Genomic DNA, 57,671 nt, shown 5'->3' on the forward strand with positions numbered 1-57,671 from the left:
ATCTTTGATTTTTATAAATTCAGATCAATGTATAGAGATGCTGATCGGCGTCTAAAGGAATATATGTCGTTAAACCAATATAGTACACCCGAAATCTCCGTTAATCGCCAAGAAACAGTCTCTGCCAATGCATTTGTTTCTTGGGAGGATCGTCATATTCCACTTACCGACGAGGAGCTGGGAGAATTATTGATTAGCGACGATATTGTCATAAAACAATCGGATATTGGTGTAAAAAACAAAAAGGCTGCATTTTTTAAGATTGAGAATGATCCACGAGTTACCAAAGTCGGAAAGATATTGCGAAAATATAGTTTGGATGAATTACCACAACTTTTCAATGTACTTAAAGGCGATATGTCCATTGTAGGGAATAGACCACTGCCTTTATACGAAGCGGAGGTGTTGACCAAAGACGAGAGTGTAGAGCGGTTTATGGGGCCAGCAGGAATTACGGGGCTGTGGCAGGTTGAAAAGCGAGGCGACAACGGTCGTCTCTCCGATGCGGAAAGGATAAACTTAGACATTGATTATGTACGTAATTATTCCATCTGGATGGATATTAAGATATTATATCGGACACTATCTGCCTTTATTCAAAAGGCAGATGTTTAATTTAGAGGTAGTAAATGAATAAATTTTTGATTGTCGTATTTTTTTTATTGTTTAATGTATTTCGTGGATTTGGCCAACTGACACCGGATATATTAGAAGCAATTGATTATACGAAAATAGCCCTGCCCCCATTGGAAGAGCTGTTTGAAAACGCAAAGAAAAGTCCAGGCGTGGAGATGTATGAGGCCAAGATGGAAGCACAAGAAAGCCAACTCGTGTCGGAAAAACGAAGTTGGCTAAAGTATTTCCGCGTCGGGGGTTGGTGGCAGTATGGGAATATGACTATGAACACAGCGTTCACGAATGAGTATACACCACTCTTCTACCAATCATCTGGTGTTACGCAAAACATGTGGTTTGGTAATGCAGGTATCAATGTGCCTTTGGACGACTTATTCGACCGTGGAAACCGTGTCAAACGCCAGAAAATGGAGCGACGCTTTACGGAGCTGGAAATGGAAAAATGGTTAGATGAGCAGAAGATGCGCATTGTCGATTCCTATGTCAGAGTTATAAACTCCATTTCCGTTCTGCAAAAGAAAATGGAGCATTTAACCATTGCTACCGCACGCATGGAAATGGTCGAAAATGAGTTCACTAACGGACATGCCTTGATTTCAGATCTAAACACCGCCAAAAAAATGGAAATGGAAGCCTATGAAACCTATAAATCGACAGAGAGCGCAATTACCAGTGAAATTTTAAACTTGGAAATCTTAAGTAGAACTAAAATTATAAGTAAATAAACGATGGGTATTTTTATCTACATCTTTAAAACGTTATATAGATTCAAATGGTGGTTACTCCTATTGCCTCTGCTTATTGTTTCTATCGTTATTTACATGACAAGGGAGATCGATCATCAATATGAAGTAGATATGACAATCTATACGGGTATCATCTCGACCAATGGCAATGATATTTCGCAGACCACACAGCAGGATTGGAATATTTTAAAAAATTCGCTAGTGAATGTCATTAATACCATTAAATCCAAAGAGACTTTACACGTGGTATCGTTACGTCTCTTTGCCAGAACGATGATCAATGGAAACTTGAATAAGGACAACATCTATATATCCAGTCGCCATTTTCGGAAGCTGACACGTATCGTTCCCAAATCGGTGCTTGCCCTGATTGACAAAACATCGGAAGAACAAACCGTCGAGAATCTCAAGAACTATATCCAAATGGACCGAGACAATTTCGTGTACGGCCTTCTTAACTGGAACCACCCTTATTTTAGCTATGGCGCATTAGAGAGTATCAAGATCACACCCCTGGATAACAGTGATATCCTGTATTTGACCTATGAAAATAACGATCCAGGCATTACCTATCAGACATTAGAAATACTGAGCGAGGTTTTCGCCGATGAGTATAGAACCTTACAATATGGGAATACCAATAACGTGATTAAATACTTTGAGCAAGAATTGGCTAGAACCGGGCGCGAACTATATTTGAAGGAAGATTCATTGACCCAATTCAACGTACAAAACCGTGTCATCCACTACGATAAGCAAACGGAAGCCATCACGATATTGGATAGGGATTATGAGGTACGGAAGCAAGATGCGCTTTCTGCACGTGACCGTGCTCAGGCAGCTGTCAATCAATTAGAACTGGGTATAGATGAAAATTTAAAAAGCATCAAGAATAATGCGGAGTTTCTGAACAAAATGCGTCAAATTTCCGATCTTAACTATTCCATTTCACAGATCGAATCCTACCGGCCAGACTCCACTTACATGGCAGAAAGTGACCCTACGCTTAATCGTCTTAAATCCAACCTGCAAAATCAAGAAAAGGATTTCCGTGTGTTTATCGAACAATATTCCCGTCAGAAATATACCCGGAATGGTTATCCGAATGCGAATTATGTAACACAATGGGTTGATGAACTTTTGAAGTTAGAACAGGCGAATGCGGAAATTGAGGTTATCAATGCCTTTAAGGATGAATTGGATGAGATGTATTCACACTACTCCCCAATTGGTTCCTTACTAAAACGGCAGGAACGAAGCATCAACTTTACCGAGCAAAATTATCTTTCGATCCTTAGGAGTTTGAATGAGGCACGACTACGGTTAAAAAGTATCGAAATGAACTCTGCCACGTTAAAAGTGATCAATCCGCCTGACTTTCCGCTCAATGCCAAGCCGACCAAGCGTAAAATGTTGGTTGCGGGCTCCTATTTTGGCACAATTGCATTTTTATTGGGCCTTTTGCTCGTGCTCGAGCTTCTGGACCGTACCCTGCGTGATAAATTCCGGACTGAACGTATTACGAATGGAACAGTCATCGGCGCTTTTCCGGGAAAAGGAAAAGGACGCTATCAACATGTTATTGAACAGGCAGCCTCACAAGCTCTTGCAAATCAGGTTTTCGGTTATATAAGTACCACCAATGCCTATAATTTTATGAATATACTGCAGCTGGATCCTGATATTGATAGCCGTGCATTAATATATGCCGTGCGGGAGTACTGGCAAACCATAGGACTAAAAGTAGAGGTATTGGAAGAGGGGGTTGATTTCAATTCCCGATCGAGAGACTTTTTGATGACGGGCAAACTGATTGATCAGGTGGTTGAAAAAGCCAGCGATCTAGTTCTGGTGAAGCACACCAATATCGCTGACGTACCCATCCCCACCATCTATCTAGAGCGGGCTTCCGTGAATATGTTAATTCTGAATGCACAATCAGCCTGGAAAGAAGAAGATCAGGAAATCTATAAAGATTTGGCACAACGCACGGGTGATGTTCCGCTGCTCCTATGCCTAATTAACGCGGATAGGCTTTCGATAGAAACTTTTACCGGCATGCTACCACCACATTCGTTATTTAGAAAAATTGAATATAAATTTTCTCAATTAGGCCTAACGGCCTCAAAGGCTTAGCATCCGATTTTTCATATGCTTAAACTTCGCCCGTTAAATAATATAGGAATATTAAACCACATGTGGTTGAAAACCATCGTTGTCGGTGCATGTTTATTGATTGCTTTTCTGGCTGTTTCAGGTGGATTAATGCCCGCTTTAGGTTTCGCCCTGCTCCCCCTTCTTTTCTGCTTTTTGCTTATCTGCATCAAATATCCCTATGTAAGTTTCCTTTTTCTATTTACGGTGTGTTTCTTTATCATGGGCGTGCAACGCTATACCCCACTCCCCATACCCAGCGGGCTGGTAGTCGACATGATCATATTATTTAATTTTCTAGTTATCACCATCAATCATATTTACCGCAACTATCATCCTCATTTCAAATTACCTTTTTTTTTCCTGATAACAGTTGCCTGGACCGTATACTGTCTCGTCAGCGTCTTTAACCCTGCCGGAACCTTGGAAAACTGGTTAGTTACCATTAGAAGTATTGCACTCCATATCAGTTTATTCCAATTTTTAAGCTATTATATTTTCAAAAGTGTTGGCAGGGTTAACCACTTTTTGTTGTTCTGGGCAACCTTATGTTTGTTGGCCGCGCTAAAGGCTATCGGCCAAAAAATCATCGGTTTTGATACCAGCGAAATGATTTGGCTATATACTGTTGGTGAATCAACCCATGTTATTTATAGCGGTATACGCTATTTTTCTTTTTTTACCGATGCCGCTAATTTCGGCTGTCATATGGGGCTAGCGACAGTCGTATTTTCGATTCTGGCGCTAAACGAGAAATCTCGATCGTTAAAAACATATTACATCATAGTTGCTATTTTGACCCTGTATGGTATGTTTATTTCGGGCACACGATCGGCGATGGCCATCCCTTTTGTCGGATTTGCGTTCTATATTATTTCACTTCGACGTTGGCAATTCATCTTAGCGGGCGCGGTGACGTTCATCACTATATTTGGATTTTTTGCCTTTACCACCATCGGCAATAGCAATGCCGATATTCGGCGGATGCGCACCGCGTTTCAATTTAGTAAAGATGCGTCCTACAACATACGTCAAGAAAATCAGGCGAAGATGCGGGAATTCATGGGCGATTATCCGATTGGTCTTGGGATTGGCGCAGCCAAACATACCGTAGACGGAGATCTCCTATATGACCTGCCAACAGACACATCTTTTGTTTTTATCTGGGTAGAAACCGGGATCATTGGCTTGATAATCTATTTATTTTTGTGGCTTAGCTGCTTGGTTATAAGTTTGTATTATATATGGAAGCGGCTAAAAGACCCTATGATTCGGGCTTTGACCAGTGCGGCCTCTGCTGGTATCGCGGGTATGATGGCCGCTGGCTATGGAAATGAAGTCTTACACCAATTTCCGACCGGACAAACGGTCTATATTTTAATGGCTATCGTGATGCTTTCTCCTTATTTAGAGAATCGTAAAAACAATGAGTACACCATACGTTGATATATCTTTCATTACGGTTAATTACAATGGCATACAGCATACGGCCGACCTGTTGAAATCTATTTTCACGAAGAACTTCTCGTTTTCTTATGAAGTGATCGTGATCGACAACGGTTCGAACAGCAATGAATTTGAAGCGTTACGGATCAAATATCCCGAAATACAGGGAAAATATCACACAAAAAATCTTGGCTTTGCCGGGGGCAACAATTTGGGAATAGACCTTGCTCACGGAGAATACCTCTACTTTTTAAACAATGATACGCTATTGCCCGAGGAGGCCGATGATCAGCTAGCAGCTATGTTTGACTTTTGTCGGCATCATCCCCAAGTTGGCGGACTGTCGCCTAAGATCATGTACAACAGTCCTTCGGATCTTATCCAATTTGCCGGAAGCACGCCGCTGAGTATGATTACCCTACGCAATAAGCAAATTGGCTATAAGGAACAGGATCGCGGCCAATATAATACCCTTCAGGAAATTCCCTATATGCATGGGGCTGCAATGTTTGTACCGCGCCGTGTTATCGAACATGTCGGGTCGATGCCCGAATTATATTTTTTATATTATGAAGAGTTAGACTGGTCTTGTCAGATTTCAACGTCGTATAAACTTTATTATTATCCCGATGCGTATATATATCATAAGGAAAGTGTCAGCACAGGAATAGATTCACCACTAAAGACCTTCTACCTCACACGTAATCGTTTATTGTTTGCATTTAGAAACCGGAGGGGCACAACACGTGTGCTGTCCATATTTTATCTTATGACTATAGCCAGTCCGTTAAAAATGCTTAAATTTATAGTTCAAGGGAAATGGCAACAAGTAGTTTCCGTTTGGTCTGGATTTTTGTCAGGTATTTCGTTAATACGAGCCAATAGTTAGCGTTATGTCTTTTTTTATATTATTACTGGAAGAAGTATTATTTGCGGTGTTTATGATATGGGTATTATACTTACTTATCTTTTCGATTGGCAGTAAAATACCTAAATATACCTTTTATCCAACCTCTCTCCAAAAGCATCGCTATTTGGTTGTTTTTCCGGCGTATAGAGAAGATAATGTTATTTTGGAGAGTATATCGACTTTTAAGAAACAAGATTATCCATCATCGATGTACGAGATCGTCGTCGTTTCTGATCAGATGGATGATGCTACCAATACAGCTTTACTGGATATGGACGTAACAGTCTTATTTCCGGATTATATCAATCGCTCCAAAGCCGAAGCAATGAAGTTAGCGGCAGCCTACAGCATGGATAAAACGTTTGACGCGATGGTTATCCTTGATGCCGACAATTGGGTGCATGCCGATTTTTTAACAAAAATAGACAGGGCATTTTCAACCGGTTTAAAATCTATCCAAGCGCACCGTATTGCTAAAAATAGTAATACCACTATGGCGTACTTAGACGGTATCAGTGAGGAAATTAATAATTCTATTTTTAGGTTAGGGCAAGTAAACATAGGATTACCTTCTGCACTTATCGGTTCGGGAATGGTGTTTGACATAAACTGGTTTAACAGCAAAATTCATAAAGTCCATTCTATGGGAGAAGATAAGGAACTGGAATATCATCTGTTGGAAGACCGGATATTTACAGCTTATCTTCCAGATGTGTATGTGTTGGACGAAAAAGTTCAACACAAAAACGATTTTTTAAATCAGCGACAACGCTGGAATGCCGCACAGGTAGAAAGATTTACCTATACATTTCAACGGTTCATTTCTGTTTTACAATCTAAAAATTGGCCTTTGTTTGTAAAACTAATTCAATGGTCTATCCCCCCTCGGATTGTCTTATTAGGGGCAATACCAATTACAGCCATCCTTTTGCTATTTATTTTTCCCGCACTGGCCTATAAATGGATAGGGCTTTATGTTGCTTATCTAATTGCATTACTGATAGCCTTGCCAAATCGTTTCTATAACAAAAGATCCTTGATGGCACTTTTCAGGCTACCTGCTATATTTATCACCATTTTGCGAAGCCTCATAAAAAGCAGAACGGCAAAAAACACCTTCATTCATACCCCCCATGGAGAAAAGACAGAAAACAATCGTCGTTGAAGCACAGCGAATATTCCGTAAAAACAAACATGGGATGGACTACGTAGCGTTGGAAGTCATCCGGTCGTTGCAGACATTGGACCAACATAACACCTATGTGATTGCGGTAGGGCCGGGAGAAGATCGTTGTTTGGCGGAAACCCATAATTTTAAGATTTTGGTGCTCCCCAGCAGCAATTATCTGATATGGGAACAAGTTCTTCTACCTCGGTTAGTGCGGCAAACAAAAGCGGATTTATTACATTGCACCTCCAACACGGCTCCAATGTACTGTCCTGTTCCATTGGTATTGACTTTACATGATATCATCTTCATGGAAAAAAGCATGGGGGGCAATACGTCACTTTATCAACGATTAGGCCGTATTTATAGGCGCTTTGTTGTTCCGGTCATTCTTAAATCGGTCGATAGGGTTATCACGGTTTCCTATTTTGAAAAAGAAAATATACAGCAGCATTATGCCCAATTGAAAGATAAGCTGACGACCGTATACAACGGTGTAAGCCCTAATTTTATGCTGATCGAACAGTTTGAGACGGATTGCCTTAAAAATATTGACAAAGGCAACTATTGGTTGCTCCTCGGGAATACAGACCCCAAGAAAAACATCGAAAACACACTGAAAGGCTACGCCTGCTACCTGCAAAAGAGTCTGGAAAAGAAAAAGCTGCTCCTTGTCGATTTAACCCATCAACACGTCGACAGACTTTTAAACGACCTGGACTTAGGCAGCATCCGCGAGTTTATGATCGTTAAAGAATACATACCACACCATATCTTAGCCGAGATTTATAACAAAGCATTCGGATTTCTCTATCCATCTATTCGAGAGAGCTTTGGGCTACCGATAATAGAAGCTATGTCATGCGGAACACCTGTCGTGACCTCCAATCGTTCGGCGATGCCGGAGATCGGAGCCGATCAGGCTATCTATGTGGATCCGCTGAATCCGGTGGCTATCGCGGAAGGAATGTTGTCTTTAGAAAGAGACGCCGATTTATATCAGGAGAAGGTAGCCGGTGGCTTAAAACGGAGTAAACATTTTACATGGCACGCCACGGCAACACAGACATTAGCAATTTATGAAGATCTTTTAGCGCAAAAAAATGGGAATTAGGTCATATATGTACGACAATAAGAGCGCCAAGCATTTTTTACATTGGCTCATTATGCATCCGGTGCGCACGCGCCCACGCTGGTATATCCGATTTTTCCAATTTCTCTATATAAAGCGCGGCAGACATTCGGTAATTTATCATAGTGCCCGCCGGGATATCGTACCCTTTCGTCGTTGTGTAATCGGGGCACGATCTGTCATCGAATCTTTTTCCGTGCTAAACAATGCGGTTGGCGATATGCTTATTGGAGATGATACGCGTGTAGGAATCGGGAGTACGATAATCGGACCCGTTGTCATGGGGAATAAGGTTAATATTGCGCAACATGTGCTCATTTCCGGGATAAACCACAACTATGAAGATATCCATCTTCCAATTGCCGACCAGGGAATACGCACCTCCCAAGTTGATATTGCGGATAATGTGTGGATTGGTGCAAACGCCGTTATTCTTCCAGGAATAAGCATCGGAACACATGCCGTTGTCGGAGCGGGATCGGTCGTCACGAAAGATGTTGAGCCCTATACGGTAGTAGCCGGAAATCCGGCCCGCCCCATAAAAATATGGGATTTTGAACAACAGCAATGGAAAAAATATGAAGCAGCCGAAAGTTAGTGTAATTATGCCGGTATATAATACCGAAAAATATGTGAAGGAGGCTATCCAAAGTATTCTTGACCAGACATTGATGGACTTCGAGTTAATTGTCATAAATGATGGTTCTACCGACAACAGTCTTCATCTTGTTAAAACTATTCCTGATTCGCGCATAAGAGTGCTTTCACAAGAGAACGCTGGTCAGGGTGCCGCGCGCAATCACGGTTTACAGTATGCCCGTGGCGAATATATTTATTTTATGGATAGTGATGATATTCTGGATCGCGAAGCTTTACGGGAGTGCTTCCAGATATGTGAAGAGCAACACGTAGATTTTGTCTTTTTTGATGCTATCAATTTTGGTGAAAATTATCAAAATATATTAACGTATGAACGTAAGCATTATCTGGACGAAGGCATAAAAGCGGGAATAGCATGGTTTACAGAACAGCTTGAAAAAAATTGTTATCGAGTTCCTGTATGGCTTAATTTTATCCGCTTTTCATTTCTGGAGAAGAACGGACTTTACTTTGAGACAATACGTCATGAAGATGATATTTTTACGACGCTTTTATATTGTAAAGCAAAGAAAGTAGCTTTTTTATCCAAGCCTTTTTTTCACCGTCGGCTCCGTCCTAATTCGGTTATCACTTCTACATACACGTTAAAAGATGCGCAAGCATATTTCACAGTTGCGGGTATTTTAATGAGTGCGGCCGGTAAGATGGAAGCGATAAAAGTACGGGCGATCAAAACTTTTGTAGGCCAAATGCTAAATGCAGCAATCTGGCGGGGATACGTTCTCCCCTGGCGAGATAAGCTTGCCATACTTCAATCCATTCCCCGCCAGTACATTTACGTTATCCAAATACGATCTTTACTAAAGCTATTTTTTAAGAGAAAGTAAATCCGTTTTATGTATTACCCTAAAATAAGCATCCTTGTTCCCGTCTACGGCGTTGCACCATTTATTGAAAAATGTGCCCGGTCTCTATTTGAACAGTCCTACCAAAACATTGAATATATTTTTGTAAATGATTGTACGCCGGACGACAGTATGGAAATAGTAGAGCAGACTTTAACACATTATCCTGCCAGAATACCGGCTTATCATCGAATTGACCACTCCAAAAATGTGGGTCTCGCTTCGGCGCGAAATACATTATTAGCGCACGCGACGGGTGATTATTTTATCTTTATTGATAGCGATGATTGGGTTGATTTACAGATGGTGGAGAAATTCGTTGAAAACATTCAACAAAACAACCCCGATATTGCTATTTGCCAATATTATAAAGTTTTCACAGATCATAAAGAACTTTTTGTGGAGTCATTTTCAACTGATAAAATGCAAAGGTTACGGGATATTATTTCGCTAAAACAAAGTGCTTACCTAGTGAAAATTATGATTCATCAAAAATTTCAGCACCTTTTCCATTTTCCGCCAATCAATGTTGGCGAAGATTATATCTTTTGTGTCAAATTATTCTCTGTTATAGAGAACTTGAGCGTCATAGACCTCCCCTTGTATTATTATGTTCAATACAACAACAATAGTTACAGCAAATTATCGCTACAAAATATTGAAGACAGACTGGCCGCCATCGCGGAAGTGGAGCGATATAGCCACGAGAAGGATTTTTATAAGGATGTAGTTAACGAGATCAATGAGAGAAAATTCATTGTCAAAAAAGATTTTCTCCTTCATCCTGCTTACCAAGATTATCAACGCTGGGCAGACACTTATCCGGAAAGCAATACATCATGGCGTCATCTTCATTTCCGCCTAGATTATCGCCTGATATTCTGGCTTGCCGAAAAACATTGCTTTTGGTTAATCGACAAAATACTGGCGTGCAAGCGTATGCTAAAACCGTTCAAGCCTACCGGTTAAACATGAAACGAAAATCGTTTTTTAGTGTCCGGTATGTAAATCTCCAATTCGCGGGATTATCCCCTTTTTGCACCTCGTCCAGCAGCATGATGACCGGTACGTGCATTATTTTTAAACGATGATGCGCACAAAACACATTAATCAGTCTCTCTGAAAGATATCCAAATATCCGAGCTTGCATCGGGTAAGGTGATAGCAACACTCTCTTTTCCATTTCTTCCAGAATCCCAAATATCCACGCGGAATATGCGTCAAAATATTTCCATGATGTGATAAACATATTATAATTGGCCATGCTATTCGATTGCGCTGTAACCTTCCGAAAGGCCGGTAGATAATCCGGGTATTTTTCCGCTATGACCGCTTTTAGTATTTCCCAATCATCTTTTATATGTTCGATACAGTACATCGTTTCGATAGTATAGGGATGATTTCGCTTTTTCGTAAGAATGATATCATAGGATGCTAAATATCGAGCCAGATCGGGCAATTGAAACGGCTGGCTAATAAAAGCAGCTGTTGTCGTAAAGCTTCGGTCCGGCGAAAAAGCTTTCCATTTCCGGTCAAAGTCAAAATACCGGCGATAGTGATTTAGACCTATAATATCCACATTCTTTAGGTTTTTCCAAGCCCAGTAGTGAGCCGTTAGTTCACAGTAATTAGGGTTCTTGGAAGAAATATGGATGCCCTGATCATCGTGGGCAATATCCAGTCGCTGAGTGCTCAGCGCACTTCCCACTTGTATAGGCAATAAATCGGGGTGTTGCGGTAGCGGTGTTTCCTTATGCGCACACACCAATATTTTAATAGTTGGGGCCTCCATGGTCATTTAATTTATTTTTTCGATTGTATCCGGTTTAGTATACGAAGTGTAACTGCGCGAAACCCCGGGCATAGAAAGTAGTATCCCAGAAAGTTAACAGTCATAAATAAGCTTACCGTCAATAACGCAAACAAAATCCACTGCCAGAATGTGCCGGGCAGATCCATATCCACAAGATGTATCAATTCATAGCAGACAATAGCTGCCAGTCCAATAACCGCGTAATACTTTAAAATCGTCACCCAATAGTTTCCGACCGAACGCTTAAATCCATTCCGGTATAGTAAAAGGGGCTTCCACAGCACCACAATAAGAAATAGGCTTACGGTGGAGCCTAGCAATATGCCGTTTAGCCCCCAATAGTACCCTCCTATTAACGAAATCCCTAAACTGATGAAACTTTCTGCAATAGGCGCCCAGATATCCTGGAAAAGACCGTACCCGTATAGGAATTGGTCGATGGTTCCCCGTGTTTGGAGCATCAGCATATTCATGAGGATAATGATCAATGTGGATGTTGGCAGAACATAAGAAGCTCCTAACCAAATGCTCACAAATGGGTTCATTAATATAGCCACGGAAAATACAATCGTGCCGGCTAAGAAATAGCGCATGGCATTGAGCTCGTGGAACATCCTAATAATGTGCTTGGTATTGCCCTCGGCGACCAGCTGCCCGATCCCCGCTCCTGTACTTCCCAATACCGTAGAAAGGAGCTGCGACAGTTTATCGATGATGATACTATAATTGCCGTAAATGGTCACCATCTGTAGTGATAAAAAGCCATAAATAAGTAGGGGTTTGATCTGTATTTGTACCAACGTGCCGATCTTATGGACAAACAGACGTTTCGCTTGCTGCAATATCAACGGATATTTTGCCCGGAGCACTTTACCCTTCCTGATATCTGTCTGTAACCAGGGATAAACTTGCCTTATTTTTCTATTTAAACATACGCTATAGCATATGCCCGCCACAAGTTCTATCGCGATCCACAGATAGTAATTTTGCGTGTAGTATGCGATCGCAATCTGCAGGAGTGTTTTTAGGATCGCGGTGGTTTGAAAATACGTGATGACGACGTAGTTTTTTTGATCTGCTCCTAAAAGCGTCTGCTTATAGTTCGCAAAATACCCGATCACCACATTCGTTAAATAGACAACGTAAATACTGTAGAGCAGTAACAGCGGAAATTCGAGATCCGGAAAAATAAACGGAAGTAAAATACCGACGATGATACCGCCAACAACAATACAGTACCCTACTATTCTGTAAAAATAGCCAAAAACAGCAATGACCTCCTTAATAGCTTCTTCGTCTTTCCGGATTATATGTTGGTATAAGGCAACGCTGACGGCCGCGCCAATCCCCAGTTCAGCCAGATTTAAAAAATCAAGCAAATTTACCAAGGTACCATTCAAACCGACAAAATCTGCCCCAAAAGATTCAATAAAAATTTTCCGGGAGAAAAAAGATAAAAATAAGGTCAGAAGGAAAAAAAAGGTATTGACCCGGGCATTCAGGAAACTTAGGTAAGAACGGCTGCCGTTAGCTTTCATGTCTATGATAACAGATGATGTGCTCTTTGGATCGCCAATTCAACAATAGGAGCCATGTCATAATATTTATATTCTGCCAAACGCCCGCCAAAAATATACTTTTTCTCTTGATCCGCCAAATGCTCATATTTTTCATATATCGCATTGTTTTCATCATCGTTTATCGGATAATAAGGTTCCATTCCTGCTTTCCACTCGGTGGCATATTCTTTGGAGATGACCGTCCGCCGACATTGTTCTATCTCTTCACCAAACATTTCAAAATGTTTGTGCTCAATAATACGCGTATAGGGAATTTCTGCTTCGGTATAATTCACCACCGCATTCCCTTGCCAGTTCGTGGTGTCGATAATTTCGTGCTCAAAGTTTATCGTTCGGTAGGCGAGTTTACCAAATTTATAAGCATAAAATTCATCGATCGCCCCCGTAAATAAAATTTTCTCCCCCATGGCCTCATATTCTTTTCGAACTTTTAGAAAATCTACATCGCATCGCACTTCAACACCCGCTAGCAAGCCGTTAATCAGCTTGTTATAACCACCGATGGGAATGCCTTGGTATTTGTCATTAAAGTAATTATTATCATATACAAAGCGTAATGGCAGACGTTTGATGATAAACGCAGGGATTTCGGTACATGGCCGCCCCCATTGTTTTTCGGTATATCCTTTTATGAGTTTCTCGTATATATCTTTGCCAACCAAGGCTAGCGCCTGTTCTTCCAGATTACGGGGATTTTCTATTCCCTCAGCGGCCATTTTACGCATGGCATCTGCCTTTTGCTCTTCGATTTTCACCTTTGCTTCGTCGGGGGTTTTCACCCCCCACATCTGGTAGAACGTATTCATGTTAAAAGGCAGGTTAAAATACTGACCTTTATAGTTGGCGATCGGTGAATTGGTATAACGGTTGAATTCGACGATCGCATTTACAAAATCCCACACTTCTTTATTGGAGGTATGGAATATATGAGCGCCATACTTGTGAACGTTGATCCCTTCAATTTCTTCGCAGTAAATATTTCCACCCGTATAAGGTCTTCTATCCAGCACCAGACATCTCTTACCAGCTTGTTTCATGATATAGGCAAACGTCGCACCGTACAAGCCGGCGCCTACAATGATATAGTCATACCTTTTCATTTTTTATCGCTATTTTATCTCAAAGCAAATATGCCGACATTCGTTTGATTTCTTATGCTTCAAGATATGACAAATTAAAATAATTTTCAAATTACCCATCATTCATCACGAAAACGCACCTCTTTTTTGGGCAAAAATATACCCTAAACAGAAAGGGTATTCTAACTAAAAAAACACCCTTTAAAGCTATTTCAATACAGTTTTACAGCTCATTATTTCGAAAAAAGAAAACTCCTTTTCCCCACAAAATAAACTTAATGCACCACAAAAAAGTCTTGATTCCCCACAAAATAAACTCTCTCCACCAAAAAATAAACTTAATGTACCACAAAAAAGTCTTGATTCCCCACAAAATAAACTCTCTCCACCAAAAAATAAACTTAATGTACCACAAAAAGGTCTTGATTCCCCACAAAATAAACTCTATTCACCATAAAATCATTCTTACGCCAGAAATAAAATTCAAACGCACTAATGGATTATCTTTATTCCCCAACAAATTATTCTTATTCAGAAAACAGGATCGAGACAAGTTATCCATAAAATAACACTCGTATGCTACGGGTTTAATTATACTATTGGTGCAAAAACAAAAAAAATAAATATTTTTGTATATGATTAACCTATCGTCCATATGCAGTTGAAGGTTCTGTTTTTAGTATTTCATGGTTTTAGTGAATATAATGGAATAAGTAAAAAGATTCATGGACAAGTGAAGGGTCTTCGGGAATGTGGAGCCGATGTCCGGTTATGTTATTATGAGGTCCAAAAGGATAAACGTCGAGTTTGGGTGGTAGATAACAACGTAATAGCCGATTTTGGTTACGGGATTCGTGCCAAAGCACGCAAGCGTTTTGATTATCAATCTTTGACCGACTATATTTTAGCAAATAACTTTTCTTTCGTATATATGCGGTCAGATCATAATGCCAATCCGTTTACGATTCGCATGGTACGTAGGCTTCGCGAAGGAAAGTGTAAGGTATTGATGGAGATTCCGACTTATCCGTATGATCAGGAATATCATACTTTGCGCATGCGTTTAGATCTTTTTGTAGACCGGCTTTTCCGTCGCCAGCTGGCAAAGAATCTAGATGCCATCGTGACATTTACACGAAACAAGGAGATCTTTGGACAACGCACTATACAAATATCCAACGGAATAGATTTTGACACATTGCCTTTACGCAAGCCTCTTCCGGGAAAGTCCGAAGAAATACATTTACTAGGAGTAGCAGAAGTTCATTATTGGCATGGCTACGACAGGCTTATCAAAGGACTTGAATATTACTACCGTACCCATCCGAGTACCAAAGTATATTTTCATATCGTCGGTCATTTGGGTGGTCCTCGCGAAGAAACAGAAATATATGGAGCGATAAAGAAAGGTAATCTAGCCCATTATGTAATCTTGCATGGAGCAATTTGGGGAAACGACTTAGACAATATATTTGATCAATGTGATTTCGCCGTAGGAAGCCTTGGTCGTCATCGCAGTGGAATTACCCATATTAAAACGTTAAAGAACAGAGAATATGCGGCCCGTGGCATCCCTTTTATCTATTCGGAAATTGATGATGATTTTGAAGGGAAACCGTATATCTTAAAGACCAGGGCAGACGAATCTCCCATAGAAATACAGAAGATATTAGACTTTTTAAATAATCATATTTTTTTGCCCGAATCGATCCGAAAAAGTATATATAATCTTTCGTGGGGTCAACAGATGGAAGAAGTATTATCAAATTATCAATAGCTGACCTCATGCTCGTAATCACATTTTGGGTATGTCTATTCATCGTCTTGTACACCTTTATAGGATACGGTATCTTGATTTATATGTTAGCCAAACTCGCTCCCTATAAATCAGTAGATAACATAGATTTACAAGAAGAGAACCTCCCCGCCATAACGTTATTCATCACAGCTTACAACGAAGCGGATATCATCGACGAAAAGATGGCCAATTGCCTTTCATTAACATATCCTTCAGACCGTTTACGTATTTTGTGGGTTATTGATGGTAGTACGGATCATAGCGACACATTGTTACGTCGTTATCCCGAGGCACAAGTTATTCATTCGCCAGAGCGTCGAGGCAAAACTGCGGCAATTAATCATGGAATGCAGTATGTAACCACACCATTTGTGATTTTTACGGACGCGAATTGTATGCTCAACGAGGACGCTCTTAACCAAATCATGCGGCAGTTTCAGGATTCCAGTATAGGTTGTGTGGCGGGAGAAAAAAGAATTGCTTTTGAAGATGAAGACACCATTTCATCCAAGGGGGAAGGTGTTTACTGGAAATATGAATCTTTTTTAAAAAAAATGGACTTCCAATATTATTCTACTGTTGGTGCAGCAGGAGAATTGTTTGCTATCCGGACATCCTTGTTTAAAAAGATGCCGGAAGACACCTTACTGGATGATTTTATGCTTTCCATGCGAATAGCGCAAAAAGGTTATCGGATTGCGTATACACCAAATGCCTACGCTGTTGAACGAGGTTCGTTCGACATGCATGAAGAAGGTAAGCGCAAAAAAAGAATAGCTGCCGGTGGATGGCAATCCATGCGAAGACTTTTACCTTTGCTAAATATTTTTAAATATGGTAGGTTGAGCTTCCAATATTTGTCCCATCGTGTGCTCCGATGGAGTCTAGCTCCTCTTGCCCTATTCACCCTATGGCCACTATCGCTCCTTCTCGGAGTCATGGATACATCACAAAACTATGTGTTCTTCGTCATTTTTGGACTGCAGAGTATATGCTATTTTTGTGCCTACATAGGTATGTTAAAAAAGTCTGATTCGAAAGTATCCAGCTTTTTTTACATTCCCTATTATTTTATATTTATGAATGTAAACGCTTTAAAAGGCATTATCTATTTATTAACCAACCAACAGAAAGGTTCATGGGAAAAAACCAAACGTCGGTAACTTTTATGTAAAACATATGCAAAAAGGAATATTGCGCGATATACAGTTTGTGGAGAAAATTTTGCAGATGACCTGCGATACACTGATTGTACTCGACAACAATAATATCTGTCTAGATGCCCTTGTAAAAACCGACAATCCAGTATTAAATCCTCGACTACAACTTATTGGTAAGGACTTTTTAAGTTTGTTTCCTTACGAAACAGCGAAAATCATCGGCCAGGAATTGGAATTTTGTCGATTAACAGGACAAGAATCAAACAATAACTATGATTTACCAACGAGTGAGCAGATGTATTATTTCAAGTTTATCATACAGAAGTTTGATGATGGTCGTCTCCTTTGTCAATATCGTGATATTACGCGCCGGAGTAATATGAAACGTAGGTTGAAGGCTGCACTCACAACATTATTAGAGGTCGAGAAGGAAGCCCGCATTGGCCATTGGACATACAATACTGCAACGCAACAAATGATGTATTCCGGCTTTTTAAATGTTAATCGGAAAGATGTACTGGATCCAGTGTTTTTACGTCTTGAAGAGTTCTTAGAAATTGTCCATCCCGACGACAAAAGAAAGGTCTATAATTTCTTTTTCATCGATAAGCATGAACGACAGGTGGTCGAATATAGAATTTCTGTCCCAGGCGAAAAGATAAAGTATGTCGTCAGCACAAAATACAGCAGACATTTAGAAAATGATGAATGGCTTATCAGTGGATTTTCACAAAATGTAACGGATTTGATCCAAAATAGAATTGAGCTTGAAATGATACTTTCTGTTGTATTTAATGCCCCATACAGCATTCATGCCAATCACCTTGATGGAACCTTAGTGTTCGCCAATAAAGAATGTCGATTCCAAAACCATATCCCTAATAGTCAACGTATTTTTACATTACCCATATCCGACGTGCTGAAAAACTTTTCCTCGCAAGAACAATGGGAAGAAATCATACACGAATTGAAGGAAAGAAAAGGTTTTTATAAATATCGATGTGACTACGCCTATCCAGAGAGAAATATCTTTTCCTCAGAGTGCCGTTCTTTTCTAGTTAAGAATGGAGCGGGCGATGAAATCGTATGGACAATTCGTCGAGATATTTCTGATCAATTGCGGTATGAAGAGCAATTGATGAAAGCCAAAGAGGCCGCCGAAGAATCGGAACAGCTTAAATCAGCTTTCATTTCCAATATGAGCCATGAAATCCGCACTCCTTTGAATGCTATTGTAGGATTTAGCACGATAATCGCAAACACCGAAGATGCCGAACTCCGGCAAGAATACGGCCAGATTGTTAGTTCGAATAGCGATCAGCTTCTCCGTTTGGTACAAGATGTTTTAGAAATGTCTCATTTAGAATCGGGAAAATTGCAATTTCATACGGAGTCTATATCGTTACATGGTATTTTGAGAGAGCTAGAGAAAAGCTTCAATCAACCCATCGCAAGACCTAATCTTTATTTCCATCTACTCGAAGATGATAAACCGGTTTGTCTAGATCGTGGGCGTCTATTACAAGTATTGACCAATCTCATTTCTAATGCCATTAAATTTACCCCCGACACAGGAGAAATCCATGTGGGATATACCATTTCTTCAGAATCATTAATATTATCGGTCACAGACACGGGTATCGGCATATCTCCAGATAAATTAGAAGATATTTTCACCAGATTCTGGAAGGCTAACAGTGTTGCCCAAGGCACGGGTCTGGGACTGGCAATAAGTAAGAGTATCATAGAACAGATGAATGGTCGTATCGTTGTGCAATCAGAAGAAGGCAATGGTTCAATATTCAAAGTTTATATACCTTTAAGTGATGTGAAATAACCTTTTTTAGGATTTGATTTGATTATTTATTGTGAAGAATTTTCAGGTACGTAAAATTTTCTTCGGAGGACTACTAACCCTCTTAGGATTGATAACTTCATGCTCTTTTTTAGCATATTATATCTCACCCACGGACTTCCTCCTTTTTCAATGGATAGGGTTGATACTTCCGTTTTTATTAATTTTCCATATTATTTTATTTTTTGTCGGTTTGATTTTTCATAAATCATATGCGATTTTGTCGGTTGTCGTCCTTTTGGCAAATAGTCATTATTTTTCTGCTAAGTTTCGTTGGAATTATTCAAATACCCAAAAAGACACGCCAGCTCTAAGACTCATGACATATAATGTCCGGCAGTTAAAGATGGATTACAATCTGCCCTCTGCAGAATTTATTTCCACGTTTATCCAAGAAGAAAATATCGATATCATCTGTCTGCAAGAAATCCCTGAAACATACGAGACACAGGATTTGAAGAAGTTATTTGCTACGATGCCTTATTGTGTTTTGACCGATGTCAAGGACGGCAACCTACAATTAGCGATATTAAGTAAATATCCATTAAATTATGTGAAGACCATATCCTTTGATGAACGTCCGAATAGCGGATTGGTCGCTAATGTGACCCTCGGCAGAGATACACTAAAGCTATTCAATTATCACTTACAGACCACAGGATGGAATCATCTGAACAGTGATAACGGTAAATCAACAACTTTAAATGCTTTCGATATCATGTCGGACAATATGATTTATCGAGGCCTGCAGGCAGAAAAGGCATATAGGGAAATTCAGGACTCAACATATCCTGTTATCGTTTGTGGCGATTTTAATACACCTATCGTTTCTTATACGTATCAAACAATAAAAGGTAAACTACGGGATGCTTTTTCAGAAGCAGGTCGAGGATATTCCTACAGTTATATTAATTTCCGAAAACTGTTCCGAATAGATCACGTATTTTACGATGACAAGACACTGCGTGCAACTGCGTACAATATAGGAGAAATTGATTATAGTGATCACGCACCTATACTCGTTGATTTCAAATTCTTAAAACAAATGTAACAATAAACATGTTTTTCCATTTACTACCATTTCTATTAACAAATAGCTGGTTACAAAAAATTATATTTACACATTCTGCCTTGCGGAAGGTATGAAAAGTTCGATATGGAAGTCATTTTTTCAAATTACAGCATACTTATCGTTGACGATAATGAGATAAATGTGATGCTCTTACAGGTCATATTGGAAGAAGAGCGTTTTCACATTTACGCCGCGGCCAGTGCCGAGGAAGCTTTAGCTATTTTGGATAAAAATAGGATCGATCTCATATTGATGGACGTTATGATGCCCGAGGTTAGTGGATTTGAGTTGACAGAAAAACTGAAATCCACCGAGAAACTTCGGGATATTCCGATTTTGTTTATCACCGCATTAAATTCTCCAAATGATATTATTAAAGGGTTTGATTTAGGTGCCTGCGATTACGTGACGAAACCATTTAACCAGCTAGAACTTGTACGGCGCATTAAACATCAGATATCATTAATACATTCTCGGAATATCATTATAGAACAAAAGGATCGTCTTAAAGAGACGATGGAGAGTAGGGACCTGCTATATTCGATTGTCTCTCATGACCTCCGATCCCCCATTTCGTCACTTAAAATGATCCTGAATATACTGTCGTCAAAAGCGGAAGAAAATCAGCTCCCAGCAGAACTCGTAGACATGCTATATTCGGGAAGTGACATTGCGGAACAGCTGTTTTGTCTGTTAGATAATTTACTGAAGTGGACAAAGTCAAATATGGGCATACAGACCTCCATGTCCCAAGCATTTATGTTTGACGAAACGATAACTGGCGTTATCGAGGTATTGTTGCCGACAGCTAAATTAAAAGATGTAGCTATACACCTACAATTACAACATAATATCGAAATTCTTTTTGATGTCGATGTCATGAAAAGTATATTGCGTAACTTAATTATTAATGCTATAAAATTCAGTCATCAATCTGGAAATATTTTGATAAATCTCTATGCAGATGATAAATGGGCAGTATTCGAGGTAACGGACCATGGAGTCGGTATGTCGATAGTGACACAAGATAGGTTGCGGGCAAAAATTTATGGAACGTACTCCCTCGGTACGGCACGGGAAGGAGGAACTGGTTTGGGGCTGTGGATCGTACAACATTTTGTGACCATTAACCATGGAGAATTTTATTTTAGGTCAAAAGAAGGCGAAGGATCGTGTTTCGGTTTTAAAATACCTAGGATATCGTCTGATGAACAAATATTATACTAAAAATGGATATTACACGTAAACGCATACTCGTCTCTGGGGGAGCAGGATTCATAGGTTCGCATCTTTGTGAAAAGCTTTTGAAAGAAGGAAATGAGGTGCTTTGTCTTGATAATTTTTTCACCGGAGACAAGTCAAATGTAGTCCATCTGCTGAATGATCCTTATTTCGAGTTAATCAGACACGATGTTACCGAACCTTTTTTAGCCGAGGTAGACCAGATCTATAACCTTGCTTGCCCGGCAAGTCCGGTACACTATCAATATAATGCTATTAAAACGATCAAAACTTCGGTGATGGGAGCGATTCATATGCTGGGGTTAGCTAAGCGTGTGCATGCTCGTATCTTACAGGCTTCTACAAGTGAGATATACGGTAACCCAACAATTCACCCTCAGGAAGAGAGTTATTGGGGCAATGTAAATCCTATTGGCATTCGTTCTTGTTATGATGAAGGTAAACGATGTGCGGAAACGCTTTTTATGGACTATCATCGTCAGCATCGGGTCGATATTAAGATTGTGCGCATATTCAATACATATGGTCCAAGAATGCACCCGCAGGACGGACGTGTCGTCTCCAATTTTATTGTACAAGCCCTTCGAGGAGAGGATATTACCATCTACGGAGATGGAACGCAGACCCGTAGTTTCCAATATGTAGATGATCTAATCGACGGTATGGTCAAAATGATGGCGTCGGAAAACTTTATTGGCCCTGTAAACATCGGCAATCCGCATGAGTTTACCATGCTGCAGCTTGCAGAAAAAGTAATTGAACTCACGGATTCCAAATCCAACATTAAATTTATGCCGCTCCCGATGGATGATCCAAAGCAGCGCCAACCAAACATTGAATTAGCCAAGCAGGAACTTGGGTGGACACCAAAGGTACAGCTGGAAGAGGGGCTTCGAAATACCATAGATTATTTTACAAAAGTTATTTAAGGCATTTTATGAAAATTAATGTCCAGATCAAAAAATCACACGGGCACAACTTCTTTATTTCGTCTCTCGAATATACGCTTTATTCGTCCTATTTTATAAAAATCGTATAGAGCGATAATCAATAGAATGGCGCAAGTAAGATAGAACGTTCCATTTTCCAGATATAAATAGCCAACTCCACCAAACAATCCTCCGGCCACATAGGCAACCATAATAGTAAGAAGCAGATGAAATTTGTCGACCAATGCCTTATTATGTCTGTTTTCACGTTTACTAAACATAGAAACTAGAATAGCCAAATCGGTCGTGAGTCCCGTAAGATGAGTCGTTTTCACCACAGAATTTGATATACTTGCCGTAAGCCCATTTTGTAATCCCATAGCAAATAACAAGGCACCGACAAGAATCTCTGTTTCCTTCAAGGAGTTTTCGTAAAAGATATCTAGGTAAATCCCAACAAATAGAATACTCAAAAACTCTAAAATAACGGGAATTGCATGTGAAATATATTGACTCCAACGTCCTTTACCTTGAATAATCACAAAATTCGACAAAAAACTTCCGATAAAAAACAGCAATACCCACAATAGTACGACAGCGCCTTGATACCAGTTCCCTTTGCTTATCTCTTGAGCCAGCACGGCATAATACCCTGTTATATTAGATGTAAAAGCAAAAAAGACAGTCACAGAAGCAACATTTACCATCCCTGCCGAAAAAGCAGTCAACGCGCCTAATTTCACATTATCAGATTGTGTCCTATGATTACTATACTTTCTTAGCATATTGGTTTGATTGCTCCTTTCTTTCCAAAACGATTTCGATAATACCTTTGACTTGTAGATCGAAGTTTAAATGCAAAACCAGCCGATCTCTACTGATTTGCTGAATTTGAAAACTTTCGATCTGCTTACCCGCTTTACGAAGTTCCAAGACGTGTCCTCGTCCTTTAATAAACCATTCAATCTCACTGTCCTGTTCAGATGTTTCTGATTGTAGTGTCCCGTCCTCGTAAAATTTCCAAATACCGAGATGTAGATCTTCCACATTACGTAAAATTTCCTTCTTTAATCCCACTTGTAACTGCAAGTCGGAGCTTGCACTGATATTATCCTTTTCTAGCCGCCATTCCTTTTCCACCCACTCCCCTTGGATAAGGCGTTCGGGGCTTTCAAAATGCATAACAATCAAGGATGCGCCAATCAGTAAAAGAGCTACCAACAAGTAATTAAGGTTTACTAACACATCTCTATTCATAACTGAGTCTCCATTTTTTTCGAAAGAAAAATCCATCCAACGTATCCTGTCCTTTTAGTTTCCCTTCGCCCATAGAAACTGTTATGACTTCGGGCATATCGGACAGCTGTACGTTATTAAACATATCGACAATGTCAAAACTGTTCTTCGTATGCTTAAATTCAAATGCATCTGGCAACACAATTCGGGCGAATTGACGTCCTTTTAGATAGTTACTTACATAGCGTTTATTTTTTGAAATCATAAAATCAGCGTACATCTCCACTACCTTATTTTTAAAACGTGATTTTATCATCTCACATGCCTTCAGAAAATCTTCATCCTGTAGCTCTGCAAGATGATCGTCCAAAGTAAATCCCAATAACATACTAATGGATTCACCAAGATTATATCCACCGGTCAACACCAGCTCTACTTGTTCGTTTTTACTGCTTTCTAAATACTCCAAAGCGATTCGTAGCGAGTTAACGGTAAAATCTGTTGGGATAAGCACACGTTGTATCATTGACTTCTTATTGTTTTGATACAAAAGTAAGTCTGTGGCATAGCAACGGCATGAAACCCTAATTAGAATTTCATTAAACTTTCAATACAAAAATTAAAATGAGATTAAAAGAGGACTACCATATTAAAAAGGCATTAAATAGGGCTATAAGTGGGTAACTCTATGCGTACTGTTGTTCCTTTTCCCAGAGTCGACGCAACGGACAACTCGCCATCATGCATCTTGATGATATTCCGTGCTAAAGGCAACCCGATACCGTATCCTGAAAAATTTTGTGTATTGGAGGCTCTAAAATAAGGATCATAAATATAAGAGAGTTCTTTTTCGGGAATGCCGATACCTTCATCTCTAATTAGTATGAGAACGCCATTTTCAAACGCTCCAAGCGCTACGTAAGCCGTATGGTCCGGAGAATACTTGCAGGCATTAGAAACGACATTAGAAATGGCTAACTGAAGCAGAGGCGCTAGCCCATTTACTTTGAGTTTCATACTATCATCGGGAAGCATACTAAAATCGGTTTTAATATGAAACCGTTCATTGATGGCTTTGACGGTCATCTCCGCATCCATTATAATCTGGTCGATACGAACAGGTTTAAAATTAAGTTTATTGTTTTTTTCATATCCTGTTCTGGCAAGCAACAATAATGCATTCGTTTTTCTCTCCAAGTTTCCCGCAGCATCGACTATCTTTTGCATCGCTTGTTTATATTCTTCCACCGTTCGCTCTTTAGAAAGTGCGAGGTCTGCAATACCGATAATTGATGTTAGCGGTGTATTGAGTTCATGTGATGCATTGCCGATAAAATTTTTCTGCGTTTCAAAAGATGTTTCAACACGATTGAGCATTCTGTTAAATGTATTCGCTAATTTATGCAAAACGCCTTTATGTTTCTCTTCGCTTAACCGCAAATATAAATTTTCAGAACCGATTTTTTTCACCTCATCAATCAGTCCGTGGATAGGCTTAATAAAGGAGCCCTTCACCAATAGCGAAACCACAATGACAAATAACACCCCTAAAACGAGAGCAATCAGCAACAAGTTTTGTAAATAGTGCAAATGATGCGTATAAAAATAGTTCTCTGCTGATACTCCGACAATATAGTTTTTGCCTTGTTGCCGATAAAATTTTGTCGAATAAAAAGTGTTCCCTTCCTTAAAATTAGCTTCCCCCTGTTTATCTACCTTTTCCCATAAGTAAGCATTAAACCCACTGTTATTTATAATATTCGCTTTTTCGTCAAATTCAACGATAAACGCTCGTTGATTATTTAGTTCTTCCACATAGGTTAGCGACCAATCTGCCCGATTTTCTTTTCCGTTCCACATTTGTTCCGCAGCGAGGTTTCGGCGTAAATCCAAACGTTTGTAAAAATCAGAAAAGGCAAAATTGGTAATCGAGTACATGATAAATGCCACAAAAGAAACGGTATAAATCACTAAGATAGTAATCAGCGCATATAACGTTTTGTTGTAACTTCTCATCTAATTTTCTATTTTTAATACATACCCCATGCCGATAACCGTATGGATAGCTTTTACCGGGGTTGCTTTCTCTATTTTTTTACGCAAATAATTAACGTATACATCCACCACATTAGATCCGATATCAAAGTTGATTCCCCATATTTTGTCCAGCAGTTCACTTCGTTGGAAAACTTTTTGTGGCGATTGGATAAAAAGTAAAAGTAACCGATATTCAGTAGCTGTTAAGTTAAGCTCTTGTCCGTTGACAAACGCCACCTTTTTATAATCATCGATTTCGATTAATTTGTAAATATATCGGTGTTTCTCTGTAGCCTGCGATTGTTTCGCTATTTCGAGGTTTCGACGTATCAATGTCCGTACTCGAGCCTTGAGTTCAATTAACTTAAACGGTTTAGATAAGTAATCGTCCGCTCCGCTATCCAAACCCAATACAACATTTTCAGGACCGCCGAGAGCAGTAACCATCAAAATGGGCAAGTTGATGTATCCTAGATTACGAAAATTTTTGCAGATGTCTAATCCGTTTGTTTCTGGGAGCAAAACATCCAGAATAACCAGATCTATCTTATTTGTCTGCAATAGACGAAGTGCACGCTCATAATTCGTGGCGTGCAAAACAGAAGCTCCGTCCTCTTCCAACCCTTGAATGATGACATCGGCGACGTTTTTCTCGTCTTCAATTAACAATATTTGTTTTCCTTTCATGATACCCCTAACTGTTTAGCAAATCGATACGCTGCTAAATTAAAAATTTTGTGGACTTCACTTTTAAACTTTCACAAAAAAAGGCGCCTTTGCGCCTTTTTCCTATAAATTCTTCATGATGGAATGCCCCATTCGGTCTCTTTTTGTTTTGAGGTAGGACTCATTATATGGATTGGGTTCAATTTCTATCGGCACATTATCGACAATTTCCAGACCATAACCTACAAGTCCGGCACGTTTGGTGGGATTGTTAGACATTAAACGCATTTTGGAAACCCCCATATGACGCAAAATCTGTGCACCTACCCCATAATCACGTAAATCGGCTTTAAACCCCAGTTGAAGATTAGCATCAACTGTATCTACCCCCTCCTCTTGTAACCGGTATGCATGGAGTTTATTTACCAAACCTATTCCACGCCCTTCCTGATTCATGTAAACAACAATACCTTTACCTTCTTTCTGAATCATTTCCATGGCTTTATGAAGCTGTGGCCCACAATCACATCTACACGACCCAAAAATATCACCCGTCATACAAGAGCTGTGTACCCGTACTAAAATTGGCTCGTTTTCTTTCCACTCTCCTTTGAACAAAGCGAGGTGTTGCTCGCCTGTATTTTTTTGCGTGAATGCTTTTAACTTAAAGTCGCCCCATTGCGTAGGCATTTGAACCGTCTCCTCTTCCTGGATAAGGGAATCATGTTTCAGCCGGTACTCTATTAAATCCTGAATACTAACAATTTTAAGGTCAAACCGCTCGGCTACAGGGATTAAATCCGGAAGACGCGCCATTTCTCCGTCTTCTTTTAAGATTTCTACTAATACACCGGCAGGTTCAAATCCAGCTAAACGCGCCAGATCAATAGCAGCTTCGGTATGACCTGTACGTCGTAATACGCCACCATCTTTGGCAATTAACGGAAAGATATGTCCCGGACGACCCAATTCCTCGGGTTTAATATCGGGGTTTATCAATGCTTGAATGGTTTTTGATCGATCAGACGCTGATATACCCGTTGTGCATCCGTATCCCTGCAAGTCGACGGAAACTGTAAAATTGGTTTCATAAACCGCCGTATTTTGCCCTACCATCAAGCCCAGATCCAACTCCTCACAACGTTCTTGCGTCAGCGGAACACATACGAGCCCTCTACCATGCGTTGCCATGAAGTTTATTATTTCGGGTGTAGCGTTCCGGGCAGCTGTAACAAAATCTCCCTCATTTTCCCGATCTTCATCATCCACCACAATGACAACTTTCCCCGCCTTAATATCTTCTATAGCCTCCGCTATTGTATTTAATTTTATCTCCATCTTCGTATGCGCTTAATCTATGCAAAGGTAGATTTCATATGTAAATAATTTGTCTTTTAAAGGTCATATGGAATATCCTGTCAAAATCCCTGTGTTATATTTTCTTTCTATTAAATTTAGAAATGACCCATTTCCAAGCCCGTTCCGCTTTCTGCTTATATTGATCCGCATCAAATAAAGCCGAATCGGTTGTTGACTTATAGGTTAAAAATGCCGCCAACGGTGTAAGCACAATAATCGCCATCCACATTCCAATAAGAGGATCCATACTCCCGTCTTTTGCGGCTTTTTCTGCCATCGTGGATATAATGTGATATATCAAAAAGAAAATGATAGCTACCACAACAGGCAAACCAAGTCCTCCTTTGCGGATAATTGCACCTAGCGGTGCACCTATAGCAAAAAGCAATAGACAGGACACCGCTAACGTAAACTTTCTATGAAATTCAATGTGGTAACGAATATCTCTATCGGCAAAAGCTCGAAACTCAATATCTTTCATTTCCAACACACTATTCATCTGCTGCGCTTGGCTCAACGCGTTGCTGATGATACCACGACGCTGGTCTTCTGGCACGTAATCCGTCACGAAATCGCGAAATTCTTTCACCGTTGCTTGTTGCACCGTGTCGGCTCGATAATAAGGAGAAAAATAAGAGACGTAACTTTGTGTTTCCGATAATATCTGCCGAGAAATACTATCCAATTGCAAGCGATTCGAATCGGTGTATAATTTAAGCTGCTTTAAGTTGAGCATGGAATGATGAGACTTAAATAAACTTTCATCCGTCCTTTTCATCTGAAAGGCTTCCATATCAAACTTCTGTTCTGTTTCGGCAAAACGGAAACGTGTAAATTGCTGTCGTGGATCGTATCGTTTAGCATTCTTAACGCGTGATTCTTCGTATCGGACACCATCTCTCAGTCGCAATATCATATAGTTATTGTCGGCAGAATTATGCATAAAACCTTCTTTTGCCAACAGCACATTATTAGCTGCATTACCGGTTCGATGGTCATAAATCATCAAATCATACAATATTGTCCCGTCCTCACTTTTATTCTTGGCACGAATAGAATAACCGGGGATAGATTTATTAAATATTCCGGGTTTAATCAGAAAATCAGCTTTCTTATTGCGCACATCCCACAATAACGAACCCATTTTCAAGTTGACCACGGGTAGTATATAATCGGAAAACAGGAAAGAGCCTCCCGCAAATAGCGTAACCAGCACAATAAGTGGTGTCATGGCTTTTCGCAAGGAAAATCCAGCAGCTTTGATGGCAACCAATTCATAACTTTCTCCAAGATTACCAAAAGTCATAATAGAGGACAGCAACATAGAAAGCGGCAATGCCATAGACAACTGGACAGCACACTGATAACCGATAAGTTCCATCAATACATACCACTCAAAACCTTTCCCGATGAGATCATCGATATACTTAAATAAAAAAAGCATTAATAGCACAAACATCACGATACAAAAACATACCATGAACGGCCTAATAAATGCTTGTAAAATTAATAAGTGTATCTTCTTCATATCACCTCTTATCGATCATCGCAATACGGCTACAAAGATACTATTTTTTTCGGTAGTAATCTTAACTTATGCGCCTATAACACTCTGCAGATAGCCGACAGAATTGTTCCATATCTGCTTCCTATCTTCCAAATTATCAGGCTTTACAAAATCGGTGATGGCAAGTGCTACGTCATTGGTTAATTCATCCTGTATAATCTCTATTTCAAAATAATAAGGCTCGTCCTCCAGCCATTTAAAACGTACACTTTTATTCTCCTTTACCGAGACTAATTTGGCCCGATTCATCTCGTCGTCCCATATGAACTCATAGATACCCTCTTTGTAATTGACGTCATCAGCAAACCATTGCGCCAATGCATTCGGCTCATGGATAAAAGGAAACAAAATTCGTGGTGATGAATTTATAATATACTCTAAGTGAATTTCTACTTTCTTTTCCATATAGTTTGTTTTGGTTAATTAAAAAACCAAGCTATTTTGTCTGTCGGTAAGTATACAATTTTATTTTGTGATTCAAAACAGAATAACAGAATTAATTTTTTACATCGATTGTTTACGAAAACAAAAAAAATATTTTTTGCCTTTGGAAATGGCGACTTATTGCTATATTTGCATCACGAAAAACGGCGGGGTAGCTCAGATGGTTAGAGCGCAGGATTCATAACCCTGAGGTCGGCAGTTCGATCCTGCTCCCCGCTACTTGGTTATCAGAGGGTTACATGTAAAAATGTAACCCTCTTTGTTTTTGGTACGGAACTAAATTATCAATGCTTTTTTTGCAGACGAAATGCAACATACGGCAGTTATTATATTTTCCATATCTTTGTTAACATGAATGCAGCACACTACATAGGAAAAAACTGCCTCATGGTCATTTTTTTGATCATGGCTATTTCGCTAAAGGCTGTTTCTTCTACGAAATCTACTATAGATTATACGCATAATGATCCTGCCGAACAAAGTCTTATTACGTTTGCCAAGAAACTATTGGGTGTCAAATATAAATATGGCGCAGCGAGTCCATCTCAAGGGTTCGACTGTTCCGGCTTTGTCCATTATGTATTTAAACAGTTTGGTATAACATTGCCCAGAAGCTCTTCTGCTATCGGACAAACCGGTGACAACATTTCGTTAGCGGAGGCCAAAGCCGGTGATATCATCCTATTTACCGGTACCAACCCGGCAAAGAGAATAATAGGTCATGTCGGTATTGTTTTGTCAAATAACAAGGGGAAAGAATTACGTTTTATCCATGCAAGCTCCGGTAAAGCGTACGCGGTCACCGAAACGTCGTTGGAAGGCAGCTACAAAAAGCGGTTCATGAAGGTGATCCGAGTTATATAACGCAACTTATCTTTTAGAAAATAGAGAACGTCCTAGCTTTTTTCGTGTTATTATTGTCAAGTAAGGGTAGATCCCCTGTACAGTAATCAGCGCATTACGGAAGATCATCATGCTAAACGGATACAATTCCAAAAAATATATCCCGAACTGTTAAGGCTGACATACTACCACTTAATATAATCTTAAACATACCGCTACGATTTGTTAATTTTAAAAAGTGACTTTTGTGAAAACAAAAATTTATCAGCTAAAAATATGAATTTAAAACTCACTACACTCATTGCCGGGCTTTTTATTTCAAACTTCGTCTACGGACAAGAGATTGCCAAAGGAATAGTTTATGAGGACACAAACCTGAACGGTAAAAGGGATGCAAAAGAAAAAGGAGTAGCACAAGTTGCCGTCAGCAACGGGATAGATGTTGTCCTTACCGATGCATCAGGGCGCTACAGCATTCCAGCGCGGGATAATAGTATTTTTTTTGTTATCAAACCCAACGGCTATCAGTTCCCAGTGGACGAAAATAACAAGCCAAAATTTTATTATATCCACAAACCGGCGGGGTCACCTAACCTAAAGTATGAAGGCAGTAAACCAACCGGAAAACTACCTAAATCTGTCGATTTTGCTTTAAAAAAAGATGTCAACGAGCAAAAGAATTTTAGTGCTTTAGTCTTTGGTGATCCACAGGCATACAATTTGGATGAGATTGATTATTTTGACAGGGGTATTATACAGGATATTGTGGATAAAGAGAAGTTCTCTTTTGGTCTGAGTTTAGGGGATTTAGTGGGTGACGATCTGGTTTTACACGCTCCTTATATAGAAACCGTAGGTAAGCTTGGTCTTCCTTGGTTTAACGTAATGGGAAACCACGACATGAATTATGATGTTCAGGAGGATATATTGTCTGATGAAACATATGAAAGCAATTTCGGACCCAATAATTTCTCTTTTAATTACGGAGATGCACATTTTATCATCCTTGATAACATTTTATATCCTAATCCCCGCACAGGAAAAGGCTATTTGGGTGGTTTCCGAAAAGATCAACTAGACTTTGTAGAAAACAATTTAAAGTTCGTCCCGAAAGATAAATTGATTGTACTAGCCTTCCACATCCCCCTCTTTCACGAAAATTCCAATGTTTTCCGAGATGAAGACAGACAGCGTTTATTCGATTTGTTGGCAGAATATCCTAATACGCTTTCGCTATCTGCGCATACGCATCTCCAAAGACATAATTTTTACACCAAAGATGATGGCTGGAAACAGGAGAAGCCGCACCACGAATATAATGTAGGTACTACTTCAGGTGATTGGTATTCGGGGTTAAAAAATAAACAGGGTGTACCTGCATCGACGATGCGTGATGGAACCCCAAAAGGTTACGCCATCTTGAACATCAGTGGCAATACCTATACAGTTGACTACAAAGTAGCAGGCGAGCCCGACGATTACCAGTTAAGCATTACGTTCCCAACAGAATTGCAACAAAGGAACGTTAGACGTCATACCCTGTATGCAAACTTTTTTATCGGCTCCGCTAATGATGTGGTAGAATATAGTCTCGATGGTAAAAGCTGGATCAAAATGCAACACACCGAAATAGAAGATCCTCGTTATCAATTCAACGTATTGAAGTTTGATAACGCAGCAACCTTAATGGATGGACGCAGACCATCGGCAGCGGCACCATCTACCCACATCTGGGAAACTAAACTACCTGGAAAATTGGAAATGGGCCAACACACTATACAGGTAAGAGCTACCGATATGTTCGGAAAAACACACTTACAAACGAAGGAACTAAAAATAGTTCAATAAATAGCTTAAAAAAAGAGTGCTATGTTTTTTCATAGCACTCCTTTTCATATTCCTTGTAAGTTTACCACAAATGATACCGCACACCAAACATCAAATAGTTCGGTTGTGTTTCCTCCCATTCAAGATTGTACTTCAATTTATATCCGGTGTACAACGATAAGTTCGCTGATGGAAAGTAATAACTCACGCCGACTTGCCCATTCATGATCGTAAAGTTCTCCCTTCTTTCAGGCAAGACTTGTTCTTGGTCTGCCATCAACTCATTGTAACGGTAAAAATCCTGGCTTACCCCACCACCAATAAATACGTTAAAGTTACTCCGGGTTTTATCCAGCAATGACAACAGATAATCCGCTCCTACGGCGACATACCCATTTCGACCGTATACCTGCGCCTGTATGGCGGAGTGCTTGGCGAAATCGTACTTTCCTTGGATACCAAACGCTCCTTGATAATCCGGAGATTCTAATTGTACATCACCGTTGAACCCGAATGCCCAAGCATGATCTTGTGCTTTTCCATGCGACATGATTACCGATAAAAGTAGCAATAGAAAGATTTTCTTCATTTGTTTAATTCGTTATTTGTAATTATTAGCTAGTCACGTCATGAATTACGAGACCTATACCGCTTATATAACTTGATTAAAATCATCAATAACACGGCCAATCCTAATAAACCTAACACACCATAAATCCAATCAATGGCCGATCTAAAAATAACTAAAAAAACGATAGCAAAAAGAATAATAGTAGATACTTCGTTCCACAAGCGTAACTGCGAGGATGTCCATACCGATTCGCCTTTTGCTAGCTGTTTCATAATCTGCTGACTTTTAAAGTGGTAAAACACCAAAAGTCCCACAAAAGCGAGCTTCACATGCATCCAGCCCTGACTTAACAAACCCGGCGACAGATAAAGCATAGTTAACGCCGTAGCCACGGTGATATACATCGCCGGTGTAGCGATTACCCACCAAAGTCTCCGTTCCATAACCACGAATTGCCCATGCAACACCTGATATTCTATATCCGATTTTTGCTTTGCTTCAGTATGATAGATGAACAAACGAGGCATGTAGAACAACCCTGCCATCCAGCAGACCATAAAGATAATATGCAACGCTTTTGCGTATAGGTATATCATTTTATTTAATTAGCAGTCAGCAACTATATTGTTAACTAACTTCCACTTTTTACTTGTCACTTTATAATCTTGTTATCATTTCACTCATCATGCTAATAGCGAAATCTCTTCACCACGTTGATCGCATGTTTCACGTTATCAAACGGAATATCCGGCATAATACCATGTCCCAGATTAAAGATAAATCCATTCTCGCCACGCATCCGTTCAAACAATTGCAGAATTTTGTCTTCGATAACGCTCTTATCCGCATACAATACAAACGGATCTAAATTACCTTGTACGGCAACGCCCGCCGGAAGTATCTGCTTCACATTTTTTAAGTCAGCATTCCAATCGATAGATATTACATCCGGATTTGCATCTGCCATCATCGGCGCAAATACCGACGATCCCTTACAGAAAGAAATCACGGGAACAGTGCGCTTGATATTGGCTAGGATATATTTATTATAATAGTGTGAAAAATCACGATAATCGTTCCATGACAACGCTAACGCCCAACTATCGAACAATTGTACAGCGTTGACCCCAGCATCGATTTGCATATTCAGATAGTTTATCGTTACATCGGCAATTTTTTGTAGAAGCTGATGTGCTAAAGCCGGTTCGTTATTAAGCAATAATTTTGTTCGTTTAAAGTCTTTAGAAGAACCTCCTTCCACAAGATAACTCAAGATAGTGAATGGCGCACCCGCAAAGCCGATTAAGGGGATACGTCCCGCCAAGCGTTCCTGTATTACGCGAATTGCATCTGCCACATACCGTAGTTTATCCACACAATCGGTTTCCAGTCTGTCCACGTCTGCCTGCGTACGTATGGGATTACTGAATCGAGGACCTACACCTTGTTCAAACGACAACTCTCCTCCCATGGCTTCTCCCGTTACCAAAATATCCGAAAATAGGATGGCCGCATCAATATCCAAAAGGTCTACGGGCAGCATGGTAACGTCTGCCGCAATTTCCGGTGTTTTACACATCTCTAAAAAACTGTACTTATTCTTTATTTCCCAATATTCGGGCATAAAGCGTCCAGCTTGACGCATCATCCAAACAGGAGGTCTCTCCGTAGACTGCGATAACGCAGCTCTAATCAATAAATCGTTCTGTAAAGTTTTGTTCACTAGGTCTGTTTATTTAGTTCATTTTCTATTTTTTCAATAATCGCTTTTTGGCGTTCCGTAAGCTTAAGCTTATTGGCAAGCTCGATATAGACGGGTACGCGGTCGTAATTACGTTTGCGCAAACTGATGTTTGCTAAATTGATCAATACAAATCCTTTCTCGGCATCCCGTTTCCACGGCAAACGGGATGCTAATTGAAAATGATATTCGGCATCGTCGACCCGTTCCTCTTTAAGGGCTATATTTCCCATCATAAATTCATAGTAATTCCGACGCCTCTTCCGTAGTTTGTCGGGATCCTTAATTTCCGATAACAACGCCTTTGTTTTCTCATAATCTTGTTTGTGAAACGCCTGAGTAGCTAAGAAAACGGTACCTTCGCGGTAATGACTCCATATAAAATATCCGATCAGCCCTAAAATATAAACCGCCATATTATAGTGCTTCTCGTAAACTGCATAAAGAAGAAATGTCACCGCTATACCGATGACAATCATTCTCACTCGTGTATTCATCTATGTGTTATGTTGGTGTATCCGTGAATTTATACCCTACCCCACGAATCGAATGAAAATACACAGGATGTTTTTGGTCTGGCTCAAAATACTTGCGGAATGTCAAAATAAAATTATCTATTGTACGCGTCGATGGATAAACATCATAATTCCACACAGTTTCCAATATTTGCTCCCGGGAAACGGCTTCATTTTTTCGTTCAATCAACAGTTTCAACAGCATCGTTTCCTTTTTTGTCAACGAGGTAACCGTACCGTCCGCATGATGGAGTTCATACGAGTTAAAGTAAATTGTTTTATCACCGATAGTATATGAATTAAACTCCTTTAAATCGTCTGATTTAAGTCCTCTGCGAATCAGATTACCAACACGAAGAATAAGCTCTTCTAGATTAAAAGGCTTCACCAAATAATCATCCGCCCCTTTTTTCAAACCGGTGATACGATCTTCACTGCTGTTTTTAGCGGTCAGAAACATGATAGGTACTTCGGTATTCTGCAGCCGAATGGTTTCGGCAACCTGAAAGCCGTCGATTTCCGGAATCATCACGTCCAGAATAATTAGATTAAAGCGTTCTTCCTTGAAAATCTTCAACGCTTTCTTTCCGTCTGTAGCCGTCGTTACCCGATACCCCTCTAATTCTAAATTTAATTTAATCGCTTCCAACAAGTGCTCCTCGTCTTCCACCAATAGTATACGTTGCTTAGTTTGCATAATTTTCAAATGTTACTTCAAAAATACTCCCCGATGGAGTGTTATCTTTTACCTTAATAGAGGCGTTGTGTTTTTGCAATACTGTCTTCACTATATACAACCCTAAACCCGTGCCTTTAGTTTTACGCGTCGACTCATTGCCTATCCGGTAAAACTTATTAAATATATTCTTTTTTTCTTCTTCGGCAACACCCGGTCCGTGGTCTGCAACCGAAAAGACAATCCGTTCGTCTTCTCTTTCCTTAAGCTGCACTTCCACGGTGGCACACGGAGGAGAATATTTAATTGCATTTTCAATTAAATTGGTAACCACATTCGTGATGGCGAACTTATCGGCGTGGATAATGAGTCCTTTATCTAAATCGGGCTTTATAATCTGTGAGCTACACGCATTTTTTTGTAACCTATCCACCACATTATCTACTACTTCTGTAAAATTGAAGTTTTCTTTTGGAAAATTAAAACTTCTGTTTTCCAATTTGGTGGTTAACAATACATTTTCGACGAGATCGTCCAATCGCTCAATATCCTTCAAGGAGTTAGAAAGAAAAACTTTCTGCTGCTCCCGTTCTAAGTCACGTTTTAGAATGGTTTGAATGTATAATTTCACCGAAGCTAAAGGTGACTTTAATTCATGGGTTACGGACAACAGAAAATTCTGTTGTTGTTGTTGTTGTTTATGCTCTCGGCTAAATAGCTTTTTTAAGCGCATAGCTCCCCAAATAAAAATCAACAGAAAGAAAAGCCCTTCACCGATGATCATCCCTTTGCGTTCCGGTTCGTAATTAACCAACAGGTATCCCCACCAAAGCAATTGGGTAATGGCATAAAACACCAGAAAATAAAACAGGACGAGCGCTCGCTTCATACAAGTAAATTAATGTCATGCAAAAATAACCATTTGTTAATCTGAAAGGAAATAGTAGGTGCATTATGACAATAGGTTAAGAAAGGTGTTATCTTTGCGCTATGTTTTTTCACAAAAGAGATATTTTCTTCGATTTAGACCACACGATTTGGGATTTTGACAAAAACGCACAGGAAACCTTACATGAACTTTATGCCAAATACCGTTTTGATAAATTGACCGGAAAGGCAGAGTCTGATCTTTTTATTGAAACATACACCGTCAATAATCACCGGCTATGGGGGCTATACCACCATGGAAAAATTGACAAACCCACACTACGCCGACTTCGGTTTGCCGATACATTTACCCAGTTAGGTATTGATCCGGAACTATTTCCGAAGGCCTTTGAAGAGGAATATTTACATATTTGCCCAACCAAAACGAATCTCTTTCCAAATGCTATCGAAACATTGACATATTTGCAAAGCAAGTATAGATTACATTTAATATCGAATGGTTTCAAAGAAGCTTGTGAACAGAAGTTGGAGCACAGCAAATTAAAATCTTATTTTAAAACAATTGTAATTTCGGAATTAATCGGCGTAAATAAACCTGATCCAAGAATTTTCGAACATGCCCTACAGAACGGGAAAGCAGAGCGAAAAACATCTATCATGATCGGAGACAACCTCGATGCCGATGTTCGCGGTGCTCAAAACGCAGGGATAGACGCGATCTTCTTTAATGCAGTAGGTCTTGAACAACCACAAGATGTCCATCACATGGTTCGGGACCTGGGAGAATTACAACAGGTCTTTTAAAAATGTAGAGACGCAATTAATCTAGCTCGCGGAAATAATTGCATCTCTACAATATAAATCACAATACCTTTACGGTAATATTTTTCAGCCACACATCATCACCATGATCTTGAAACCCGATAACACCCGATTTAGATGGTCCGCCGACGTTATTCAATAGTTCAAAAGCCAATGGCCATTTTTCTTGACTGAACTTACTCGCCTGCAATAAAGTCGTCCAATCTGATGTCCATAACGTGTATTCAACTACTTTTTCTCCATTTTGATAATGCGTTACTGTTCCGTTATTTACAATAATCTTCGCTTTATTCCATTCTCCTGCTGGATTGCCATTTTGAGGCTTAGCCGGAATCATATCGTAAAGAGAACCCGATTTTCGATTTCCGTCAACACCCTGCTTTGCGTCGGGATGATTGTCGTTATCCAATAATTGATACTCGGGGCTTGATATATATATAGCTTGATCTTTTACTTCTTTTGCCAAGAAAAATACACCTGAATTCCCTGCATGGGAAATTTTCCATTCAAATTCCAGTTCAAAATTTTTAAAATCGTAGGCAAAAATAATATCTCCACCATCTTCTTTGGTACGGTCTGCACCTTTACTGGAAAATTTTAAAGCACCATCTTCAATACCCCATTTTCCGGGAACTTTTTCCTTGTTATACCCTCGCCAACCTTCGAGCGATGCGCCATTAAATAGCACATAAGCTCCATCAGCATTTTTTTGAAACTTGGTAATATCAACTTTCGGGAGGTTATTTAGCACATACTGTGGAACATTATTACCCGCAGCACCATCTTGTGCCTGACAAATAGTGGCGGATAATAAAACGACCGCGCCTATCATATACATAAATCTTTTCTTCATGTTAAAACACATCTTTTAGTTTAGTTATTCGCTAAAGGTAGAAAAATATCTGATTTTTTAAAAGCCTCCTTCCATGCCTTCATCCATACCGTTGTCTCCCGCTCCGCGGTCCTCTTTTTTCTTGGTCAAATCTTGAATGCCAAAACGGTATGTGAACGACAACGAGAACATTCTACGCATCCAACGGTTTTCCATTTGGATGAACTGCGTCGGTAGGTTGTTTTCCATACGGAACCTTTGGCTGTTGAACACATCGCGTACATTAAACATTACACTCCCTTTTCCCGCCAGCACATCCTGCCGTACCGCAACATCCAAACCCGCCATTGATTTCATCCGACCTTGAATCCATTTTCGGGGAGCGCGATAAAACCCACGGGCCTGCAAGGTGGTGGATTTCGTAAACTTCACATTGGTATTGATGTTTCCATTCCAACTGAAGTTCTCTACATCACCCGTATTAAACTCCGCATAAGGCATTGTTTTATCATAAAACAAGTTAACATTCGCCGTTGCGTCCCACCAGCGTAGAAAATTCACTTTTGATATCAACTCCAGTCCCATCGCATCTTGTTTCGAAACGTTTTCCCAACGACTATAGGTGACATTACTTCGATCGCCGACAATATCCGCTATTTCTTCGGGATCTCTTAAAAACGGACTCATCATATCGCTTGAACGACGATAGTATGCCGAACTAATAAAATTCCATTTGTCATAGAACTTCGCAAAGCTCAATTCAAAGGAATGTATATCCTCGGGCAACAAGTTTGGGTTACCTTGCCGATAATTGATTTCATCATTTATATTAACGAAAGGATTCACTTGCCATCCACGTGGCCGTTGCACACGACGTGTGTAGGAAAGTTGGACCTTGTCATCCGAATTTCCCACTTCATAGGATAAAAAGGCACTCGGATACAAACGAAAGAAATCCTGATTCCCATCATTTGTTTTTTCATCCTCAGGGGCATTTGGGTCTAAATTGTAATATGTCGATTGTAAATAAGTTTGCTCACCTCGTAATCCCACTTGTACGCCTAATTTTTCTGTTAATTTGCGTTGATAATTTACATAGAGTGCATGTACACTATTCGTCAGATCAAAATCATTGCTAACGCCGTAGTCTGGCATAAATTGATTCGTCACGGTATCCAATATTTCCGACCACTGGGAATCTTCACTGTTACGCACAATGGTACGATAACCGGCCTCGAATTTATGGTCTTGCGCAAATGGCAAAACATAATCCAATTGAAAATTCCAATTCTTTCCGGCTTCACTCGTCACATTCTGACGCTCGAAAGGAGCACGTCCGTTGGCATAGGTTTGATAAAAATCATTCGTTCCGTCTTCCGTATCATTGCCATAGGTGATGTTGGCGGTAATTTCCTCTCCTTCTCTTTTAAGCTCTTGCTTAAAGTCAAAGGTTATATCCACTCCTAAATCCTCTTCGTATTGTTGGGAAACCCGAGAAGCACTCTCTCCTAAATCCGGAATGTTAAAATAACGATAATCAATGTCCGAACGCCTATCATTATCTCGGACGCTTACATTCGCTCCTAAGCTAAACGTGGTTTTTGGTGCAGCGTACCAATCGGTACCAAACCGGAAAGTGTGGTTCTTACCTTTCCGGTTATTGTCGGTTGTGCTAATCGTACGTTCACTATTTTCTCGTATAATCCCATCAATAAGTTCCGTATTATCATTGAATCCATTGCCCGGACGAACCCTGTTCGCATAGTTATATCCGCCAAAGAAATTAAAATTACGATCTCTGTAGTTCAAGTCCACTCCCCCACTGTAGTTATCATAAGAACCGCCCGATGCAGTTACACTCCCATTCAGCCCGGTTCTCACATTCTTTTTTAATATAATATTGATGATACCAGATTGACCTTCTGCATCATATTTAGCAGATGGGTTGGTGATAAGTTCGACTTTTTCTATACTATTGGCGGGTAGAGATTGTAGCAAGGCGTTAATATCGGAACCGGCCATCGCGGACTCTCTTCCATCAATCAAAATCTTTACACTGCTAGAACCCCGGAGAGAAACATTCCCGTCGGCATCGACATCAAGCGTGGGTACATTCTGCAACAAATCACTGGCAGATCCCCCCACACTTACCAAACTCTGCGAAACATCAAATACTTTTTTATCAATTCCCAAACTCATCTCGGGCACTCGTCCTTCTACGACCACTTCTTCAATCAAGGTTCCGTCATCCATCATGGATACTTGTGCGAGTTTTATTGGCTGTTGGTTTGTCACGCGTACATTTTCAATAAGAACGTTTTCTTTCCCAACATAAGTGATCCGAATTGCATATGTTCCGAAATCAACATCAGAAAACACGAGTTTCCCTTGGACGTCACTCTGTGCTCCTTGGATATAACTTTGGTTAGATTGTTGGAGAAGGGAAGCACTCGCACCTATAATAGGATCGTTTGTTTCTTCATCAATAACAATGGTCTCTATCGTACCTTGTTGTGCAAAAAGAAATAGGGGGCAAAAAATAATAAAAAAAATCAGCTTTAAGTCTCTAGTAGATATCATGTGAAAAATTGTCCTTTTCACAAAAAAACAAAATAAAAGCTGCTATCGTTCTATCGTAACTGCATTATTACGATGTCATAAGTTACTCTACGGAAACGGTCAACCCTTCGGATTTAAGGATTTTTCGATATACTTCCATTTCTGTCAAAGAGCCTTCCAGTACGGCACATTTCCCTTCTGTATGCACCTTCCAGGCAATTTGTTCGGCTTGAGCTTCCGAATATTGCAAATGCTTCATGAGGCAATAAATGACATGATCAAATGTATTGATTTCGTCATTCCACAGAATCAAACGGTTTGAAGATTGGACAGTTGCTAATATCTCTTCCAGCGTAAACGCTTCTTGCTCTGTTTGTACACCCATGCTGCAAAAATAACTAATATTTTAAAAAATATGTAGATTTACACACTAATCATGAGGAAAGGAAGTAAGATGTTTCAATCGAAAATTGCCGGCATAGGATATTACGTGCCAAAAAATGTATATACAAACGATGACCTTACCCGGTTTATGGATACCAGTGATGAATGGATCCAGGAGCGGACAGGCATTAAGGAGCGGCGTTATGCGCACCGCATTGGAGAAACGACGACCACGATGGGGATCGAAGCAGCTAAGATTGCTATCGAACGTGCTAATACGACGGTTGAAGATATTGATTTTATCATATTCGCAACCCTATCCCCCGACTATTATTTCCCGGGCTGTGGTGTGTTGTTACAACGTGAAATGGGCATGAAAGAAGTTGGTGCACTGGATATCCGAAACCAGTGCTCTGGTTTTGTCTACGCGCTCTCTATTGCGGATCAATTCATCAAAACCGGCATGTATAAAAACATCTTGGTTGTGGGTTCTGAAAAACATTCTTTTGCGTTGGACTACTCCACCCGAGGACGAGCTGTTTCGGTTATTTTTGGAGATGGTGCCGGAGCCGTCGTCGTACAACCCACGAGTGAGCCAGGAAAAGGTATCCTCAGCACCCATTTACACTCGGACGGAGCTGAGGCTGAAAAACTCGCCATGTATTATCCCGGAAGCTCCGGTGGAATATGGCTGGATCAACAGCCGGACTGGCCAGAGCAAGAACTCGGCGGCATGCTCATGACAAAGGAAATGTTGGACGATGGCACTACGTTTCCCTATATGGATGGGCAAGCAGTGTTCAAAAAAGCTGTCGTCAAGTTTCCAGAAGTTATACAAGAAGCATTGGCAAAAAACAACCTCCAATCGACCGATATTGATTTACTCATACCTCATCAAGCCAACCTACGGATTGCTCAATTTGTGCAGAAAACATTGGGATTGGGTGATGATCAAGTTTTTAACAATATTCAAAAATACGGCAATACGACTGCTGCCTCTGTTCCTATTGCTTTATGCGAAGCATGGGAAGAAGGAAAAGTTAAAGAGGGCGATCTTATTTGCTTAGCTGCCTTTGGCGCTGGATTTACTTGGGGATCGGCATTGATTCGATGGTAACTGAAAAAGGAGCTGATTAATCAGCTCCTTTTTCAGTTATAACGTTCTTCTTCTTTTTCTTGAAACCGGAATCGAAGATAATATCCCATATGGCAGAACTAACGCCGAACCCTCGCTCTGGGTCAGCATAGTGATGCAGCATGTGGTGATCCTTTATTTTCTTAAACAAACCTGATTTAAAATTAGCATGGTGCATCGCGTAGTGACATTCGTCATAAATAAGATAACCTAACAGAAATCCAGCAAAAAAAGCTGCTAACATAAATTCCGGCAAGAATAGACTAAAAATAAAATAGATGATAGCTGCTAATGGAATACTGGCAGAAAGAGGCATGACTAATCGTAAACGGTCTTTCGGATAGTCATGATGTACTCCATGAAAAATAAAGTGGATACGCTTGCCCCAATTAGAAGTCGGCTCATAATGAAATATCCAGCGGTGCAATACATATTCAGCCAATGTCCAAAACGCCAAACCCGCGAAAAAATACAAAGCAACATCCCCTGCAGACATTCCACCTTGTGTATGCGCCTTATAGATAAAATAACCTATCACCGGGATCCAAAATATCAGTGGAACACTGTAATGTATTTTCGTCAGGGATTCTAAAAAATTATTTTTGAACATCCGAACGGATTCGGTGCCGTTAGAAACATATAACTTCTTTGCCATAACACGTAATTTTTGATAAATGCAGCAAAACAAAGTTACCATGTATTGCCGTCTTATCAAAGGTTTACTTTTTGAACATTTTCACATTTTTGTCAAAAACCTATCACTTACACTACCCGGACCAACAATCCCTTTAAATATTCCCCTTCTGGAAATGACGCGCGAACAGGGTGATCTTCCGGTTGGCTAAATTGTCTGATAAACTGGATTTCCTTTGCAGCATCTAAAGCTGCCCAGGCGACAACTTGCTTAAAGGTATCGATATCCATCGCTCCGGAGCATGAAAATGTAGCCAATAATCCACCGCTTTCTAACAAAAGCAGGGCACGCCTATTCAAATCTTTATACGCTCTAGCCGCCTTGTCTAATGCAGAACGAGATGGAGCGTACTTCGGAGGATCAAGAATAATGACGTCAAATTTCTCTCCTTCCTCCCCTAATTGACGAAGGTATTTATTGACGTCTGCTTGTACGGTGGAGTGCACCGCAGCATCTAGTTTATTGAATACTAAATTCTTTTGCAGCGTTTCTATCGCTAAAGCGGAACTATCTACCGAAACAACAGCGGAAGCTCCCGATTTCAAAGCATTCAACGTAAAGCCTCCGGTGTAACAAAAACAATCAAGCACCCGTTTCCCTTTGACATACTGTGCCGTTAGCGAACGATTATCCCGTTGATCGCAATAAAAACCAGATTTTTGTCCTTCAATAATATTAATTTGATAACGAATACCGTTTTCTATGACATCGACAAAGTCGGATGGCTTTTCACCATACAACAACCCGTTCGCATCTGGTAGCCCTTCATGTTGGCGGGCGTTTAAATCACTTCGCTCGTAAATCCCTTTGGGTTGTAAAAGCTGTACTAGTTCATCCACGATGATGGTCTTCACTGCTTCTATACCAGAAGAATGTATTTGTACCGATAAGAAATCACCATACTTATCCACAATAAGCCCCGGTAAAAAATCAGCTTCCGCAAATACCAACCGAACCGTATCGTTCTGATCTGTCAACAAATGGGTTCTTAACGCTACTGCACGCTGTATTCTATGACGCCACCACCTTTCATCTATTGGAAACTCTTGATTCCATTCCAATAGACGAACGGCCACTCTGGAATGTGCGTTGTAAACACCATAAGCAACAAATTCTTTATCAACATTAAAAACCTTAACAACAGTGCCGTTTGTAGGTTTTCCATCAACTGTCTTTATGGCTCCCGAGAAAATCCACGGATGTAATTGCCACGCAGCTTTCTCTTTGCCTTTATGCAGGATTACTTTGTTCATCAAATTCTATTTATTTTCCAATAAGTAATTTTTGAAAAGCGCGTAGTCAGCAGACAATTCCGTTACTAATTTCGGCTTCCCAGCTAATTCCTCTGCTCCCTTTGGCAATTCGATTTTTGCAAATACTTCTTCGGAAATGGCATCTGGAAATTTACATGGATGGGCGGTTGACAAAAATACCGAAGCATATGTTCCCGGCTTATCCTGACGATATTGATTCGATGCGAGATAAGCAATAGCAGTATGCGGACAAGCGATATATTGATATTTCTGATAGAGTTCCTCCATAGCGTTTACCGTCTGCTCATCATCATACGTGTAAGAAGAAATCATGCTACGGAGTTCTTCTAGGCTGTTGGGGAACATATCTTGAATGCGCACCCAATTGCTCGGATTGCCCACATCCATAGCGTTTGCTAAAGTCTGCACAGATGGTTTCGGATCATAGCTGCCGGATTGCAAAAAACGCGGCACGGTGTCATTAACATTGGTTCCCGCAACAAAATGCTTCACAGGTAGTCCCATTTTATAAGCTAATAAGCCCGCACCGATATTGCCAAAATTGCCACTAGGCACGGTAAATACCACTTCTGAAATGCCTTGCGACTTCAATTGGGCATAAGCCCAAAAATAATAGAATGTTTGAGGTATCAATCGAGCGATATTAATAGAGTTAGCAGAGGTTAACCGTAATACTTTATTAAGATCGGTATCATTAAATGCAGTTTTTACGAGTGCCTGACAATCGTCAAACGTACCATCAACTTCTAATGCCCGTATATTTTTCCCATTCGTTGTCAATTGTTCTTCCTGCACTTTGGAAACTTTTCCTTTCGGATAAAGTATAGTTACACGTGTACCTTCGACGCCCAAAAAACCAGATGCTACTGCTCCACCCGTATCTCCCGAAGTAGCGACCAAAACATCTAACAATTGATCACCCTGCTTCGAAAAATAACCCATTACACGACTCATAAATCGTGCACCAAAATCCTTGAATGCATAAGATGGTCCGTGAAACAATTCCAGTACACCCGTTTCAGCATCCAAAAACCGAACAGGTGCATCAAAATTAATCGCGTCGGCAATAATAGCCTTCAAATCAGCATTCGGAATATCATCACCAATTAAAGCATTCGCCACTTCAAAAGCTATCTCCTGCAAAGAATACTGTTGAATCCGGCCAATAAAGGCGGAATCTAACGATGGAATGATTTCGGGCATATATAAGCCTTTATCTGACGGTAAGGAATTGAAAACGGCTTCTTGAAAGGAAACCCGAAGATCTTTATTATTTGTACTATATAATTTCATCTATTTATTTTTTTCACTCTTCAACTTATATTACTTTCGGCCCGTCAATATTTACAGGTGATACATATTTAAAACTGTCAATTTCACAATCCGTTAAATGCTGTTGGATGCGATTGGCCGCATTTTCCGCCGTTTCCTTTCCACGGGAAATCGCGACTACCGAAGGACCAGATCCCGAAATACCAAAACTAAGCGCACCTGCATCGAGTGCAATTTGCTTCATTGTGTAAAACTCTGGAATCAAAATGGCACGGGTAGGTTCGATAAGCACATCGTGCATACTGCGACTGATTAACCCGTAGTCGCTTTCATAAAGACCTGCGATTAATCCCGCAATATTGCCCCATTGTGTCACGGCATCTCGTAAAAAAACTTTTTCCTTTATAAGTTGTCGTGCATCACGCGTCGGCACATCGACCTTTGGAAACACAATTCCGGCATATAGCTCTTCCGGAACAGGCAATTTGATCACATCCAAAGGGTGTTGTCCACGAATTAGTGTAATACCTCCCATCAAGGCCGGAGCTACATTATCAGCATGTCCATGACCGCAGGCAAGACGCTCTCCCTCCACACAGAAAGGCAGAAGCTCTTGTTTAGTCAACGGATTTCCCAAGAGGCTATTGATAGCAAATAATCCCGCTACTGTACTGGCAGAGCTCGACCCTAAACCACTCCCAATAGGCATGTGCTTAATAAGCTCAATCTCCACACCAACTTCTTTTGAAACTCCTAGGTGCTCCAATAACATTTGAACACAAGCACTTACGGTATTTTTATCGGCATCTAGCGGCAGCCTACCGTCATCTCCAGCAATGGAGCGAATGCGTACACCCGGGGTTGCTACACGATGCATAATAACTTCATCTCCCGGATAGTCTACCGCAAACCCTAATATGTCAAACCCACATATCATATTCGCTACGGTGGCCGGTGCAAACACCCGTACAACCTCCACAATGCTGTCGAAATCTATTTTTTTAACTGTTTTATTCTGATTCATAGTGTCATTAACTAATTATGCTCCCACATTGACCAAATCAGCGAATACACCTGCAGCAGTCACTTCCGCTCCGGCGCCAGGACCTTTTACGACCAACGGACGTTCTTTATAACGCTCTGTGGTGAACGAGATAATATTGTCACTTCCTGACAAAGCATAAAAGGGATGATTTTCGTCTACCATCTCCAGTGCGATAGATACTTTACCATCTTCCAACTTACCAATGTATCGGATTACTTTCTTTTGGCTTTCTGCTTCTTCTTTTAATCCATTGAAATACTGATCGGCTTTCAACAATTCTGCATAGAAATCATCGACAGATGTAGCTTCCAAACAAGCTGGAGGAAGAATAGCTCCTAAATTAACGTCAGAAGGTTCAATCACATGTCCTGCATCTCTCGCCAAAATCAGCATCTTCCGCATGAAGTCGATACCTCCTAAATCATCCCGTGGATCAGGCTCCGTATACCCTAATTCTTGTGCCTTCTTCACGATTTCATAAAACGATACATCCCCCGTAAAATTATTGAATATATAAGAAATCGTTCCGGAAAGAATAGCTTCTATACGTACAATGCGGTCTCCACTCAACATCAAGTCTTTCAACACCCGAACAATAGGCAAGCCCGCTCCTACATTTGTTTCATAGAAAAAGTCCACCCCATATTTACGAGCAGTATCATGGAGTGATTTGTATTGCTTATAGTCGCCAGAATTAGCTATTTTGTTGCAGGTAACAACCGAAATATTCGATTTGAATACATCTAAATAATAAGTAGATGGAAGTGGACTAGCTGTATTATCGATAAAAACACAGTTCGGTAAATTCATGGCTTTCATGCGTTCCACAAAACCAGACAAATCTGCAACTTCTCCCTCATCTTCCAATATTGTACGCCAATCTGACAAATCTATACCTTCTGGATTAAATAACATTTTTCTAGAATTGGAAATACCGGCAATTTTAATTTCCAGGTCGTTATTCTCTACCAAAAAGTCATATTGTTCATGGATCTGTTTAAATAATGTAGCACCGATATTACCCGTACCCACATTAAATACGTACAGGGTCTTCTTTAGCTCCGCGAAGAATGCATCATGCACGGTATTCAACGCTTTCGCCATGTTTTCTTTCTCAATAATAACGGATATATTGAGTTCCGAAGAACCTTGTGCAATAGCACGTACGTTGATACCATTTCTGCCCAATGCATGGAATAATCGACCGGACATACCCGGTGTACGTTTCATATTCTCCCCCACGATGGCCAATACCGAAAGATCATTTTCTACAGTAGGTAAAACCAGTTTATTCGCTTCTAATTCCAGCTCGAATTCCGCTTTAATAAGCTGCACAGCTTTCGCTGCATCACTTGGATGAACAGCAAAAGTGATACTATGTTCAGAAGACGATTGCGTGATTAGCACGACATTGATCTGCTCTCTCGCTAACAAGGTAAAAAGACGACCACTGAATCCTGATTTGCCAATCATACCACTTCCCGAGACATTGATAACAGAAATATCGGCAATAGATGAAATTCCTTTAATCGGATAAGCGGATTTCCCGCTTTCAAACTGAATAACCGTACCTGGAAACTCTGGTTCAAAAGTGTTTCTGATCACAATCGGAATTTTTTTCAAAAAAGCCGGAATCATCGTCGGCGGATAAATTACCTTCGCTCCAAAATAAGAAAGCTCCATGGCTTCGTTGTACGACAGGGTTGGCTGCGAAAACGCTTTCTTTACAATACGCGGATCTGCTGTTAGCATTCCGTTGACGTCCGTCCAAATCTCGATAGCAGAAGCCTGCAATACCGATCCAAAAACTGCAGCCGTATAATCGGATCCTCCTCTTCCCAATGTAGTGATGCGGCCATTCTCGTTAGAACCAATAAAACCAGTAACGAATAACAGCTTGTCTGAATGGGTATGTGCAAGCGACTGAATGAGTTGATTTGTCACCTCCTCGTTAATATGCGCATGCCCAAAATTGGAATCCGTCTTTATATAATGAGAAGCGTCAACATACATGGCTTGCTCTACATATTGTTCCATGATTTTGGAGATCATATAGTTCGACAATCGCTCTCCAAAAGATACGATCAGATCTTTACTTTGTAAGCTTAGTTCCCGAAGTGCACTAATACCTTGCAAAATATCCTCTAGTTCATTGAGCATCAGCTTCAATTTAGTAAAAACCGGATTTTGATATTTTACCGCAATGAGTTTCTTCACCACCTCGAAATGACGCTCTTCCAATAATTTCAAATCTTCGTCAAAAGGGATACGCTCTGCCGCATTTTCTGCCATTTTCGTCAGTAAGTTCGTTACGCCAGCCATTGCCGACAACACGACCAAAGGTTTTTGTCCTTCATCGTAAGCGCTTTTGACAATACCTAATACCGCCTTTACACTCTCTACGCTGCCAACTGATGTCCCTCCAAACTTTAATACTTTCATTTCAGTTTATTTATTAATTTAAAATAATGTATACTATTAACTAAAAAAGCCTTCCCATTTGGAGGAAGGCTCTATATGTTATGTACACTTTCTTATACAATAGAATTACTTCCTCCGATGAATAGCGCCGGTGGTAATAATAATCGTTGTTATAATAAGGTGTAAACTTTCCATATTTTTGAAAAACGGTATAAATATAGGAGTTTTAATTTGAATCCATCAAATATTTTTTCATTTCCATTAAAATTTCAATAATGAATCTTTCGAAAAAGTAGTTCTTTTACTACACGCAAGAAAAAGAAGTTTGATTGAAAAACAATAAAAAATATGTTAAAATTCGTTAAAACACCTTAAAATAATCACAAATATGCTTGGAAGCCTAGACATTATGTAGTAGATTTGCTTCAGTTCTGTAGAAAATATAAGACAGAACAAAAAAAACGTATCATAAATCAAGTGAAATAGGCGAACATAATGAATACAAAAAAACTGATAGCAGGTATGCTTTTCGTAGGCTTATGTGCGGTGTCTCAGGCACAAACAGCAAAATCAACTTCTTCCGATCCTGATAACCTAGCCAAAGAATACTTTTCACAGATAATGGGTGTTGCCTCTAATGCAATGGCCAATACGAAGCTATATCAATTCGTATATGAATGGTTAGGTACCCCCTATCGTTTGGGCGGAGATTCTAAGAAGGGAATTGATTGTTCTAAATTTTCACTTGCTGTATATGAAAATGTATTTAACACGACCATAGGCTACAATAGCCGCAATCAATATGCAAACGTAAAACCTATTCGTAAAAACGATCTGCAACCGGGCGATCTTGTATTTTTCAAGATCCGCAGCAGACAGATTACGCATGTAGGCATCTATCTTGGAGATGACAAGTTTGCTCATGCTGCCTCTAGCAGAGGGGTCATGATCAGCAACCTTAACGAAGCCTATTGGAAACGATATTATTATAACGGAGGCAGACCGTCGGAAATAAATGAAGCGATGTTAGCGGATGCCGGATCCGATGATGAAGATAAAAATTTACACTAATTTTTCTTGAGACATGATTAGAAAAGGTTCGGATATATAGATATCCGAACCTTTTTTGTATTTTTATAGGCAGTAATCAACGTATATACTATGTCTAATAAACGAACCCTTATTCTGGATAAAGAACAGATTCATCAAAAATCTATCCGCATCGCATACCAGATTCTTGAAGATAATTTCGAAGAAAAATCATTGGTATTGGTGGGCGTTGCAGACCGGGGTTACGTTTTTGCGAAGCGACTTCAACAGCTTTTACAAGAAATCGCTCCAGAAAAAACAACCGAACTCATCAAAGTTACTGTTTCGAAAACGAAAAGAAACTTAGAAGCTACTACAGACGTACCGGTTGAGACAGCAAAAAACAAAGTAATTATATTGATTGATGATGTGCTTAATAGCGGCCGAACCTTAGCATATGGATTGGGTTTATTCCTCAATGTTCCCCTTAAGAAAATGCGGACAGCAGTATTAATTGATAGGTCTCATCACCAATTCCCCCTGTTCAGCGATTATTATGGGCTTAAGCTCTCGACAATATTAAAGGAACATGTGGAGGTTGAACTGGAAGAATTCGACCAAACAGAAGATGCTGCTTGGTTGTCGTAAAATAATTTTACGATTTTTTAATTCTTAGCTTCTGCCCTATTTTAAGCTGGGTACTACGCAAGTTGTTATCGGCTTTTATCTGAGAAACAGTAACGCCTTTAAATCGAGCTGCTATATGGGACAATGTGTCTCCCTTTCTGACAGTATACGTCGTATATGTCGCCGAATGTTTGGCAGTAGTCCTCGAAGCTGTGATCGACCTTTCCCCTTTGCTAGATGGACGTTTGGTTATAGAAGAAGCATCATCATTACTAGCCAGCATGCTGGATGAAGCCTCCAACTGATTATTTAACGCAACATATAACAAGCTATCATTCAAATGTTCAGTATCCGGCAGAACCAAACGCTTTGGACTTTCTGTACTGGCGTTTACAACTGAACGCTTATACGCAGGGTTGAATTTCTTAATCGTTTCCAGCGGTAAATCGACCGCTTGGGCAATTTGCTGCAAGTCGATCGGCTTTTCAACCATAACAGGCTTTGCTTCCCAAGCGAAGTCCGTAGGAGATACCAATATACCGTATTCATCTGCGTGCTCTAATGTGTATGTCATCGCGATGAATTTAGGAATATAATCTTGTGTTTCTTTCGGTAAATAAGGAGAAAGTTGCCAAAAATTCGGATTTTGTAATCCCGATCGTTGAATAGCACGTCGCACACATCCCCTTCCACAATTATAAGAAGCCAATGCCAATAGCCAATCGTTAAACTCATCGTAAGCATCCTTGAAATAGCGACTTGCTGCATAGCAGGCTGCGTAGGGATCTTTGCGTTCATCTACATAACTATCCATCGTCAAATCATATATTTTCGCCGTGGGGTACATAAATTGCCATAATCCCACTGCGCCAGAACGCGATACTAAATGCGGATCTAACGAAGATTCAATAACGGATATATATTTTATTTCATCAGGCAACTGGCTTTCGGAAAAAATCTTTTCATATATCGGAAAATAGTATTGTGCTAATCCTTGTAACTTACTCATATAAGGATTGTAATTGCGTGAGCTATATTTATCGATATAAGATTTTATTTTTTCGTTTAGAGCTAATGGAATAGTTTGTTGTATTTTACGCATACGATTAAAGACCAATGAGTCTTCAGCTGTATGTAATGGATCACAATAAGATAATGTTTTGAGCGAATCCAATCCAGAAATAATGATGTTTCGTTGGCTAGATACTGCTTCTATCAAATGCAATGGAACAGGCTCCATATCGACATGGGCTATGTCTTGAGCGTGTAAAGAGAATTGTAATCCCAATACACAAAAAGGCATTAACCACAAACGGTTTTTAATCATACGGTATTCTCGGTGTTTTTATGTAAACGTAAATTTTCCCCAAGTAGTATATTCACGTCAAAAAACTAAAAGAGTTTCGTAGAGGATTACTCTGCGAAACTCTTATTTCTTCCTTTTACCCTCTAATTTAGTTCTGGGGGTTATTGTTATTATTTGTGTTGTTGTTTTGGTTTTCACTAGGCTCTTCTCGTTGACCGTCCTTAAACTCCTTCACGCCACGACCTAGCCCACGCATTAATTCTGGAATTTTTTTGCCACCAAAAAGTAACAAAACCAAAACCACTATGATAATAATCTCTTGCGTCCCGATAAATAATAATCCCGATGTATACATAGTTTTAACATTCTTAGCGTTGCTTTCATTATCAACGCATTACAAATATATAATTAAAATCCTGAATTTCCTGTAACTATTTTGCTAACCACGAAACTGGGTTCATTGCAGTCTGTCCCTGGAAGACACCAAAGTTCACAATCGAATACCCTGCATCCGGATCCTCACCTGCCGTTCCAATTTGTTGTCCTCTTCCTACTTTCTGCCCACGCCTTACAGACACACTCTTCAGATTGGAATACGAGGTGAAATATTCCCCGTGCTTTATCACCACAAAACTTCCAATTACCTGCACTACATCTCCTTCGAAGACTGCTTTCACCGGCGCGTTATCAGCCGTCCGAATGGCCACATCAGAGTTATCGATACGCACATTCCGTTCTACCGTTTCGAAACCAAAGTTCCGCACAACATTTCCTTGTGACACTGGCCAAGGTAGTCGTCCGCGATTAGATTTGAAATCTGCAGATAGTTTTGCTGCTTCCGGTGTAGAGCGAAGGACTTCACTATCTGATTTCCGCGGCGTCGATTTCTCCACTTCTTCTACGGTTTTACCTGTCCGTTTGGCCTCTGCCTCTGCAGCCTTTCTCCGTGCTTCTTCTGCTAGTTTACGCTGTGCTTCGATTTCCCGACGGATCGCCGCTTGAATCATCGCATCAATACGTTTTTTCTCTTGCTGTTTCTGGCTGAGCTGTCCTCTATAGGTAGATTCTTCTTTTTGCAATTGGCTAAGTTCTTTTGCATGTGCAGATCGGTCCTTAGCAATAATCGCTTTCTCTGCTTCCTGTTCTTTCAAAAGTTTATTTTGCATTTCACGATCTCTCTCCAATTGTGCAATTTTCAACTCAATCTCCTTTTTAGTAGCCTCAATTTCAGCAGCTTTTATCTTACGTGCGTCATTAAACTGTTGTAAATATTTCACGCGTTTAAAAGCTTGGTTAAAATCTTTCGAAGCAAAAATAAACATGAGTTTATTATACCCGTTTTTATTACGGAAAGCAAAGAGAATCATTTTCTCATAATCCTTCCGCATCTTTTCCAACTCGGCTTTTAACTCATTAACAGCCTTCGTATTCTTTTGGATATTGTTATTAATAATCCGTAATTCTGAACTTATCGTCTTGATTTTATCTTCCCGTAGATTTAGTTGTCGACTTAACGCATTCACCTCTTTTTGAGAAAGTAACTTTTCTTGTGTTTTGGCACGCACAATTTTCATTAACTCCGCAATCTCTGCATCTATCTTCTCTCGTTGCTTTTTTAATTCAGCGCTACTTTGAGCAGAAACCAGTCCTACCCCGACACTGCAAATAAACAAGAAACTAAATAGTATTTTTTTTATATCCATGAACCGTTTTTCTCTTTTTTTCGGCAAAAATAAGCCTACAAAAATAAAGATTATTTTGCGCTTTTATGATGATCGTCCCTAATTTATTACTTTATATCGACTAGGAACAGAAAAAGGCATTTCGATATGTTCATTAAAAGAGACACGATTATATCCTAATCGTGCTTTCAGCGAAACGTCTTCTCCTACGATATTTAACGCGATATCTTGCGGAAAATTATAGCCGTCCGTTTTTACATAGTCTCCATAAAAAGCCTCAAGATTGTTTCCTCCTCCTACTTCTTGTAAGATGAAATGGAAAGGTCTATTTTCCTTATTGATACGGTATTGATAGGATAATTGTTCTTTAATCCCGACAACAATAAGCTCATCCACAGCACTGGCTACCTGCACATCGGTCGCACGCAACAAGTTCGAAGACACATTCGCCATTAACAAATCTTGGAGCGTCGCAAATGTAATACCGCGGTTCGTATAATTGTATATATAAGAAAAAGGTTTCGCGATATACTCCCCCGGCAATTTATTAAGTATTTTAACACTGTCAGGCGTTATGAAGATACGAGCCACCTCAATACCTAATGTGGCCGTGACGGACATCCAGATAGCCTTATCTCTTTCTATCCGTACATTCAACGTAATGTCCTGTGTATTTTTACCCATCTCGATTTTTGTTTTTGCTCGTCCGGAGAATGTATAAAAATCCAAATTATTCATTTCGAAAGTCTTGATACTCGCTGCATTCGCCGCACTAATTTCTGCTGGCGTATCATGCGATGGCATAGCTATTTTTCGCTTTGTTTTACAAGAAGTAAACACTAACGTCCCGACTATTACCAACAAAATTATTCTACTCCACATAACTTTTTGTTGCTATTTTCGACTTCAATTTTTCTACATCGATATCACTCCCATCACTCACCGCCAAAGCTCTTTCCCATTGCTTCAATGCATCTTTACTGTTTCCTGATTTAAATAAGATATCGCCATAATGCTCATACAGCACTGCCGATGGAGACGATCCGCGAACTGCTTTTTCTATCCATTTTAACGCTTCTTTATAATTCTCTTGCTGGAAAAGTACCCATGCATATGTATCCTGAAAAGTAGCAGATGCTGGTTCCAGTTCGTTGGATTGTCGAGAAAGCTTTTCGGCCAAATCGAGCTTCTCTTTGCGTTCAGCCAGATAATACGCATAGTTATTCATAGCCGTAGCATTTGTACTGTCTAATTTTATAGCCTCTTCATAAGCCACATCCGAAACATCCGCCAACTCTAATTTATGATATAAATCGCCAAGGCCTGCGTAGATGAGCGATTGTAAATATGTATTATCTTCTCCGCTATTATCCAACGCAGCTTCCATCAATTTACGAGCATTCTCCCCATCATCTTTCACCATATACGCCAACCCCGTAAAATACAACAACATCGGATTATTTGGATTGGCATCTAATGCTTCTAAACCGTGATCAACAGCTTGATCCACCTCATTAAGTGCCATTTCCACGTTCATCAACATACGCCATGCATCGACGTGTGCACGATTAATGCCTACAGCCGTTAGAAACAAAGACCGAGCTTCCTGCAAATTCCCTCTACGCCAAAGCACATCACCTTTCGCTACATGACTATCGGCAATTCGCGGATGCTTCAACACCAATATATTTGCCAACCCCTGAATCTGTTCCAGTGTAAATCCCGATTTGCCACGCAACAATGTAAACATGACACGATGCTTATCCATATAGTTGACATCCATCGATTCGAAAGCTTTTCGTAACGACTCCAAAGCTTGCTTACCTCTTTTGCCTGCGGTATAGGCATCTGCAAGATCTAGATATAATAATGGATCGTTCGTATTTTTTAACCCTTTCTCTAAGATCTGTATGGCTTGCCTTGTTGCATTTTTATCCATGTAGATGAATCCCAACGTACTGTACACCTGGCGGAGCCCCGAATTGTCCTGCATTCGAACCAATAATATTTTTTCCGCTTCCTGTTTTCTGTCCAGATCGACCAGCATTTCTGCTTTCATGACATCCAAGGTATCGGAATCTCCAAATTTTGCCACCGCATCATCATACACCTGTAAAGCCTCTTCTGATTTTTTGGATGCGTGAAGTAATAACATTTTCTCCCGATAAAGTGACTCGTTGTCAGGGAGCGCTTCAATAGCGCGATCAACTACCGGAACTGCAGCTGCCAGATCTCCTTTGCTTTTATGGAGTTCGACCAGATAGTTGGCATATAACATATTTTTAGGCTCTATCTCCCATGCTTTCTCTACGATAGGTATAGCCATATCAAAATTACGGGCCTGTCCGTATAAAAGCGCTTTCGCATAATACACTTCTGCCGCATCGGGATATTTGGCGATAATATCATCCAGTTTCTCTATCGCTCCTACAAAATCCCCCGTACGTAATCTTCCTTCTACATCAACTAACAATTGCTTATAAGGCTTATCGCCTTCCTGCTCTTGCGCATAAATATTTTCTATGCAAAACAATCCGAAGATGGTAAGTAATCCTATACAAGCTATTTTTTTCAACATATTCATCCCTTTTCTTTCTTATTTTATTCGTGGGAACAAAGCCCACCTTATAAAGATGACAAAAAAAAGTAAAAGTTTAGTGTTTGTATCTTAAAATAGGTTAAATTTTGAATTTTCATACTTTTTCGTTCGCTGTCATTTTTACACACTAACTATTCTTTAGATTTTTTCTTTACAAAATATTTTATTTAGATTTGGCCAAGTAACTAATTTAAATCTGATGTACAGATCGCCTTTTACCGATGAAAAAGACCTGTTAAACAAGGTGCAGAACGGAGATAGATTGGCTTTTGAAATCATTTATCATCGTTATAAAGGCTTGCTTTATGTACATGCTTCTAGACACTTACGAAATCAAGAAGAGGCAAAAGATATCGTACACGATATCTTTTCAAATTTATGGCAGAACAGAACAACATTATACATACAAGATAGCTTGACGGCTTATCTCTATCAGGCTGTACGGAACGGCGTCATCAACCAACAACTCAAAAGTCAACGAGCAGACGAATACATCAACTCTTTACAGGGATTTATTGAACATGTCCAAATGGACACTGACCATCGCGTCAGAGAAAAAATGCTTATGGAGCTTATTGAACAAGAGATAGCTTCTTTACCTCCCAAAATGCGATCCGTATTTGAACTTAGCCGAAAAGAAGGCCTCTCTCACAAAGAAATCGCCGAACAGCTCCATATCAGTGAGCAAAGTGTCCGTAGCCATGTAAAAGGTGCGCTCAAAATCCTGCGTTTACGACTTGGCCTCCTTTTCATACTCCTCTACTTTACGGGATTTTAAAAATAATTCATTTTTTTTACCCCCATACACTCGTTTCGATTGTCTCTTCTTGTATATAAGCCGAAAACAGGGAGAAACAATTGAAAGAACAACAACATGCTAAAGATATTCTGCGTCGTTATGTAAATGATCAATGTACCGAAGAAGAGCGGATATGGGTTGAAGAGTGGTATAGAAAACATTACGATACGGAATTCAAAATTGATTCGAAGTTGGCTGAAGAGCATCTTGCGGATGTGTGGCAGTTACTTGATAGTGAAGTGCAGCGTAAAAAGATATGGACTTTGCGTAAAATAGCAGTAGCTGCAGCGTCGGTAATCCTTCTCGTTGGTATCGGCTTTCTTGTAAATAAATCGACAAAGTCTTCTACACATCACATCGCGCATTCATCCCAAGAAGCTCCAATACAGGCTGGTCGTGATCAAGCGTTGCTTACTCTTGCAGACGGTCGCACCATCCATCTGGATAGTATAGCTGTAGGCGATCATCTCTCCGAAAATGGCATTACCATCACTAAAATGGATGACGGCACATTGACATATGCTATAAAAGAGGTTCTTGGCCACACAACCGAGCAGATATACAATACCATTTCCACTCCTCGCGGAGGACAATAT

The 57,671-nt window shown here is 40.0% G+C and carries 54 protein-coding genes and 1 tRNA gene (2 of these 55 running past the window's edge); 25 read left to right on the forward strand and 30 right to left on the reverse strand.

Translation table 11 applies throughout. The features are described 5' to 3' along the window. The 10 genes in view from EWE74_RS09665 to EWE74_RS09710 are tightly spaced (at most 60 nt apart) and all read left to right on the forward strand, a layout consistent with a single transcriptional unit that may run on beyond the window. Positions 1-615, forward strand: partial view of a sugar transferase gene (locus tag EWE74_RS09665; protein ID WP_130141354.1) — the 3' portion only. The gene continues 594 nt to the left of window position 1, outside the view; only the last 615 of its 1,209 coding nucleotides appear in the window; the start codon falls outside the window, past its left edge; its stop codon occupies positions 613-615. A gap of 14 nt (positions 616-629) precedes the next feature. Further along, entirely contained in the window at positions 630-1,361 is a 732-nt protein-coding gene (locus EWE74_RS09670) for a TolC family protein (protein ID WP_130141355.1), read from the forward strand. Positions 1,362-1,364: 3 nt separating this feature from the next. Further along, a complete protein-coding gene (locus EWE74_RS09675; protein ID WP_130141356.1) occupies positions 1,365-3,518 on the forward strand; it encodes a GumC domain-containing protein in 2,154 nt (717 codons plus the stop codon). 60 nt (positions 3,519-3,578) lie between these two features. Then, entirely contained in the window at positions 3,579-4,982 is a 1,404-nt protein-coding gene (locus tag EWE74_RS09680; protein ID WP_165384682.1) for an O-antigen ligase family protein, read from the forward strand. Continuing rightward, positions 4,963-5,871, forward strand: coding sequence for a glycosyltransferase family 2 protein (locus EWE74_RS09685; protein ID WP_130141358.1), 909 nt, complete (start codon positions 4,963-4,965; stop codon positions 5,869-5,871). The genes EWE74_RS09680 and EWE74_RS09685 overlap by 20 nt, the downstream gene beginning before the upstream one ends. A 4-nt stretch (positions 5,872-5,875) precedes the next feature. Next, on the forward strand, positions 5,876-7,057 hold the full coding sequence (locus tag EWE74_RS09690) for a glycosyltransferase (RefSeq protein WP_130141359.1): 1,182 nt from the start codon (positions 5,876-5,878) through the stop codon (positions 7,055-7,057). Further along, positions 7,026-8,174 (forward strand): glycosyltransferase family 4 protein, encoded by a 1,149-nt coding sequence (locus EWE74_RS09695; RefSeq protein ID WP_130141360.1) that lies wholly within the window; start codon positions 7,026-7,028, stop codon positions 8,172-8,174. Before EWE74_RS09690 ends, EWE74_RS09695 begins: the two co-directional genes overlap by 32 nt. After that, a complete protein-coding gene (locus tag EWE74_RS21490) occupies positions 8,164-8,790 on the forward strand; it encodes an acyltransferase (protein WP_130141361.1) in 627 nt (208 codons plus the stop codon). The genes EWE74_RS09695 and EWE74_RS21490 overlap by 11 nt, the downstream gene beginning before the upstream one ends. Then, entirely contained in the window at positions 8,771-9,679 is a 909-nt protein-coding gene (locus tag EWE74_RS09705) for a glycosyltransferase family 2 protein (protein ID WP_130141362.1), read from the forward strand. Before EWE74_RS21490 ends, EWE74_RS09705 begins: the two co-directional genes overlap by 20 nt. A 9-nt stretch (positions 9,680-9,688) precedes the next feature. Beyond that, entirely contained in the window at positions 9,689-10,666 is a 978-nt protein-coding gene (locus EWE74_RS09710) for a glycosyltransferase family 2 protein (protein WP_130141363.1), read from the forward strand. On the opposite strand, the gene EWE74_RS09715 is transcribed toward EWE74_RS09710, so the two are convergent. The 3 genes from EWE74_RS09715 to glf are packed head-to-tail and all read right to left on the reverse strand — an operon-like array spanning position 10,656 to position 14,190. Continuing rightward, positions 10,656-11,495 carry a DUF4422 domain-containing protein gene (locus EWE74_RS09715; protein WP_206365196.1) on the reverse strand — a complete coding sequence of 280 codons (840 nt, stop codon included), beginning with the start codon at positions 11,493-11,495 and terminating at the stop codon, positions 10,656-10,658. The genes EWE74_RS09710 and EWE74_RS09715 overlap by 11 nt on opposite strands. Before the next feature lie 5 nt (positions 11,496-11,500). Beyond that, positions 11,501-13,048 (reverse strand): polysaccharide biosynthesis protein, encoded by a 1,548-nt coding sequence (locus EWE74_RS09720; RefSeq protein ID WP_130141364.1) that lies wholly within the window; start codon positions 13,046-13,048, stop codon positions 11,501-11,503. A gap of 2 nt (positions 13,049-13,050) precedes the next feature. After that, complete coding sequence (gene glf / locus EWE74_RS09725) at positions 13,051-14,190, reverse strand: UDP-galactopyranose mutase (RefSeq protein ID WP_130141365.1); 1,140 nt, start codon at positions 14,188-14,190, stop codon at positions 13,051-13,053. 634 nt (positions 14,191-14,824) lie between these two features. Here glf and EWE74_RS09730 point away from each other — a divergent pair. From EWE74_RS09730 to EWE74_RS09755, 6 genes are all read left to right on the forward strand, one after another. Beyond that, positions 14,825-15,946, forward strand: a complete 1,122-nt coding sequence (locus EWE74_RS09730; protein WP_206365197.1) for a glycosyltransferase family protein — start codon at positions 14,825-14,827, stop codon at positions 15,944-15,946. Continuing rightward, complete coding sequence (locus tag EWE74_RS09735; RefSeq protein WP_239018613.1) at positions 15,904-17,130, forward strand: glycosyltransferase family 2 protein; 1,227 nt, start codon at positions 15,904-15,906, stop codon at positions 17,128-17,130. Before EWE74_RS09730 ends, EWE74_RS09735 begins: the two co-directional genes overlap by 43 nt. 16 nt (positions 17,131-17,146) lie before the next feature. Next, positions 17,147-18,964: a sensor histidine kinase gene (locus EWE74_RS09740; protein WP_130141366.1), complete on the forward strand. Its 1,818-nt coding sequence runs from the start codon at positions 17,147-17,149 to the stop codon at positions 18,962-18,964. Positions 18,965-19,301: 337 nt separating this feature from the next. Next, on the forward strand, positions 19,302-20,033 hold the full coding sequence (locus EWE74_RS09745) for an endonuclease/exonuclease/phosphatase family protein (protein ID WP_130141367.1): 732 nt from the start codon (positions 19,302-19,304) through the stop codon (positions 20,031-20,033). A gap of 105 nt (positions 20,034-20,138) precedes the next feature. Beyond that, the gene (locus EWE74_RS09750; RefSeq protein WP_130141368.1) at positions 20,139-21,281 is read left to right on the forward strand and encodes a hybrid sensor histidine kinase/response regulator; all 1,143 of its coding nucleotides are present in this window, start codon (positions 20,139-20,141) and stop codon (positions 21,279-21,281) included. A gap of 2 nt (positions 21,282-21,283) precedes the next feature. Next, positions 21,284-22,225: a UDP-glucuronic acid decarboxylase family protein gene (locus EWE74_RS09755; RefSeq protein ID WP_239018614.1), complete on the forward strand. Its 942-nt coding sequence runs from the start codon at positions 21,284-21,286 to the stop codon at positions 22,223-22,225. Positions 22,226-22,260: 35 nt separating this feature from the next. Here EWE74_RS09755 and EWE74_RS09760 read toward each other — a convergent pair whose 3' ends face one another. From EWE74_RS09760 to EWE74_RS09795, 8 genes are all read right to left on the reverse strand, one after another. Continuing rightward, complete coding sequence (locus EWE74_RS09760; RefSeq protein ID WP_130141369.1) at positions 22,261-23,010, reverse strand: YoaK family protein; 750 nt, start codon at positions 23,008-23,010, stop codon at positions 22,261-22,263. Then, on the reverse strand, positions 22,994-23,482 hold the full coding sequence (locus EWE74_RS09765) for a hypothetical protein (protein WP_130141370.1): 489 nt from the start codon (positions 23,480-23,482) through the stop codon (positions 22,994-22,996). The genes EWE74_RS09760 and EWE74_RS09765 overlap by 17 nt, the downstream gene beginning before the upstream one ends. Further along, entirely contained in the window at positions 23,475-23,987 is a 513-nt protein-coding gene (locus EWE74_RS09770; protein ID WP_130141371.1) for a hypothetical protein, read from the reverse strand. Before EWE74_RS09770 ends, EWE74_RS09765 begins: the two co-directional genes overlap by 8 nt. Positions 23,988-24,121: 134 nt before the next feature. Further along, positions 24,122-25,477 carry a HAMP domain-containing sensor histidine kinase gene (locus EWE74_RS09775; protein WP_130141372.1) on the reverse strand — a complete coding sequence of 452 codons (1,356 nt, stop codon included), beginning with the start codon at positions 25,475-25,477 and terminating at the stop codon, positions 24,122-24,124. Continuing rightward, the gene (locus EWE74_RS09780) at positions 25,478-26,185 is read right to left on the reverse strand and encodes a response regulator transcription factor (RefSeq protein WP_130141373.1); all 708 of its coding nucleotides are present in this window, start codon (positions 26,183-26,185) and stop codon (positions 25,478-25,480) included. It lies immediately after the preceding gene. Between the two features lie 102 nt (positions 26,186-26,287). Further along, positions 26,288-27,502, reverse strand: a complete 1,215-nt coding sequence (locus EWE74_RS09785) for a bifunctional 3,4-dihydroxy-2-butanone-4-phosphate synthase/GTP cyclohydrolase II (RefSeq protein ID WP_130141374.1) — start codon at positions 27,500-27,502, stop codon at positions 26,288-26,290. A gap of 94 nt (positions 27,503-27,596) precedes the next feature. Then, positions 27,597-29,051, reverse strand: coding sequence for an LptF/LptG family permease (locus EWE74_RS09790; protein ID WP_130141375.1), 1,455 nt, complete (start codon positions 29,049-29,051; stop codon positions 27,597-27,599). A gap of 66 nt (positions 29,052-29,117) precedes the next feature. Next, entirely contained in the window at positions 29,118-29,495 is a 378-nt protein-coding gene (locus EWE74_RS09795) for an START-like domain-containing protein (protein WP_130141376.1), read from the reverse strand. A gap of 184 nt (positions 29,496-29,679) precedes the next feature. Here EWE74_RS09795 and EWE74_RS09800 point away from each other — a divergent pair. The 3 genes from EWE74_RS09800 to EWE74_RS09810 all read left to right on the forward strand — a co-directional run bounded on the left by EWE74_RS09800 (position 29,680) and on the right by EWE74_RS09810 (position 32,225). Next, positions 29,680-29,753, forward strand: a tRNA-Met gene (locus EWE74_RS09800). 168 nt (positions 29,754-29,921) lie between these two features. Further along, positions 29,922-30,398: a C40 family peptidase gene (locus EWE74_RS09805; RefSeq protein ID WP_165384683.1), complete on the forward strand. Its 477-nt coding sequence runs from the start codon at positions 29,922-29,924 to the stop codon at positions 30,396-30,398. Positions 30,399-30,653: 255 nt separating this feature from the next. After that, positions 30,654-32,225, forward strand: coding sequence for a calcineurin-like phosphoesterase C-terminal domain-containing protein (locus EWE74_RS09810; protein ID WP_130141378.1), 1,572 nt, complete (start codon positions 30,654-30,656; stop codon positions 32,223-32,225). Positions 32,226-32,286: 61 nt separating this feature from the next. Here EWE74_RS09810 and EWE74_RS09815 read toward each other — a convergent pair whose 3' ends face one another. The 6 genes from EWE74_RS09815 to EWE74_RS09840 form a co-directional block, all read right to left on the reverse strand. Further along, positions 32,287-32,793: a hypothetical protein gene (locus EWE74_RS09815; RefSeq protein WP_130141379.1), complete on the reverse strand. Its 507-nt coding sequence runs from the start codon at positions 32,791-32,793 to the stop codon at positions 32,287-32,289. A gap of 38 nt (positions 32,794-32,831) precedes the next feature. Then, positions 32,832-33,371: a protoporphyrinogen oxidase HemJ gene (hemJ, locus tag EWE74_RS09820; RefSeq protein WP_130141380.1), complete on the reverse strand. Its 540-nt coding sequence runs from the start codon at positions 33,369-33,371 to the stop codon at positions 32,832-32,834. A 92-nt stretch (positions 33,372-33,463) separates the two neighbouring features. Then, positions 33,464-34,498, reverse strand: a complete 1,035-nt coding sequence (gene hemE, locus EWE74_RS09825; RefSeq protein WP_130141381.1) for a uroporphyrinogen decarboxylase — start codon at positions 34,496-34,498, stop codon at positions 33,464-33,466. Next, positions 34,498-35,013 (reverse strand): hypothetical protein, encoded by a 516-nt coding sequence (locus EWE74_RS09830; protein ID WP_130141382.1) that lies wholly within the window; start codon positions 35,011-35,013, stop codon positions 34,498-34,500. The genes hemE and EWE74_RS09830 overlap by 1 nt, the downstream gene beginning before the upstream one ends. A 7-nt stretch (positions 35,014-35,020) precedes the next feature. After that, positions 35,021-35,728 (reverse strand): response regulator transcription factor, encoded by a 708-nt coding sequence (locus EWE74_RS09835; protein WP_130141383.1) that lies wholly within the window; start codon positions 35,726-35,728, stop codon positions 35,021-35,023. After that, complete coding sequence (locus EWE74_RS09840; protein WP_130141384.1) at positions 35,718-36,596, reverse strand: sensor histidine kinase; 879 nt, start codon at positions 36,594-36,596, stop codon at positions 35,718-35,720. Before EWE74_RS09840 ends, EWE74_RS09835 begins: the two co-directional genes overlap by 11 nt. 101 nt (positions 36,597-36,697) lie before the next feature. Here EWE74_RS09840 and EWE74_RS09845 point away from each other — a divergent pair, with 101 nt between their 5' ends. Further along, a complete protein-coding gene (locus EWE74_RS09845; RefSeq protein WP_130141385.1) occupies positions 36,698-37,399 on the forward strand; it encodes a YjjG family noncanonical pyrimidine nucleotidase in 702 nt (233 codons plus the stop codon). Positions 37,400-37,457: 58 nt separating this feature from the next. On the opposite strand, the gene EWE74_RS09850 is transcribed toward EWE74_RS09845, so the two are convergent. The 3 genes from EWE74_RS09850 to EWE74_RS09860 form a co-directional block, all read right to left on the reverse strand. Then, a complete protein-coding gene (locus tag EWE74_RS09850) occupies positions 37,458-38,270 on the reverse strand; it encodes a 3-keto-disaccharide hydrolase (protein ID WP_130141386.1) in 813 nt (270 codons plus the stop codon). 57 nt (positions 38,271-38,327) lie between these two features. Then, entirely contained in the window at positions 38,328-40,829 is a 2,502-nt protein-coding gene (locus EWE74_RS09855; protein WP_130141387.1) for an outer membrane beta-barrel family protein, read from the reverse strand. 82 nt (positions 40,830-40,911) lie between these two features. Continuing rightward, a complete protein-coding gene (locus tag EWE74_RS09860) occupies positions 40,912-41,193 on the reverse strand; it encodes an ATP-dependent Clp protease adaptor ClpS (RefSeq protein ID WP_130141388.1) in 282 nt (93 codons plus the stop codon). A 51-nt stretch (positions 41,194-41,244) separates the two neighbouring features. Here EWE74_RS09860 and EWE74_RS09865 point away from each other — a divergent pair, with 51 nt between their 5' ends. Then, positions 41,245-42,309, forward strand: a complete 1,065-nt coding sequence (locus tag EWE74_RS09865) for a 3-oxoacyl-ACP synthase III family protein (RefSeq protein WP_239018615.1) — start codon at positions 41,245-41,247, stop codon at positions 42,307-42,309. A gap of 16 nt (positions 42,310-42,325) precedes the next feature. Here the strand turns inward: EWE74_RS09865 and EWE74_RS09870 are convergent, their stop codons facing one another. From EWE74_RS09870 to thrA, 5 genes are all read right to left on the reverse strand, one after another. Further along, positions 42,326-42,982, reverse strand: coding sequence for a sterol desaturase family protein (locus EWE74_RS09870; RefSeq protein WP_239018616.1), 657 nt, complete (start codon positions 42,980-42,982; stop codon positions 42,326-42,328). Between the two features lie 107 nt (positions 42,983-43,089). Next, on the reverse strand, positions 43,090-44,274 hold the full coding sequence (locus EWE74_RS09875) for a class I SAM-dependent rRNA methyltransferase (RefSeq protein ID WP_130141389.1): 1,185 nt from the start codon (positions 44,272-44,274) through the stop codon (positions 43,090-43,092). A gap of 6 nt (positions 44,275-44,280) precedes the next feature. Next, complete coding sequence (gene thrC / locus EWE74_RS09880) at positions 44,281-45,588, reverse strand: threonine synthase (protein ID WP_130141390.1); 1,308 nt, start codon at positions 45,586-45,588, stop codon at positions 44,281-44,283. Positions 45,589-45,613: 25 nt separating this feature from the next. Further along, positions 45,614-46,591, reverse strand: a complete 978-nt coding sequence (locus EWE74_RS09885) for a homoserine kinase (protein WP_130141391.1) — start codon at positions 46,589-46,591, stop codon at positions 45,614-45,616. 15 nt (positions 46,592-46,606) lie between these two features. Continuing rightward, entirely contained in the window at positions 46,607-49,054 is a 2,448-nt protein-coding gene (gene thrA, locus EWE74_RS09890; protein WP_130141392.1) for a bifunctional aspartate kinase/homoserine dehydrogenase I, read from the reverse strand. Between the two features lie 474 nt (positions 49,055-49,528). Between thrA and EWE74_RS09895 the strand changes: the two genes are divergently transcribed. Next, positions 49,529-50,104, forward strand: coding sequence for a C40 family peptidase (locus tag EWE74_RS09895; protein ID WP_130141393.1), 576 nt, complete (start codon positions 49,529-49,531; stop codon positions 50,102-50,104). A 90-nt stretch (positions 50,105-50,194) separates the two neighbouring features. After that, entirely contained in the window at positions 50,195-50,710 is a 516-nt protein-coding gene (locus tag EWE74_RS09900) for a phosphoribosyltransferase family protein (RefSeq protein WP_130141394.1), read from the forward strand. Positions 50,711-50,717: 7 nt separating this feature from the next. Here the strand turns inward: EWE74_RS09900 and EWE74_RS09905 are convergent, their stop codons facing one another. From EWE74_RS09905 to EWE74_RS09925, 5 genes are all read right to left on the reverse strand, one after another. Continuing rightward, entirely contained in the window at positions 50,718-52,016 is a 1,299-nt protein-coding gene (locus EWE74_RS09905; protein ID WP_130141395.1) for a lytic transglycosylase domain-containing protein, read from the reverse strand. A 127-nt stretch (positions 52,017-52,143) separates the two neighbouring features. Next, the gene (locus EWE74_RS09910) at positions 52,144-52,350 is read right to left on the reverse strand and encodes a twin-arginine translocase TatA/TatE family subunit (RefSeq protein WP_130141396.1); all 207 of its coding nucleotides are present in this window, start codon (positions 52,348-52,350) and stop codon (positions 52,144-52,146) included. Between the two features lie 76 nt (positions 52,351-52,426). Continuing rightward, complete coding sequence (locus EWE74_RS09915) at positions 52,427-53,698, reverse strand: murein hydrolase activator EnvC family protein (protein WP_130141397.1); 1,272 nt, start codon at positions 53,696-53,698, stop codon at positions 52,427-52,429. A gap of 78 nt (positions 53,699-53,776) precedes the next feature. Beyond that, positions 53,777-54,559, reverse strand: coding sequence for a DUF4292 domain-containing protein (locus EWE74_RS09920; protein ID WP_130141398.1), 783 nt, complete (start codon positions 54,557-54,559; stop codon positions 53,777-53,779). Further along, complete coding sequence (locus EWE74_RS09925; protein WP_165384684.1) at positions 54,549-56,255, reverse strand: tetratricopeptide repeat protein; 1,707 nt, start codon at positions 56,253-56,255, stop codon at positions 54,549-54,551. The genes EWE74_RS09920 and EWE74_RS09925 overlap by 11 nt, the downstream gene beginning before the upstream one ends. 220 nt (positions 56,256-56,475) lie before the next feature. Here EWE74_RS09925 and EWE74_RS09930 point away from each other — a divergent pair, with 220 nt between their 5' ends. Together EWE74_RS09930 and EWE74_RS09935 are read left to right on the forward strand one after the other, a co-directional pair. Next, positions 56,476-57,054, forward strand: a complete 579-nt coding sequence (locus EWE74_RS09930) for an RNA polymerase sigma factor (RefSeq protein WP_130141400.1) — start codon at positions 56,476-56,478, stop codon at positions 57,052-57,054. Positions 57,055-57,134: 80 nt separating this feature from the next. Further along, positions 57,135-57,671 carry the 5' portion of a FecR family protein gene (locus EWE74_RS09935; RefSeq protein WP_130141401.1) on the forward strand. 603 nt of this gene lie beyond the right edge of the window, so only the first 537 of its 1,140 coding nucleotides appear in the window; the start codon lies at positions 57,135-57,137; the stop codon falls past the right edge of the window.

Origin of the sequence: Sphingobacterium corticibacterium, from assembly GCF_004208525.1 — a bacterium.
GTDB classification, from domain to species: Bacteria; Bacteroidota; Bacteroidia; order Sphingobacteriales; family Sphingobacteriaceae; genus Sphingobacterium; species Sphingobacterium corticibacterium.

Bases quoted from the DNA above. Each gene is read 5' to 3' on its own strand.
- EWE74_RS09745 (WP_130141367.1), top strand. From the start codon at position 19,302: ATGACATATAATGTCCGGCAGTTAAAGATGGATTACAATCTGCCCTCT.
- EWE74_RS09875 (WP_130141389.1), bottom strand. From the start codon at position 44,274: ATGAACAAAGTAATCCTGCATAAAGGCAAAGAGAAAGCTGCGTGGCAA.
- thrA (WP_130141392.1), bottom strand. From the start codon at position 49,054: ATGAAAGTATTAAAGTTTGGAGGGACATCAGTTGGCAGCGTAGAGAGT.
- EWE74_RS09920 (WP_130141398.1), bottom strand. From the start codon at position 54,559: ATGTGGAGTAGAATAATTTTGTTGGTAATAGTCGGGACGTTAGTGTTT.
- EWE74_RS09785 (WP_130141374.1), bottom strand. From the start codon at position 27,502: ATGGAGATAAAATTAAATACAATAGCGGAGGCTATAGAAGATATTAAG.
- EWE74_RS09720 (WP_130141364.1), bottom strand. From the start codon at position 13,048: ATGAAAGCTAACGGCAGCCGTTCTTACCTAAGTTTCCTGAATGCCCGG.
- EWE74_RS09755 (WP_239018614.1), top strand. From the start codon at position 21,284: ATGGATATTACACGTAAACGCATACTCGTCTCTGGGGGAGCAGGATTC.
- EWE74_RS09845 (WP_130141385.1), top strand. From the start codon at position 36,698: ATGTTTTTTCACAAAAGAGATATTTTCTTCGATTTAGACCACACGATT.
- EWE74_RS09905 (WP_130141395.1), bottom strand. From the start codon at position 52,016: ATGATTAAAAACCGTTTGTGGTTAATGCCTTTTTGTGTATTGGGATTA.
- EWE74_RS09870 (WP_239018616.1), bottom strand. From the start codon at position 42,982: ATGGCAAAGAAGTTATATGTTTCTAACGGCACCGAATCCGTTCGGATG.
- EWE74_RS09750 (WP_130141368.1), top strand. From the start codon at position 20,139: ATGGAAGTCATTTTTTCAAATTACAGCATACTTATCGTTGACGATAAT.
- EWE74_RS09805 (WP_165384683.1), top strand. From the start codon at position 29,922: ATGGTCATTTTTTTGATCATGGCTATTTCGCTAAAGGCTGTTTCTTCT.
- EWE74_RS09670 (WP_130141355.1), top strand. From the start codon at position 630: ATGAATAAATTTTTGATTGTCGTATTTTTTTTATTGTTTAATGTATTT.
- EWE74_RS09850 (WP_130141386.1), bottom strand. From the start codon at position 38,270: ATGAAGAAAAGATTTATGTATATGATAGGCGCGGTCGTTTTATTATCC.
- glf (WP_130141365.1), bottom strand. From the start codon at position 14,190: ATGAAAAGGTATGACTATATCATTGTAGGCGCCGGCTTGTACGGTGCG.
- EWE74_RS09740 (WP_130141366.1), top strand. From the start codon at position 17,147: ATGCAAAAAGGAATATTGCGCGATATACAGTTTGTGGAGAAAATTTTG.
- EWE74_RS09710 (WP_130141363.1), top strand. From the start codon at position 9,689: ATGTATTACCCTAAAATAAGCATCCTTGTTCCCGTCTACGGCGTTGCA.
- EWE74_RS09775 (WP_130141372.1), bottom strand. From the start codon at position 25,477: ATGAGAAGTTACAACAAAACGTTATATGCGCTGATTACTATCTTAGTG.
- EWE74_RS09795 (WP_130141376.1), bottom strand. From the start codon at position 29,495: ATGGAAAAGAAAGTAGAAATTCACTTAGAGTATATTATAAATTCATCA.
- EWE74_RS09900 (WP_130141394.1), top strand. From the start codon at position 50,195: ATGTCTAATAAACGAACCCTTATTCTGGATAAAGAACAGATTCATCAA.
- EWE74_RS09835 (WP_130141383.1), bottom strand. From the start codon at position 35,728: ATGCAAACTAAGCAACGTATACTATTGGTGGAAGACGAGGAGCACTTG.
- EWE74_RS09680 (WP_165384682.1), top strand. From the start codon at position 3,579: ATGTGGTTGAAAACCATCGTTGTCGGTGCATGTTTATTGATTGCTTTT.
- EWE74_RS09730 (WP_206365197.1), top strand. From the start codon at position 14,825: ATGCAGTTGAAGGTTCTGTTTTTAGTATTTCATGGTTTTAGTGAATAT.
- thrC (WP_130141390.1), bottom strand. From the start codon at position 45,588: ATGAAATTATATAGTACAAATAATAAAGATCTTCGGGTTTCCTTTCAA.
- EWE74_RS09860 (WP_130141388.1), bottom strand. From the start codon at position 41,193: ATGGGTGTACAAACAGAGCAAGAAGCGTTTACGCTGGAAGAGATATTA.
- EWE74_RS09885 (WP_130141391.1), bottom strand. From the start codon at position 46,591: ATGAATCAGAATAAAACAGTTAAAAAAATAGATTTCGACAGCATTGTG.
- EWE74_RS09780 (WP_130141373.1), bottom strand. From the start codon at position 26,185: ATGAAAGGAAAACAAATATTGTTAATTGAAGACGAGAAAAACGTCGCC.
- EWE74_RS09915 (WP_130141397.1), bottom strand. From the start codon at position 53,698: ATGGATATAAAAAAAATACTATTTAGTTTCTTGTTTATTTGCAGTGTC.
- EWE74_RS09840 (WP_130141384.1), bottom strand. From the start codon at position 36,596: ATGAAGCGAGCGCTCGTCCTGTTTTATTTTCTGGTGTTTTATGCCATT.
- hemJ (WP_130141380.1), bottom strand. From the start codon at position 33,371: ATGATATACCTATACGCAAAAGCGTTGCATATTATCTTTATGGTCTGC.
- EWE74_RS09685 (WP_130141358.1), top strand. From the start codon at position 4,963: ATGAGTACACCATACGTTGATATATCTTTCATTACGGTTAATTACAAT.
- EWE74_RS09765 (WP_130141370.1), bottom strand. From the start codon at position 23,482: ATGAATAGAGATGTGTTAGTAAACCTTAATTACTTGTTGGTAGCTCTT.
- EWE74_RS09930 (WP_130141400.1), top strand. From the start codon at position 56,476: ATGTACAGATCGCCTTTTACCGATGAAAAAGACCTGTTAAACAAGGTG.
- EWE74_RS09770 (WP_130141371.1), bottom strand. From the start codon at position 23,987: ATGATACAACGTGTGCTTATCCCAACAGATTTTACCGTTAACTCGCTA.
- EWE74_RS21490 (WP_130141361.1), top strand. From the start codon at position 8,164: ATGGGAATTAGGTCATATATGTACGACAATAAGAGCGCCAAGCATTTT.
- EWE74_RS09695 (WP_130141360.1), top strand. From the start codon at position 7,026: ATGGAGAAAAGACAGAAAACAATCGTCGTTGAAGCACAGCGAATATTC.
- EWE74_RS09830 (WP_130141382.1), bottom strand. From the start codon at position 35,013: ATGAATACACGAGTGAGAATGATTGTCATCGGTATAGCGGTGACATTT.
- EWE74_RS09690 (WP_130141359.1), top strand. From the start codon at position 5,876: ATGTCTTTTTTTATATTATTACTGGAAGAAGTATTATTTGCGGTGTTT.
- EWE74_RS09925 (WP_165384684.1), bottom strand. From the start codon at position 56,255: ATGTTGAAAAAAATAGCTTGTATAGGATTACTTACCATCTTCGGATTG.
- EWE74_RS09910 (WP_130141396.1), bottom strand. From the start codon at position 52,350: ATGTATACATCGGGATTATTATTTATCGGGACGCAAGAGATTATTATC.
- EWE74_RS09815 (WP_130141379.1), bottom strand. From the start codon at position 32,793: ATGAAGAAAATCTTTCTATTGCTACTTTTATCGGTAATCATGTCGCAT.
- EWE74_RS09790 (WP_130141375.1), bottom strand. From the start codon at position 29,051: ATGAAGAAGATACACTTATTAATTTTACAAGCATTTATTAGGCCGTTC.
- EWE74_RS09895 (WP_130141393.1), top strand. From the start codon at position 49,529: ATGAATACAAAAAAACTGATAGCAGGTATGCTTTTCGTAGGCTTATGT.
- EWE74_RS09855 (WP_130141387.1), bottom strand. From the start codon at position 40,829: ATGATATCTACTAGAGACTTAAAGCTGATTTTTTTTATTATTTTTTGC.
- EWE74_RS09705 (WP_130141362.1), top strand. From the start codon at position 8,771: ATGAAGCAGCCGAAAGTTAGTGTAATTATGCCGGTATATAATACCGAA.
- EWE74_RS09865 (WP_239018615.1), top strand. From the start codon at position 41,245: ATGAGGAAAGGAAGTAAGATGTTTCAATCGAAAATTGCCGGCATAGGA.
- EWE74_RS09675 (WP_130141356.1), top strand. From the start codon at position 1,365: ATGGGTATTTTTATCTACATCTTTAAAACGTTATATAGATTCAAATGG.
- EWE74_RS09810 (WP_130141378.1), top strand. From the start codon at position 30,654: ATGAATTTAAAACTCACTACACTCATTGCCGGGCTTTTTATTTCAAAC.
- EWE74_RS09760 (WP_130141369.1), bottom strand. From the start codon at position 23,010: ATGCTAAGAAAGTATAGTAATCATAGGACACAATCTGATAATGTGAAA.
- EWE74_RS09715 (WP_206365196.1), bottom strand. From the start codon at position 11,495: ATGACCATGGAGGCCCCAACTATTAAAATATTGGTGTGTGCGCATAAG.